The 43,880-nt window shown below is 53.1% G+C and carries 35 protein-coding genes and 1 pseudogene; 29 read left to right on the top strand and 7 right to left on the bottom strand.

Going from position 1 to position 43,880, the window contains the following annotated elements:
• Positions 1-55 precede the first annotated feature (55 nt).
• From IV04_RS20445 to IV04_RS20470, 6 genes are all read left to right on the top strand, one after another.
• Positions 56-607 carry a toxin-activating lysine-acyltransferase gene (locus IV04_RS20445; protein ID WP_037404485.1) on the top strand — a complete coding sequence of 184 codons (552 nt, stop codon included), beginning with the start codon at positions 56-58 and terminating at the stop codon, positions 605-607.
• 53 nt (positions 608-660) lie between these two features.
• Positions 661-1,233, top strand: coding sequence for an Ail/Lom family outer membrane beta-barrel protein (locus IV04_RS20450; RefSeq protein ID WP_037404483.1), 573 nt, complete (start codon positions 661-663; stop codon positions 1,231-1,233).
• A 139-nt stretch (positions 1,234-1,372) separates the two neighbouring features.
• Positions 1,373-10,402, top strand: coding sequence for a hemagglutinin repeat-containing protein (locus IV04_RS20455; RefSeq protein ID WP_051916903.1), 9,030 nt, complete (start codon positions 1,373-1,375; stop codon positions 10,400-10,402).
• 8 nt (positions 10,403-10,410) lie between these two features.
• Positions 10,411-10,830 (top strand): SMI1/KNR4 family protein, encoded by a 420-nt coding sequence (locus IV04_RS20460; RefSeq protein WP_037404482.1) that lies wholly within the window; start codon positions 10,411-10,413, stop codon positions 10,828-10,830.
• A 557-nt stretch (positions 10,831-11,387) separates the two neighbouring features.
• Complete coding sequence (locus tag IV04_RS20465; RefSeq protein ID WP_072010936.1) at positions 11,388-12,458, top strand: DUF262 domain-containing protein; 1,071 nt, start codon at positions 11,388-11,390, stop codon at positions 12,456-12,458.
• 1 nt (position 12,459) lies between these two features.
• Positions 12,460-13,104, top strand: coding sequence for an MAE_28990/MAE_18760 family HEPN-like nuclease (locus IV04_RS20470; RefSeq protein WP_037404480.1), 645 nt, complete (start codon positions 12,460-12,462; stop codon positions 13,102-13,104).
• Between the two features lie 872 nt (positions 13,105-13,976).
• Here the strand turns inward: IV04_RS20470 and queG are convergent.
• Complete coding sequence (gene queG / locus IV04_RS20475; RefSeq protein ID WP_037404479.1) at positions 13,977-15,116, bottom strand: tRNA epoxyqueuosine(34) reductase QueG; 1,140 nt, start codon at positions 15,114-15,116, stop codon at positions 13,977-13,979.
• On the opposite strand from queG, the gene nnr reads away from it, so the two are divergent.
• From nnr to rlmB, 14 genes are all read left to right on the top strand, one after another.
• Complete coding sequence (gene nnr / locus IV04_RS20480; RefSeq protein ID WP_037404478.1) at positions 15,115-16,629, top strand: bifunctional ADP-dependent NAD(P)H-hydrate dehydratase/NAD(P)H-hydrate epimerase; 1,515 nt, start codon at positions 15,115-15,117, stop codon at positions 16,627-16,629. The genes queG and nnr overlap by 2 nt on opposite strands.
• A 10-nt stretch (positions 16,630-16,639) precedes the next feature.
• On the top strand, positions 16,640-17,110 hold the full coding sequence (gene tsaE, locus IV04_RS20485; RefSeq protein WP_037404476.1) for a tRNA (adenosine(37)-N6)-threonylcarbamoyltransferase complex ATPase subunit type 1 TsaE: 471 nt from the start codon (positions 16,640-16,642) through the stop codon (positions 17,108-17,110).
• A 7-nt stretch (positions 17,111-17,117) separates the two neighbouring features.
• The gene (gene amiB / locus IV04_RS20490) at positions 17,118-18,818 is read left to right on the top strand and encodes an N-acetylmuramoyl-L-alanine amidase AmiB (RefSeq protein WP_037404474.1); all 1,701 of its coding nucleotides are present in this window, start codon (positions 17,118-17,120) and stop codon (positions 18,816-18,818) included.
• 29 nt (positions 18,819-18,847) lie between these two features.
• A complete protein-coding gene (gene mutL / locus IV04_RS20495) occupies positions 18,848-20,722 on the top strand; it encodes a DNA mismatch repair endonuclease MutL (RefSeq protein WP_037404473.1) in 1,875 nt (624 codons plus the stop codon).
• On the top strand, positions 20,715-21,656 hold the full coding sequence (gene miaA, locus IV04_RS20500) for a tRNA (adenosine(37)-N6)-dimethylallyltransferase MiaA (RefSeq protein WP_037404471.1): 942 nt from the start codon (positions 20,715-20,717) through the stop codon (positions 21,654-21,656). The genes mutL and miaA overlap by 8 nt, the downstream gene beginning before the upstream one ends.
• A gap of 114 nt (positions 21,657-21,770) precedes the next feature.
• Positions 21,771-22,079 (top strand): RNA chaperone Hfq, encoded by a 309-nt coding sequence (hfq, locus tag IV04_RS20505; RefSeq protein WP_004955988.1) that lies wholly within the window; start codon positions 21,771-21,773, stop codon positions 22,077-22,079.
• Between the two features lie 98 nt (positions 22,080-22,177).
• On the top strand, positions 22,178-23,458 hold the full coding sequence (gene hflX, locus IV04_RS20510; RefSeq protein WP_037404470.1) for a ribosome rescue GTPase HflX: 1,281 nt from the start codon (positions 22,178-22,180) through the stop codon (positions 23,456-23,458).
• Positions 23,459-23,550: 92 nt separating this feature from the next.
• Positions 23,551-24,807 (top strand): FtsH protease activity modulator HflK, encoded by a 1,257-nt coding sequence (hflK, locus tag IV04_RS20515; protein ID WP_037404468.1) that lies wholly within the window; start codon positions 23,551-23,553, stop codon positions 24,805-24,807.
• Positions 24,808-24,810: 3 nt separating this feature from the next.
• Positions 24,811-25,821, top strand: a complete 1,011-nt coding sequence (hflC, locus tag IV04_RS20520; protein ID WP_037404467.1) for a protease modulator HflC — start codon at positions 24,811-24,813, stop codon at positions 25,819-25,821.
• A gap of 60 nt (positions 25,822-25,881) precedes the next feature.
• Positions 25,882-26,082 (top strand): DUF2065 domain-containing protein, encoded by a 201-nt coding sequence (locus IV04_RS20525; protein ID WP_037404465.1) that lies wholly within the window; start codon positions 25,882-25,884, stop codon positions 26,080-26,082.
• 97 nt (positions 26,083-26,179) lie between these two features.
• Positions 26,180-27,478 (top strand): adenylosuccinate synthase, encoded by a 1,299-nt coding sequence (locus tag IV04_RS20530; RefSeq protein WP_037404489.1) that lies wholly within the window; start codon positions 26,180-26,182, stop codon positions 27,476-27,478.
• Between the two features lie 329 nt (positions 27,479-27,807).
• A complete protein-coding gene (gene nsrR / locus IV04_RS20535; RefSeq protein WP_037404464.1) occupies positions 27,808-28,233 on the top strand; it encodes a nitric oxide-sensing transcriptional repressor NsrR in 426 nt (141 codons plus the stop codon).
• 59 nt (positions 28,234-28,292) lie between these two features.
• Positions 28,293-30,779, top strand: coding sequence for a ribonuclease R (gene rnr, locus IV04_RS20540; RefSeq protein WP_037404462.1), 2,487 nt, complete (start codon positions 28,293-28,295; stop codon positions 30,777-30,779).
• Positions 30,780-30,839: 60 nt separating this feature from the next.
• Positions 30,840-31,571, top strand: a complete 732-nt coding sequence (gene rlmB / locus IV04_RS20545) for a 23S rRNA (guanosine(2251)-2'-O)-methyltransferase RlmB (protein ID WP_037404461.1) — start codon at positions 30,840-30,842, stop codon at positions 31,569-31,571.
• A 48-nt stretch (positions 31,572-31,619) separates the two neighbouring features.
• Here the strand turns inward: rlmB and bsmA are convergent, their stop codons facing one another.
• Positions 31,620-31,922: a biofilm peroxide resistance protein BsmA gene (gene bsmA / locus IV04_RS20550; protein ID WP_037404460.1), complete on the bottom strand. Its 303-nt coding sequence runs from the start codon at positions 31,920-31,922 to the stop codon at positions 31,620-31,622.
• Between the two features lie 106 nt (positions 31,923-32,028).
• Between bsmA and yjfP the strand changes: the two genes are divergently transcribed.
• The 6 genes from yjfP to IV04_RS20575 all read left to right on the top strand — a co-directional run bounded on the left by yjfP (position 32,029) and on the right by IV04_RS20575 (position 35,511).
• Entirely contained in the window at positions 32,029-32,781 is a 753-nt protein-coding gene (gene yjfP / locus IV04_RS20555) for an esterase (RefSeq protein ID WP_037404459.1), read from the top strand.
• Between the two features lie 813 nt (positions 32,782-33,594).
• Positions 33,595-33,990 carry a 30S ribosomal protein S6 gene (rpsF, locus tag IV04_RS20560; protein WP_037404458.1) on the top strand — a complete coding sequence of 132 codons (396 nt, stop codon included), beginning with the start codon at positions 33,595-33,597 and terminating at the stop codon, positions 33,988-33,990.
• A gap of 8 nt (positions 33,991-33,998) precedes the next feature.
• Complete coding sequence (gene priB, locus IV04_RS25475; protein ID WP_072010938.1) at positions 33,999-34,316, top strand: primosomal replication protein N; 318 nt, start codon at positions 33,999-34,001, stop codon at positions 34,314-34,316.
• A 4-nt stretch (positions 34,317-34,320) separates the two neighbouring features.
• Complete coding sequence (gene rpsR, locus IV04_RS20565; RefSeq protein ID WP_000135199.1) at positions 34,321-34,548, top strand: 30S ribosomal protein S18; 228 nt, start codon at positions 34,321-34,323, stop codon at positions 34,546-34,548.
• A gap of 39 nt (positions 34,549-34,587) precedes the next feature.
• Positions 34,588-35,040: a 50S ribosomal protein L9 gene (gene rplI, locus IV04_RS20570; protein ID WP_037404457.1), complete on the top strand. Its 453-nt coding sequence runs from the start codon at positions 34,588-34,590 to the stop codon at positions 35,038-35,040.
• 111 nt (positions 35,041-35,151) lie between these two features.
• A complete protein-coding gene (locus IV04_RS20575; RefSeq protein WP_037404456.1) occupies positions 35,152-35,511 on the top strand; it encodes a DUF488 domain-containing protein in 360 nt (119 codons plus the stop codon).
• On the opposite strand, the gene IV04_RS20580 is transcribed toward IV04_RS20575, so the two are convergent.
• Entirely contained in the window at positions 35,508-36,188 is a 681-nt protein-coding gene (locus tag IV04_RS20580; protein ID WP_037404455.1) for an OapA family protein, read from the bottom strand. The genes IV04_RS20575 and IV04_RS20580 overlap by 4 nt on opposite strands.
• A gap of 269 nt (positions 36,189-36,457) precedes the next feature.
• Here IV04_RS20580 and fklB point away from each other — a divergent pair, with 269 nt between their 5' ends.
• Positions 36,458-37,078 (top strand): FKBP-type peptidyl-prolyl cis-trans isomerase, encoded by a 621-nt coding sequence (gene fklB / locus IV04_RS20585; protein ID WP_037404453.1) that lies wholly within the window; start codon positions 36,458-36,460, stop codon positions 37,076-37,078.
• 57 nt (positions 37,079-37,135) lie between these two features.
• Here the strand turns inward: fklB and IV04_RS20590 are convergent, their stop codons facing one another.
• Together IV04_RS20590 and IV04_RS20595 are read right to left on the bottom strand one after the other, a co-directional pair.
• Positions 37,136-39,247 (bottom strand): TonB-dependent receptor, encoded by a 2,112-nt coding sequence (locus tag IV04_RS20590; protein WP_051916904.1) that lies wholly within the window; start codon positions 39,245-39,247, stop codon positions 37,136-37,138.
• Between the two features lie 229 nt (positions 39,248-39,476).
• Positions 39,477-41,429, bottom strand: coding sequence for a bifunctional 2',3'-cyclic-nucleotide 2'-phosphodiesterase/3'-nucleotidase (locus tag IV04_RS20595; protein WP_037404452.1), 1,953 nt, complete (start codon positions 41,427-41,429; stop codon positions 39,477-39,479).
• Between the two features lie 254 nt (positions 41,430-41,683).
• On the opposite strand from IV04_RS20595, the gene cysQ reads away from it, so the two are divergent.
• Positions 41,684-42,424 carry a 3'(2'),5'-bisphosphate nucleotidase CysQ gene (cysQ, locus tag IV04_RS20600; RefSeq protein ID WP_037404486.1) on the top strand — a complete coding sequence of 247 codons (741 nt, stop codon included), beginning with the start codon at positions 41,684-41,686 and terminating at the stop codon, positions 42,422-42,424.
• 39 nt (positions 42,425-42,463) lie between these two features.
• On the opposite strand, the gene IV04_RS20605 is transcribed toward cysQ, so the two are convergent.
• On the bottom strand, positions 42,464-43,024 hold the full coding sequence (locus IV04_RS20605) for a YtfJ family protein (RefSeq protein WP_037404451.1): 561 nt from the start codon (positions 43,022-43,024) through the stop codon (positions 42,464-42,466).
• Between the two features lie 328 nt (positions 43,025-43,352).
• On the opposite strand from IV04_RS20605, the gene IV04_RS20610 reads away from it, so the two are divergent.
• Positions 43,353-43,559, top strand: coding sequence for a DUF1107 domain-containing protein (locus IV04_RS20610; protein ID WP_037404450.1), 207 nt, complete (start codon positions 43,353-43,355; stop codon positions 43,557-43,559).
• A gap of 257 nt (positions 43,560-43,816) precedes the next feature.
• Here IV04_RS20610 and IV04_RS26230 read toward each other — a convergent pair.
• A pseudogene (locus tag IV04_RS26230) lies at positions 43,817-43,880 on the bottom strand (IS200/IS605 family transposase); the annotation flags it as partial.

The raw sequence follows: 43,880 nt of genomic DNA on the forward strand, positions 1-43,880 counted from the left end.
GTATTACTGATCCACTACAGTTTTACCCTGAACTGGGATTTTTGAGGACAGCACGATGCTGATAGGTGCATATGACGTGCATGCCCCGTTGATATTGGGGGGCGATCGCAGTGAGGCCGAAGTCCTGGGGGCTTCTGTCTGGCTGTGGATGCATTCGGCCCAGCATCGGGATCTGCCGCTGCATGCGCTGCCCACGGTATTACTGCCGATTATCAAGCATCAGCACTACATGCTGGTCAGCCGCGGAGCGCAGCCGCTCTTTTTCATGAGCTGGATGTGGCTGGACGCTGAGGCAGAAGCACGTTATCTCACCCAACCGGCCATTCTGGTGCAGGAAGCCGACTGGGCCTGTGGTTACCGGTTGTGGATACGCGACTGGATCGCGCCCTTCGGGGAAACCCGCGCCATGCGCCGTTTGGTGACGCAGACGCTGTTTCCTGACCGCTGTTTCCGTTCTCTCTACCACCGTGGTGCGGAGAAAGGCCAGCGTGTGATGAATTTCAAGGGTGAGCAGATCGGTCACGCACAGGCTCGCGCCTGGCGTGCCGCTCACCCTTTATCTGTCTCTCTTCCTGAAACCCCGCATGCCGATGAGCGGCAGGGTTAGGGCGATATAAAACCGATGCGAAGACAGGCATCTCACATTAAAAGGATGACGCAATGAAAGCATTATGGATGACCGCTGCACTGGTCGCGGCTCTGGGATTCAGTACATTGGCACAGGCTGAACAGCACACGGTCTCTCTAGGATATGCGCAGAGCAAGGTACAGAACCTGCACAACATCAACGGGGTGAACCTCAAGTACCGCTATGAGTGGGATTCGCCGATCAGCGTGATCGGCTCATTTACCTACATGAGTGGCAAGGATGATTACTCTTATCTGCTCGCCAGAGACATCATTAATAACGAAGCCAAGATCAAATATTACTCACTGTCTGTCGGCCCGGCTTACCGCTTTAATGAGTTTGTCAGCGCCTATGGCCTGCTGGGTTTCAACCGCAACAAAGTCGATTATTCCTCCCAGTGGTACAACTACCAGGGTTCATATGTGCTGGCGGGGAGTCAGTCCGGCAATGAAAACAAGACGTCCCTGATGTATGGCGCAGGGGTGCAGATCAACCCGATTGAGAATGTGGCCGTCGATATCGGTTACGAAGGTTCCAGACTGAATATCGCCGGACAGTCTCACGACATTAACGGTTTCAATATTGCTATCGGCTATCGCTTCTGATGCCATACAGATATCCCGGTTTCGACCGGGATAGTCCCTGATGACCTGAAGCGATAGGTCACCGTGCTGTCGCTTGAGGTCATTGGGGTAGATAAAAAAACTGACTTTTCACTTTCAGATTTTCTGCAGGGACGTTGTTGTGAACAAGAATCTCTATCGCATCGTATTCAATACCGCCCGTGGCATGCTGATGGTCGTGCCCGATATCGCAGGCGCTGGCCGTGCGGCGGCCTCATCCCCTTCATCCGGCACCGGTTACACCCTCAGCCAGATCATTGGCTCGGTCAAAGGCGTGTGCTTTGCCCTACTGCTGGCGCTCGGGGCCATCCAGCCGGTGCAGGCCAATATCGTTGCTGATGGCAGTGCGCCGGGCAACCAGCAGCCCACCATCATCAGCAGTGCCAACGGCACCCCGCAGGTCAATATCCAGACGCCAAGCGCAGAGGGTGTTTCGCGCAACGTCTACAGCCAGTTCGATGTCGATAACAAAGGGGTGGTGCTCAACAACAGCCACCTCAACACCCAGACCCAGATCGCCGGGATGGTCACCGCCAACCCGTGGCTCGCAAAAGGCGAAGCCAAAGTCATTCTGAACGAAGTCAATGCCCGAGACCCGAGCCAGTTAAACGGCTTTATTGAAGTCGCCGGACAAAAGGCCCAGGTGGTCATTGCCAACCCGGCAGGCATCACCTGTAGCGGCTGTGGCTTTATCAACGCCAACCGCGCCACACTCACCACCGGTCAGGCGCAGATGCTGAACGGCCAACTGACCGGCTACAACGTCGAGCGCGGCGAGATTGTGGTGCAAGGCAAGGGCCTCGACAGCAGCCAGCAGGATCACACCGACCTGATCGCCCGTTCCATAAAAATCAACGCAGGCGTCTGGGCCAACGACCTCAACGTCACCACCGGACGCAACCAGGTCGATGCATCACATCAATCTGTCACAGCAAAAACCAGTGATGGCAGTCCCCGTCCCTTTGTCGCGGTGGATGTGTCCCAACTGGGCGGCATGTACGCCAATAAAATCCTGCTGCGCGGCACCGAGGCCGGGGTGGGGGTGCATAACGCCGGGGCGCTCAATGCGATTGCCGGTGACGTGGTGGTCAATGCCGATGGTTTGCTCACCAGCAGCGGAGCCATCACCGCCACGCAAAACCTCCAACTCACCACCTCGGGCGGTGTGGAAAACAGCGGCAAACTCTACGCCGGAAACAATACCCAGGTTCAGACGGCAGGGGCACTCACCAACAGCGGCATTCTGGCCGCACAGGGTCACACCACCCTCAGCGCAGCCAGCCTCAACAGCACCACTCAAGGGGTACTGGCCGCAGGCATGGCGAGCGATGGCAAACTGGGCACGAGCGGCAACCTGACGCTCAACAGCCAGGGGCAGCTTTCAGCCAACGGCCAGAACTCGGCGGCGGGGCAACTTATCGCCACCGGCACCGCACTCGATTTCAGCGGCAGCCAGACCTATGGCAACACCATTGACCTTCAGGCCACGGCGGGGGAACTCCGCACCGCCGGGGCCAACCTGGCCGCCACACACACCCTTTCTGCCCGTACCGGCGGGATGCTCAATAACGACGGCGGTAAACTCAGCGCCGACCAGCTTTCCCTCACCGCCAACAGTCTCTCCAACCAGCAGGGCACCGTGCAGCAGCTCGGGCAGCAGGATTTCACCTTGAGCCATGCTGCGAGTATCAATAACCGTGGCGGCACCATTGCCAGCAACAGCAAAAACCTGACGCTCAACACGGCGAACCTCAATAACGAGACTGGCACGATTGTGCATGCTGGTGACGGAGCCTTGTCGATTCAGGCCGCGCAGATGAACGGCGACAAGGGTGCCGTGGTCTCCAACGGCAGCCTCGCACTTTCTGGCACTGCGCTGCAACTGGACAACACCACCACCCAGGCCGGGAATATCACCCTGAACGCGGGAAGCCTGTCGCACCGTGGCGGACAGATGACCCAGACCGGCAGCGGCACGCTGAACCTGAATGTCACCGATTATTTTAATAATCTCGACGGCTCCGTGTTCTCGAACGGCGCGCTGTCGCTGACTGCCGGAACACTGAACAACCAGCAGGGTGAGCTGATAGCGGCTGACAAGCATGATTTAACCCTGACGCTCGGCGGCACATTGAACAACCGCGACGGCCTGATTGCCGCTGACGGGCGTTTGACTTCCCTCACGGGGGCAGTGGACAACACCGGTGGGCTGATCCAGGCCGGTTCCGCGCTGAATCTCAACAGTCGTGGCGCAGAGGTGATCAACCGCAACAGCGGCACCCAGGGCGGCATCATCAGTTCCGGCAGCATGACCCTCTCAACCGGCAACCTCGACAACCGTGCGGGGCAGATTGCGGCCAAGGCGCTAAATGCCCAAACCGGTGATATCAATAACGGCGCAGGCAAAATTCTCGCTGATAACGGCCTGACACTCGAGAGCCGCGCCCTTAACAACCAAGCAGGCAGTATCCAGTCGGGTGCCGCACTGACACTTGACACCCACGGTCAGAACATCAATAACGCGGCGGGGGGCCTGCTTGGGGCGTCAGGCTCTCTGTCGCTTTCCAGTGGGGCGCTTGATAACCGCCAGGGGAAACTCGTCGGCGGTGGTGATACACAGTTACACACCGGCGTAATCGATAACCGGGGCGGCCAACTGGCTTCCCTCAGCACGTTGTCGATCTTTAACACGGGGCTCCTCAACGATGACGGTGGCCTGCTGCAAAGTGCGGCGGATCTGCTGATCGACACTCAAGGTGGAACACTCAGTAATACCGACAGCGGTGACCAGGGCGGCATCACCAGCCAGGGCAATCTGACCCTTCACACCGCAACGCTGGATAACCAGCACGGTGTGCTGATCAGCAACCAGCAACTGACCTTGACCGCCGGGGCGGTCAATAACCAGCAAGGCCAGATCGCGGCACTGGACAGTATCAACGCCCTGACGCAGGCGTTGAATAACGCCTGGGGCAGCTTGCAGTCCGGGCAGAATGTACAGTGGAATACCCAAGGTTATGCGCTCGATAACCAGCATGGCACCTTCAGTGCGCAGGGTGATCTGTCGCTGACCACCGCCGATGTGAACAACCAGTACGGGGTTCTGGCTTCCGGTGGGGCGATGACGCTCAATACGGCTGTCTTCGACAACAGCCTGCAGGGCAATTTGTTTAGCAAAGGCTCATTGGATTTCACCGCCAGCCAAATTAACAACCAGCAGGGCCAGATCCAGGCGCTGGGCAATATGGCGCTTAGCGCCGTTCAATCGGTGATCGACAACGGGGCCGGGCTGATCCAGGGGGCACTGAATGTCACCCTGAACGCTGCCACCATTCTCAACCAGAACACGCTTGATGCACAGCGTGGTATCCAGGGCGGCAGCCTGACGCTGAATGCGGTAGATGTCGATAACAGCCAGGGTGCGCTGCGCGTCGATGATGCGCTGACGCTTAATCTCAGCGGTAATCTGAACAACACCTCGGGGCTATTAAGTGCGCAAAACAGCCTGCACACTCAGGCCCAGCAGATCACCAACAGCGCTGGATCGATGGAAGCGGGTCAGCAACTCACTTTGAACAGTGGTTCCCTGACCGGCGACGGCTCGCTGCTGTCGCTGGGGGATATGACGCTCAATCTGACGCAGGATTTCTTTAATACGGGTACGGTGCAGGCGGGTAACAATCTGGCCTTGAGCACCCAGGGTAATTTGACCAACCAGTCGCTGATCCAGGCCGGGAACCAGCTTGACCTGACCACCACGAACCTGTTCAACAGCGCCACGGCGGAACTCAGTGCTGGCACCACGCAACTCACAGCCACCCAGACCCTGACCAACACCGGTCTGATCGACGGTTTCTATACCCGTCTCAACGGCACCACCGTCAATAATATCGGCAGTGGCCGTATTTACGGTGATGCGCTCGCTATCCAGGCTGGGACACTCAACAACCTGGCAGAAAACGGTCAGGCCGCGACGATTGCGGCTCGTCAGCGCCTCGATCTGGGTGTCGGCACGCTGAACAACTACGACCATGCGCTGATTTACAGCGACGGTTTCATGTCCATCGGCGGGGCGCTGGACGGTAGCTATCAGGCCATCGGCCAGGGCGGGGTACTGAATAACCACAGTTCCACGATTGAATCCGCCGGAGACATGGCGCTCAACATTGCGCAGATCAACAACATCAACGACCATTTTAGCCTGGAGAACGTGCTGGTTTCCCAGGAGCAGATCTCCGAATATGAAGTGGCGCGTCTGAATAACGGTGTGCGTTATAACGACAAAGACTACACCATTTACATCTACCAGGATGAAGTGAATGTCCTGTGTATCGAAGGGGTGATCTGTCACACCACCGACGGTGACCGTTTTACCCACTACGACTACACCCGCACCATTACCGAAGACCGGGTGAAAGAGACCGACCCCGCCAAAATCCTTGCCGGGGGTAACCTCAGTATCAATGCCAACACGGTACTGAACGACAAGAGCCAGATTATTGCCGGTGGCGCACTGTCGCTGCAGGCCGGGTCCGTCGATAACGTCGAGGTCGAGGCCAACCGCCAGATCAATGATGTGGGTAAGGCCACCTACTATTCCCGTCACCAGCAAAAGGGCGGTGATTCCTCCAATGTCGATGAAACCGGCTACACACCGCCAACAGTCATCCAGGCGATCACCCTGAAACCGAGTACGCTCGCGGAATATACCCAGGGCCAGGGCAGTGCTCTGGTGATTGATGCGCAGCAAAAAGCGGACATCAATGGCGATATCCAGGGTGCAGCAGGCATTAATGCCGCGCCGATTGCCGGGCCGGGCGCAGGCAACCTGCTGCCGGTGGTGCCGGGGGCCGTTACCCTGCCAGCCGGTAAAACCTTCGAGGTGAATCTCGGAGCGTCAGGCAAGGTGGTGCGCATCGTTGGTCCAAATACCCAACTGCCGGATAACAGCCTGTTCCAGGTGCACCCGGAAAGCAGTCCGTATCTGGTGGAAACCGATCCGCGCTTCACGGACAAGAAACAGTGGCTGGGTTCGGATTACATGATGAACGCCTTCACCACGGACCCGAACAACGTGCTGAAACGTCTGGGGGATGGCTACTACGAGCAGCGGCTGATCCGCGAGCAGGTGATCGCCCTATCCGGTAACCGTTACCTCGATGGCTTTAGCAATGACGACGATCAGTTCAAGGCGCTGATGAACAACGGCGTCGAGTTTGGTAAAAAATATAACCTCACTCTGGGTGTGGCGCTCACCGCCGAACAGATGGCATTGCTAACGGGCGATATCGTCTGGATGGTGGCGCAGACCGTGACCCTGCCGGATGGACGTACCCAGCAGGTACTGGTGCCACAGGTGTATGCCACCGTGAAAGCGGGTGATCTCGATGGCAGCGGCGCGTTGCTCGCCGGAAAAACCGTGGGTCTGAATCTCACCGGCAATCTCACCAACAGCGGACGCATCAACGGCCAGCAGAGCACGCAGATCCTCGCGGAAAACATCAACAACCTGGGCGGGTTGATCCAGGGGAATGATGTGGCGCTGAAAGCGCGCACCGACATTAATAACGTCGGTGGCGTGATCGCCGGGCAACAAAGTCTCACCGCGACTGCCGGACGGGATATCAACGCCATCACCACTACCCGCAGCGCCGAGAGTGCTGGGGGCAACTTTGCACGCACTACACTGGACCGCGTGGCAGGGCTGTATGTTCAGCAGCCGGATGGTACGCTCGCGCTGCAGGCCGGGCGGGATGTGAATCTGACGGCGGCGCAGGTGGTTAACAGCGGAGAAGGCGGCACCACCGCTATTACAGCGGGGCGTGATCTCAACCTCAATACGGTGAACACCGGCAGCACAGACAACCTCAACTGGGGTGACAACTGGCAGCACCACTCCAGCAGCCAGCAGGTCGGCAGTGAAATCGTTGGTGCCGGTAACGTGCAACTGGGGGCTGGAAATAATGTGAATATCACCGCAGGCAACGTCTCTGCCGGTGACACGCTCAGTGTGGCGGCAGGTAACGATATCAACATTCAGCATGGGGTTGATACCACTACTCTGGACCAGCATTACAAGGCGACCGGCAGCAGCGGCATGCTCTCAAAAACCACCACCGAGTCGCGGGACACCATCAGCCAGCAGACTGTGCGCGGTAGCCAGTTGAGTGGTGACAGCGTGAGCATGCAGGCCGGACGTGATTTGACGGTCACGGGCAGCAGCGTGGCCGCCACGCAGGATGTGGCTCTTTCTGCCGGTAACAACCTGAACCTGCAGGCGGCGACCGAGCAGCGCGATGAAACCCATATGTTGCAGGAGAAGAAAAGCGGTCTGTCTGGCACCGGTGGGATTGGATTCAGCTACGGCACCAATGACACCAAAACCACCGATGACGGCAAATCCCGGACCAGCGTCGGCAGCACCGTGGGCAGCACCCAGGGGAATGTCACGTTGAACGCAGGTAATAGCCTGACGGTGCAGGGTTCTGATGTATTAGCCGGAAAAGACATCAACCTGACCGGCAAGGAAGTGAATGTCCTTGCAGCAGAAAACCAGAGCACCCAGAAGCATGTGGTGGAGCAGAAGCAAAGCGGCCTGACGCTGGCGCTCTCTGGTACGGTGGGCAGTGCCGTGAGTTCGGCAGTATCAAGCGCCAACGACGCCAGCAAGGAAAGCAGCGGTCGTCTTGCCGCCTTGCAGGGCATGAAAGCGGCATTGAGCGGGGTACAGGCAGCTCAGGCTAACGAACTGCACAACGCCGGAGATGAAAACACCAGCCTGGTGGGGCTGAATCTTTCCTACGGCAGCCAGTCGTCGAAATCCGAGCAGACGACCAACCAATCGCAAAGCCAGGGCAGTACCCTGACAGCAGGCAACAATCTGAATATCCGCTCGACCGGAACGGATATCAACGTTCAGGGCAGCCAGTTGCAGGCCGGGAAGGACATCAACCTCAATGCCGCGCGTGACGTCAATCTGCTTTCTGCGCAGAACACCCAGACGGTGGACGGCAAGAACGAAAGTCACGGTGCTTCTGTTGGCGTGGGTGTGAATTTTGGGCAGGGCAAAAATGGCCTGACGTTGAACGCCAGCGCCAACAAAGGTAGCGGCTCGGAAAGCGGCAATATGCTGACCCATACTGAGACCACATTGAACGCCGGTAACAACCTCAACATCACCAGTGGCCGTGACACCACGCTGACTGGCGCACAGGTGAGCGGTGAGAAGGTGACGATGGACGTGGGCCGCAATCTGACCTTAACCAGTGAGCGCGACAGTGACAACTACGACTCGAAGCAGCAGAACGCCAGTGCGGGCGGCAGCGTCGGTGTGGGCACCATCAGTGGCTCGGTCAATCTGAGCCGTGACAAGATGCACTCGACCTACGACAGCGTGCAGGAGCAGACGGGGGTGTTTGCCGGAAAAGGTGGCTTCGACATTACTGTGGGTGAGCACACCCAGTTGAATGGGGCCGTTATTGGATCCACTGCCACGGCAGACAAGAACAAACTCGATACCGGCACCCTGGGGTTCAGCAACATCGAGAACAAGGCCGAGTACGAGGTTGAGCACCAGAGCGCGGGAATCAGCTCGGGCGGCAGCTTCGGTGGTCAGTTTGCGGGGAATATGGCCAATGGCCTCCTGACCGGGGTGAATGGCAGCGACAGTGCCAGTTCCACCACGAAGTCGGCAGTCTCTGAGGGCACCATCACCATCCGTGACAAAGACAAGCAGACCCAAAATGTCGGGGATCTCAGCCGTGACGTGGAGAACGCCAACCCGGGGCTGGACAAAATCTTCGACAAGGAAAGGGAACAAAACCGGCTGAAAGAAGCGCAACTCATCGGTGAAATCGGCAGTCAGGCGGCAGATATTGCCCGGACGCAGGGGGATATCAACGGGCTGAAAGCGGCGAAAGAGAAGTACCCGGATAAGACAGTCGAGCAACTGCGTGAAACCCAAGCCTATAAAGATGCCATGAAGCAGTACGGCACCGGTAGCGCGTTACAGCAGGGTATTCAGGCGGCAACAGCAGCGATTCAGGGACTGGCCGGTGGCGATATGGCGAAAGCGCTGGCGGGTGCCAGTGCGCCGTATCTGGCGGAGGTCATTCACAAGATGACCACCAGTGCGGATGGCAAAACAGTGAATACCGAAGCCAACCTGATGGCCCACGCCGTTCTGGGGGCGGTGACTGCGGCAGTGAATGGCAACAGTGCGTTAGCGGGAGCCTCCGGCGCGGTCATGGGTGAGTTTATTGCCCAGCAGATGTACCCGGGTATCAAGCGTGAGGATCTGACGGAAGAGCAGCGTCAGACCATAAGTGCCCTTGGCACCCTGGCAGCAGGTTTGGCCGGGGGTATTGTGGGGGACAGTACGGCTGACGCGGTTGCGGGAGGACAGGCAGGGAAGAATGCGCTTGAGAACAATAACCTTGCCCATGCATTAGGTGCTGCAGAGGCGCAGAAAGCAGGGACGATAAAGAAATATGAAGAGAGCAAGAAAGCTTACTGCGAATTGATGCCGGATGCGTGTAAGCAGGCTGGAGAGATCATCAAGGGTGGGGCTGATCTGGGTTCAGACTTTATCCCGGTTTATGGTGATATCAAGAGCTTTGCAGAAGCACAGAGCGCACTGGATTATCTGGTTGCTACGATAGGCATCATTCCTGTTGCTGGGGATGTTGCGGGTAAGGCGATTAAGGGTGCAGAAGCTGCGCTGAAAAAAGGCGACCTTGCTGAAGCGTCTAAGCTACTCAGCAAAGCCAGTGATGAAGTTAGTAGTGTTAAATATTTCGGTCAAGACAGAAAATACTGGTCAGCAGAGCCTGTGCAATTTAATGGCAATAAGGTCTATCAGCGGAATGACTTGTTTGATCCGCACTATGTTGATCCAAAATCTGGAAAAACAAATATCCAGTTAATGGATGCTGGTAGGGCACCGATAGGTACTGATGGCAAGCCAGTGAATCTTCATCATATGCTGCAACGACAAGATGGGCCGATTGCTGAGGCTACTCAATCTTTCCATAAAGAAAATCATGGTGTTATACACATAAATGATAATACTATTCCTTCCGGTATCAACCGAGCAGAATTTAACAAATGGCGTTCTGATTACTGGAAAGAAAGAGCCGCAGGGTTTAAGTAGGAGGTGATATGAGCAGTGAACTTGATAGAGTTATCAATGAGTTAAAGATGTTATCAGGCGGCGAAAGTCTTAATGTCGACTTGCCAGATGATGCATTAATAACGCGCTATGAAAAAGACATCGGTTTTACTTTTCCTGAGGACTATAAAAAAGCGCTGAAAGAAGTCAGCAATGTATTTTATGGGACCGTTGAATTGCTATCTGTTACTAAAGATGGCAATTATTATGGTGAGCTTGCTCAGGCTTTACGTGATGCGAGAGATCAAGGACTGCCCGAGGACTGGTTGCCTATCTGTGAAGATAACGGTAGTTATTATTGTCTTGTCCCGAATGGTCAAGTTAGATACTGGACTACAGATGGTTATAGTGACGAGAAATGGCCGGACCTGGCAAGCTGGATTAAACAGGTCTGGATAGAAAGCAATTAATACGTACCTTGGTCATCTGACCAAGGCATTGCTTCTATATACAAAACACTTACCATCATAGATGAAAAGCATAGAGTATGAGCTTGAATGATGTAAAAAATGCCATTGATATTATCAATGGCAAGAGGGATGAGTCTGACTTTGATGGGCCTAAAGATAAAGCGCTCATTAAATCTTCAAAGTAAGCCAGACTGACACGGGGCACTGCATTCTCTGTAACAGTGTGGTTAGGTTGCATAGAGAGTGTGAGTCCATAGTTCGCATTAGTTCAGATTTGATCTGGTACTCTTACGGCACAGAGCTATACCCAGTCGGCAGACAGCTTTGTTTTAAGAGTAGACATACTTACCCAAAATCATCTTAAAAATGCGCTGTAAGAATGTTATGCTGAGAGAGTCATCACTCTTATGATTTTATATACAGAAAGTATTTTTCTGAATTATAGTCTTATCAGAGATAAGCTAAAAAAGGAAGGGGGGGAGTCTTCATTGAACGAGCATCAGTTAGAGTTAGGTTGAGTTATTCTTCATATTTTAGGGTTAAAAAAGGAGTAAATAATGGATGTAGAATCTCAAATTAAGCAACTAAGAAAAGAGGTTGCATATGATACCAGAGATTTCACTATTGAAATCATAGTGAATAAATACAAGGAAGGCTTCGATGATAATATGAATGAGATATATGTCCCTGAGTACCAACGTGATTTTGTATGGGATGAAAACAGACAATCAAAGATGATAGAGTCCATTATGCTCGGATTGCCTATACCATCAATATTTATTGCCGAAGACGATAATGGTAGATTTGAAATCGTTGATGGCTCTCAAAGGATTAGAACGCTTAACGCATTCATCCACGATGAGCTTGAATTAACTGGATTACAAAAAATAACATCATTAAATGGACATGTCTTTTCATCTTTAGATATCTCAAGACAAAGGAAGTTCAGAAATACAGTAGTCAGTATAATCGTTTTAGCTGAGACTGCATCTGATGAAATGAAAAATGATTTATTTGAAAGGATAAATAAAGGGGCGGATTTACTTCGAAATATGGAGACAAGAAAGGGAATTTATCATGGCCCATTCACAGACTTTGTTTATAAAGAATGCTCGATAAACGAAAAATTTAGAGAGATGGTAATTTTATCTAAATCCGTAAAAAACAGGCAGGAGTATGAGGAACTGATTGTTAGATTTTTTGCTATGGTAGACTCATATCCGAAGTACACTACATTTTCGCGCAGTGTCACTAAGGCTCTTGATGAATATATGCAAAGTGAGAATGAAAGATTTTCTAGTGATATCAAAGAGAGCAAGAAAATAGCGTTCAACAGAATGATAGACTTTGTTGCCGACAATTTTATGTTTGGGTTTTCAAAAGCAGAAGGAATGGAGACATCAAGGATATTATTTGAGGCAATATCAGTGGGTGTCCATTTGGCTCTTGAGAAAAAGAGTGACCTTACACTGAGTGAGAAGGTAGATGTGAGATATTGGACGTCGAAGAAAGAGTTCGCCAAAGTAATCTCAAGTGAATACAAAACACACGCAGTACAGACGTTAAGAGGTCGAGTTGAATTTGTTCGTGACTCTTTGATTAAGTTGTCAAATAACAAGAGAAATTGATATGGATATCATTAAGAGTGATTTTGATGATAGATGTGAGACCATAAATCACTTACATAATCACATCGAATTTATGACACTACAGTCTAAATCTGTAACTACAGTTCTTATATTGAAGTCGAGCTTATTTGTTGCTATTTACAATAATATAGAAGCGACTTTCTTTGCTTTGTTTGAGCAGATACATAAAGAAGTTAGCTCTGTCGATTACCATGCTCTTTCCCAACGTCTAAAAGTGTTATTTGTTGAATATCATTTCAATAAAATTAGCAGTATTAATCCAGGTTCGTTAAAAAAATTACAAGAGTGTGAGTTGAAATTTCCACAGTTAATGGAGTATTTGGATAAGAGAAAGCTCTTTTCAGGTAATCTTGATGTAAGAAAAGCTAAGGATATATTCTACACATATGGAATACCATTTTTTGAATTCCACCCGGATGTGTCTGAATCTATTTTGACCGTAAAAAACAAAAGAAATAGTATAGCTCATGGAGAGGTTACCCTATTAGATGCAAGTTCTGGGTTTAATAATGCTAAAATGAAGAGACTTGTTGATGATAATGAAAATTTCCTAACGAAATTGATCAGTATTGTTGGCCTTTATCTTGATGGAAGGAAATATCTGAGTGCTGTAAATGCAGCGTAAGACAAAACAATTTATACCCAAAATAATTCTAAATAGCTTTTCACAATAGTAGATCACTGGATGGATACTCAGTACTACTTTACGAATCACCACTCTCAACAGCAAAGCCTTAGCATGTGGTCATTTGAGGATGAAAACACCCTACGCCTTACCCCACAAGCTTTCCACAAGGTGTAGCGGTATTATGAAAAGCTATTTAGTTGCTTGTAGGCGGCAACTGAGTGAAGCCCCAGGAGCTTACTGAAGTAAGTGATAAGTGACTGGGAGTGAGTGAGGGCAGTCACCCAGGCTTAGGAATGAGTGCGGCGTTAAGTCACCGGAGTACCTCTAGTGGGGCTAGGTCTGGATATTTCAGGTTAAAAGGACGCTTTTTCATCAGTTTTTGGCCGTGAAATAGCCCATGCGGTCATAAGTTAAGCGCTTGGGTTGAGGCCGCAACCTTTCTTGATGTTTGGGGCTTGCTAAGGAAATATTATTGGTACATAATGCGGTCCATATTACGGAGTGCCGTAGTAGAAAATAGTTTTAAATCAATTAATTAAATGCTCAGTGGGAAGTCCGTTTCCCGCTCCAATTTTTCTCTCCAGATAAAATCCAGTTCTACCCCTCTCAGGATGCGGGATTCGCTATCTTATTCATCTTCAGATGCAACGTTGTGAACAGAGTTATCCACAGATTGCGCACCTAAACTCTGTTGTTCAGAAATTCAATGTCACGCAAGTGAAATATTTATTTAATTGATAATTAAGTCATTTTATTTATCTTAAAACGTTATCGCGATCACTTGCTCTTTTTTTGGCGGTTGAAAGACAAGGTGTTTTTATTTTTATGCACAAATCCACAGGGCAAGTCTGATGGCAAAGTGACAGATGCTAGGCATCCCGCGGTAACCCTTTTTCCACCGCCCGAATCAAGCGTTTTTTCTGCAAGTTTTGTACTTCAACCCCCAAAGCATCACGCCGCGCCAACTGTTGTTCCACCGCCCAAATGATATGTTCGTCCAACATGCGGTCTTCGCCCTGACGGGCGCGTAGTGCAATGACGATCTGATCTTGATAAGGGGCATTGCCAAGCGCCACAGCAATATTACGCAGCCAGCGCAAGTGGCCAATACGCCGGATAGCGGAACCTTCGGTGATGCGCAGAAACTTTTCTTCACTCCAGCCGAACAGGCTGAGCAACTGCGGAGCGTGCAGCACCGCGCGCGGGCTGAAATCGTCTTCATCAGTCAATTGCGAGAAACGGTTCCATGGGCAGATAAGTTGGCAGTCATCGCAGCCGTAGATACGATTCCCCATCAGAGGGCGGAATTCTTCTGGAATAGCGCCATCCAGTTCGATAGTCAGGTAGGAAATGCAGCGCCGGGCATCGACGGTATAAGGCGCAACGATTGCGCCGGTTGGGCAGGTGGTGATGCAGGCGACGCAACGGCCACATTGTTCTTCCTGCGGTTGATCGACGGGCAGTGGCAGGTCAATCAGTAATTCCCCCAGAAAGAACCAGGAACCCGCGTCGCGATTAAGAATAAGTGAGTGTTTACCAACCCATCCGATGCCTGATTTGGCTGCCAGGGCGCGTTCCATCACCGGGGCTGAATCGACAAATGGCCGAAAATTCAGCTCCCCGCAATAATCCTGAATCTGTTCACCGAGCTTTTTCAACCGCTGACGCAGCAGTTTATGGTAGTCGCGGCCTAGCGCGTAACGGCTGACATAACCCAATTGCGCATTTTGCAGTGTACTGGCGAAGGCGGCCTTGGCAGGCAAATAGTTCATGCGCACGCTGATAACGCGTAACGTACCGGGCAACAGCTCATGTGGCCGAGCGCGCAACATGCCGTGGCGGGCCATCCAGGCCATCTCACCGTGATACTGTTTGTCCAGCCACGCCTGCAGCTTCGGCTCTCCCGCGCTGAGATCGGTATCACAGATGCCAACCTGCTGGAATCCTAGCGATTGCCCCCATTGCTTGATATGTTGGGCGAGTTGATTGAGATCGAGAGGGTATGTCATGACGAGCCATAGTGAGAAACCATACGCTGACAGTTTACCACACTCGGTCTGGTCTGCGGATTGGATCCGACAGGCGGAACCTTTGGCTGCTGCTGCAATGGGGCTCTCTCTTGATCAATTGATGCAGCGTGCCGGTTCTGCGGCCTATGCGCTGGCGCGTGATTACTACCCGGCTAGCCGCCACTGGTTGGTGTTGTGTGGTCATGGCAACAATGGTGGGGACGGTTATGTGGTGGCGCGTCTTGCCGTGGCTGATGGCGTTAAAGTGACGCTCGTCGCCTGTGAAGGTTCCCGCCCGTTGCCGCCAGAGGCGGCGCATGCCCGGCAAGCATGGCTGGAAAGTGGCGGTGAGATTCTGTCTGCCAGCAGTCGTTGGCCGGAGGATATCGATCTGATTATCGATGGCCTGCTTGGCACTGGGTTAGCCTCTGCTCCCCGTGCGCCTTATGCTGCGCTGATTGAAGCCGCTAATCGTGCCAATGCGCCGATTATTGCGCTGGATCTCCCTTCTGGTCTGCTGGCTGAAAGTGGAGCAGTGCCTGGAGCCGTTATCCGCGCAGCGCATACTCTGACGTTTATTGCTCTTAAACCAGGTTTGTTGACCGGGCAGGCGCGTGATTGGGTTGGGCAACTTCATCACAGCACGCTAGGATTGAACGACTGGCTGGCCAGGCAACCGCCAGCGATTCAGCGAATTACCGCCAGCGATCTCGGGCATTGGTTGAAGCCGCGCCGACCCTGCTCCCACAAAGGCGAGCATGGCCGTTTGCTGCTGATTGGTGGCGATCACGGTTTCGGTGGTGCTATACGGATGGCGGCAGAAGCGGCGCTACGCAGCGGTGCCGGTTTGGTGCGAGTGCTTACTCACATTGAACATGTCGGGCCGCTGCTGACTGCCTGCCCAGAACTGATGGTACAACGTCTGACGGATGACCAGTTGCAGCAGGCTCTCACCTGGGCTGATGTGGTGGTGATTGGCCCAGGGCTTGGCCAGAGTGATTGGGGTAAGAACGCCTTGAAACAGCTGCAGACCAGTGACAAACCGGCACTGTGGGATGCGGATGCACTTAACTTACTGGCATTACATCCTGATAAGCGTCAGAATCGAGTAATGACCCCTCATCCTGGCGAAGCGGCGCGGTTGTTGAACTGCCGTACGGCTGATATTGAGAGTGATCGCTTACTCGCAGTACGCAAGCTGGTAGCGCAATACGGTGGGGTGGCGGTGCTGAAAGGTGCCGGAACGTTGATTGCCGATCAACAGGGAGAGATCGCGATCGCCGACGTCGGTAACGCCGGGATGGCATCAGGCGGCATGGGTGATGTGCTGTCAGGCATCATTGGTGGTTTGCTGGCACAAAAACTCTCGCTGTATGATGCAGCCTGTGCTGGTTGTGTGGTGCACGGTGCCGCTGCGGATCTTGTGGCAAAGAAGCAAGGAACAAGAGGGCTGTTGGCAACCGACCTGCTGCCGAACATCCCCCATTACGTTAATCCTGAGTTGGCAAAATAGATATTATCGAATGAAAGAACTCGTTTTACCTCTGCCGGATGAGGCAGCGACTGTCACATTGGGTACTGCCTTGGCTAAGGCGTGCGATCGTTCCAGCGTTATTTATCTTTACGGTGATTTGGGGGCCGGTAAAACCACCTTTAGCCGGGGTTTTTTGCAGGCGCTGGGCCATCAAGGCAACGTGAAAAGCCCGACTTATACGTTGGTCGAGCCTTATGCATTGCAACCGCTCGCGGTATATCACTTTGATCTCTATCGGTTAGCCGATCCTGAAGAACTCGAATTTATGGGCATTCGCGACTATTTTGCGCAGGATGCCATTTGCCTGGTGGAATGGCCACAGCAAGGAACCGGTGTGTTGCCCGCTCCCGATCTGGAGTTGCATCTCAGCTATCATGACGATGGCCGACAGGCGCAGCTTAAGGCGGTTTCTGCCTACGGTGCCGAGCTTTTAGACCGTATTGATGGGCAACAGGGATGACGCTTTCATGATCCATATGCTGAAAAAAGTGGCTGTTATCGCCTTGTTTGCCTTGCTGGTGCCGTTTGCTGCCCAGGCTGCCTCGTCGTTATCCAATATCAACGTGACTAACGCCCAGCGTGAAGCCACGGTCTCGGTGAGTTTCACTGGCCCACCAGACTATGCTTTCTCTACGGTACGCGGGCCGGATCGCGTCGTTCTGGATGTGAATCAAAATGGCAAAGTGGGTGGCCTGCCGCTGAACTTCAGCGGCCACAATCTAGTGAAAAGTATTCGTTCCAGTACGCCAAAAGACGACCAAAGCGTGCGGCTGGTTTTTGACTTGACCCAGCGGGCAAAAACCCGTGCGGTGACGCGCCAGAATGGCAATACCTACACCGTGGTATTCACCATTACTGCGGAAAGCAGCCCGAATATCAGTAGTGTGCGCAAAGCACCGGTCACCAGTGAACCGGTGCGTAAAACGCCAGTGACGCCGAGCGGCTCTAATCCGTTTACCAACCAGCCTGCTGCCGTATCCGGTATTGCGACAGAAACGACACCGCGCAGTAGCCGGGTTTCTGCCGGATCCGGTGACCGTGTGGTCGTGGCAATTGATGCCGGGCACGGTGGGCAGGATCCGGGGGCTATTGGGCCAAGTGGCTTGAAAGAGAAAAATGTGACCATCGCCATTGCGCATCGTCTGCGAGCGTTGCTGGACGCCGATCCGATGTTTAAACCAGTGCTGACGCGTAGCGGAGATTACTTTATTTCGGTAATGGGGCGTTCCGATGTGGCGCGTAAGCAGGGCGCTAATGTGCTGGTTTCGATTCACGCCGATGCGGCACCTAATCGCAGCGCCAATGGGGCTTCGGTGTGGGTGTTGTCTAATCGACGGGCGAACAGTGAGATGGCCGGGTGGCTGGAACAACACGAGAAACAGTCTGAATTGCTGGGTGGGGCGGGCGATCTGTTGGCCAACAGCCAGGCCGATCCTTACCTGAGCCAGGCGGTGCTGGATTTGCAGTTTGGTCATTCGCAACGCGTGGGTTACGACGTGGCGGTGAAAGTCTTGCAGCAGCTACAGCGCGTGGGTTCATTGCACAAACGCCGCCCAGAACACGCCAGTCTGGGAGTACTGCGCTCACCGGATATTCCCTCTTTGCTAGTAGAAACCGGGTTTATCAGTAATAGCACGGAGGAGCGACTGCTCGGCAGTAGCGCATATCAGGATAAAATTGCGCAGGCGATCCACAATGGTCTACGCAGTTATTTCCTGGCGCATCCGCTACAAGCTGACCCAAAGGTCGAAAACCGTCCGCAGCGGGTCGCAGCGGCGGTTAACTCCACGGTAAATGACTTGCGGCAGCCGGAACCGGAAGTGAGCCGCCCGCGCAGTGCGAATACGGGGAAAACACAAATCCACGTAGTACAGCGGGCAGAAACGCTTTCCGGCATTGCCGACAGCTACGGCACCAGCATGGCCACGCTGCGTACGCTGAATAACTTGAAAAAAGATGGGGTTTGGGTAGGGCAACGTCTGAAAGTGCCTGCAGGTAGTGGTGCTGCGGCACCGGCCAAAGCCAAACCGAGCAAGCATAAAGTGGCGCGTGGCGACACGTTATCCTCTATTGCCGCGCGTTATGGGGTTAGCGTCAGTGAACTGAAAAGCGCCAATAAATTAAAGTCGGATGTTGCACCGCTAGATCGGACACTGATCATTCCGTAGCGTTGGGTGTCATAAACAGAGGGATTCGCATGCCTATCCAGGTGTTACCGCCACAGCTTGCCAACCAGATTGCCGCCGGAGAAGTGGTCGAGCGGCCTGCGTCGGTGGTGAAGGAATTGGTAGAAAACAGTTTGGATGCAGGCGCGACGCGTATTGATATTGATATTGAGCGCGGTGGGGCCAAGCTGATCCGTATTCGTGACAACGGCTGTGGAATCGGCAAAGCCGATCTGGCTTTGGCACTGGCCCGCCATGCGACCAGCAAAATCAGCACGCTTGACGATCTGGAAGCGATTGTCAGCCTGGGCTTTCGCGGTGAAGCGTTGGCCAGTATCAGTTCGGTTTCACGTCTGACGCTCACCTCTCGCATAGAACAACAAAATGAGGCTTGGCAGGCCTATGCCGAAGGGCGGGAACAGGCCGTGACGGTTAAACCCGCAGCCCATCCGGTTGGCTGCACGCTGGAAGTGCTCGACTTGTTTTACAACACCCCGGCGCGGCGCAAATTTATGCGCACGGAAAAAACCGAATTCGGCCATATTGATGAAGTGGTGCGACGCATCGCGCTGGCGCGTTTCGATGTGGCAATCAACCTGAATCACAACGGCAAGCTGATGCGCCAGTATCGCGCAGCCAAAGAGGAAAGCCAGCATGAGCGTCGCTTGGCCAGCATCTGCGGCCCGGCCTTTTTGCAGCACGCGTTGACCATCTCCTGGCAGCATGGCGATCTCACCATTCGCGGTTGGGTGGCCGACCCTGAAGGCGCACGGCAATTGGGCGAAATGCAATACTGCTATGTTAATGGCCGGATGATGCGCGATCGTCTGATCAATCACGCTATTCGTCAGGCGTATCAGGATCAGCTGAAAGACGATCAGCAACCGGCTTATGTGCTGTATCTGGAAGTGGATCCTCATCAGGTGGATGTGAACGTCCATCCGGCAAAACATGAAGTGCGTTTCCATCAGGCGCGGCTGGTGCATGATTTTATTTATCAGGCAGTGACTACCGTGTTGCAGCAGGCGGGTAACGTGCCGTTGCCGCTGACTGAAGCGCCAAATGAGCAGGAAGCGCCTGCTTGGCAGCCGGAAAATCGCGTGGCGGCAGGGGGGAACCACTTTTCGCAACCTGCCCCGCAGCGTGAGCACTCGCCAGCCTCCCATTCCGTCGCCCGCGAACGTGCACCGCAGCAGCCTTATCAGGCTGGAGCCAGTTACCAAAAACGGGAAGGGGAACTGTACGGCAAGCTGCTGCAGGCGGCTCCAGCAATCGAAGCCGCATCGGGCCTGGATAAGCCGCCTTTATTTCCGCCTGTAAAAGCTGAGCAGGAAGCGCCATTGGCCAGCAGCCAGCACAGTTTTGGCCGTGTACTGATGATTTATCCTCCAAGCTATGCGTTGGTTGAACAGCGCCAGCAATTGGCGTTACTCAACCTGACCGTTGCTGAGCGCTGGTTGCGTCAGGCACAGCTCTGCCCACCGGAAGAGGGGTTACGGCCCCAGCCGCTGTTGATCCCAATCAAGTTGACACTGAATAAAAATGAAGCAGCAGCCTGTGTGCAGCATCAGGCTTTATTAGCGAAAATGGGGTTGGAACTGCAATCCGATCATGGGCGTGTGACGTTGCGCGCAGTTCCTTTACCGTTACGGCAACAAAATTTACAAAAACTGATCCCTGAGCTGTTAGGCTATTTGGCGGAACATCAGGAGATGTCGCCAACCGTGCTGGCCACCTGGATTGCCCGCCATTTAGGCAGTGAGCATGAACAGTGGAACAGTTCGCAAGCGATACAGTTATTGACCGACGTTGAACGACTTTGCCCGCAACTGGTGAAATCACCACCAGGCGGCCTTTTGCAACCCGTTGATTTACAGACTGCGCTGGCAGCCCTTAAGCATGAATGAAACTGAAAGAACACATCGCCCCCCGGCCATTTTTATTATGGGGCCGACGGCCTCAGGCAAGACCGCATTGGCTATGGCGCTGCGTGAGCATCTGCCCGTAGAGCTTATCAGCGTGGATTCTGCGCTGATTTATCGTGGTATGGATATTGGTACCGCCAAACCGACGGCGGCAGAGCTGATACAGGCACCGCATCGGCTGATTGATATCCGCGATCCTGCTGAAGCTTACTCTGCTGCGGATTTTCGCGCCGATGCCCTGAGAGAAATGGCTGAGATCACCGCTGCCGGGCGTATTCCGCTGTTGGTGGGGGGGACCATGCTCTATTTCAAGGCGTTGCTGGAAGGATTATCACCGCTGCCCTCTGCCGATCCGGTGGTGCGTGAACGTATTGAGCAGCAAGCGGCAGAGCAGGGTTGGGATGCATTGCACCGCCAGTTACAGCAGATTGATCCGGTTGCGGCCATGCGAATTCATCCCAATGATCCGCAGAGACTCTCCAGAGCACTGGAAGTTTTTTTCATTTCGGGTAAAACTTTAACCGAACTGACTAAAATTTCGGGTGAATCGTTACCTTATCATGTTCATCAATTTGCAATAGCGCCAGCCAGCCGTGAGTTGTTACATCAACGCATTGCGCTGCGTTTTGAGCAAATGTTGGCGGCAGGTTTCGAGACGGAAGCACGTGCACTTTTTGCACGGGGTGATTTGCATACGGATTTGCCTTCCATTCGCTGTGTCGGTTATCGCCAGATGTGGTCATATTTTTCTGGTGAAATCAGTTACGATGAAATGGTTTATCGAGGTGTTTGCGCAACGCGTCAGTTGGCCAAGCGTCAAATGACCTGGTTACGGGGTTGGGAGTCGGTTCATTGGTTAGACAGTGAAAAGCCGGGAGAGGCTTTGGACTCGGTAATTCAGGTTGTTAGTGCATAGGTTGAGTGATTGTGTACAATTGATGAGTTTTTAGCGCGCAAATTTTTTACGTCGTTTATTTTAGAGCCGATAGGTTCTTAGTTACAAACAACAAGCAAATAAGGAAAAGATAGAATGGCTAAGGGGCAATCTTTGCAAGATCCGTTCCTGAACGCATTGCGTCGTGAACGTGTTCCGGTTTCTATTTATTTGGTGAATGGTATTAAGCTGCAAGGCCAGATTGAGTCTTTTGACCAGTTTGTCATCCTGTTGAAAAACACGGTAAGCCAGATGGTTTATAAGCACGCTATCTCTACCGTTGTCCCGTCACGCCCGGTATCTCACCATAGCAACAATCCGAGCGGCGGCACCAGTAACTATCACCATGGTAACAACCCGTCTGCGCCGCAACAGCCGCAGCAGGAAAGCGATGACGCTGAATAAGGCGCGTTGCGAGTCAACCATGACGGGGTGCATAAGCAGCGATGTGTTGTTTATGCTCCCCAAACTCACGGTTTCTATCCGTTTGAGAGGTTGCACGCTTGTTTGACCGTTATGAAGCCGGTGAGCAGGCCGTACTGGTTCATATCTATTTCTCACAAGACAAAGACACAGAAGATCTCAGCGAATTTGAGTCGCTGGTATCCTCTGCGGGTGCCGAAGCTTTGCAAGTGGTGACTGGTAGCCGCAAAGCGCCGCATCCCAAATACTTTGTCGGTGAAGGAAAGGCCGAAGAAATTGCAGATGCGGTGAAAGCCAGCGGCGCGTCTGTTGTCCTGTTTGATCATTCCCTTTCCCCAGCGCAGGAGAGAAATCTCGAACGCCTGTGTGAATGCCGGGTGATCGATCGCACCGGGTTGATTCTAGACATCTTTGCCCAGCGTGCCCGTACCCATGAAGGTAAGCTGCAGGTTGAATTGGCGCAGTTGCGTCATATCGCCACCCGTCTGGTTCGTGGCTGGACGCACCTTGAACGCCAGAAAGGCGGGATTGGCCTGCGTGGGCCGGGGGAAACCCAGCTAGAAACCGATCGTCGCTTGCTGCGCGATCGCATCAGCCTGATTCTCAAGCGCCTTGAGCGAGTCGAGAAACAGCGCGATCAGGGGCGGCGAGCGCGTACCCGTGCCGATGTGCCGACCGTATCGCTGGTGGGGTACACCAACGCCGGTAAATCTACCCTGTTTAACCGAATGACATCTGCCGAAGTGTATGTGGCAGATCAGCTATTTGCCACCTTGGATCCTACCCTGCGGCGTATTGACGTAGCGGACGTGGGCGATACCGTGTTGGCGGATACCGTAGGTTTTATCCGGCACTTGCCGCACGATCTTGTTGCCGCGTTTAAAGCGACGCTGCAGGAGACGCGCCAGGCATCTTTGCTGTTACATGTGATCGACGCTGCGGATATTCGGGTGGACGAAAACATTGAGGCGGTAAATACCGTGCTGGCGGAGATTGAGTCGGATGAGATCCCTACACTGTTAGTGATGAACAAAATAGATATGCTGGATGATTTTGTTCCGCGTATCGATCGCAACGAAGAGAATTTACCGGTTCGCGTGTGGCTGTCCGCCGCCAGTGGAGACGGTATTCCGTTGCTATTTCAGGCGTTGACGGAGCGTCTGGCGGGGGAGATCGCGCATTACGAATTGCGTTTACCTCCACAGGCAGGCCGTCTTCGTAGCCGTTTTTATCAACTTCAGGCGATCGAGAAAGAATGGAACGAAGAGGACGGCAGTATCGGCTTAGTGGTACGCATGCCGATCGTGGAGTGGCGTCGCCTCTGCAAGCAGGAACAGGACCTGATTAACTTTATCGTATGATCATATGCTGTTACATTTGAGTGCTCACTCAATAACAGAGTGAGTTAAGCGTTAGCCTGAAGTACCCAATCACAGAATAATGGAGCTAAAACATGGCGTGGAATCAGCCCGGTAATAACGGACAGGACCGCGACCCGTGGGGGAGCAGCAATAATAATGGCGGCAACTCTGGCGGTAACAACAAAGGCGGTCGCGATCAAGGGCCACCTGATTTGGATGATATCTTCCGCAAGCTGAGCAAGAAATTGAGCGGCCTGGGCGGGGGTAAAGGCTCCAACAGCGGTGGCACCGGTTCGAGCGGGCCTAACTTCAGTGGCCGTATCATCGGTATCGCTGCGGTAGCGGTGGTGGTGATCTGGGCCGCAAGCGGTTTTTATACCATCAAAGAAGCTGAACGAGGTGTGGTGACGCGCTTCGGTAAATTCAGCCATCTGGTGCAGCCCGGTCTTAACTGGAAGCCAACGTTCATTGACGAAGTGCGTCCGGTTAACGTGGAGTCGGTGCGTGAACTGGCTGCATCCGGCGTGATGCTGACTTCCGATGAAAACGTGGTGCGCGTAGAGATGAACGTGCAGTACCGCGTAACCGATCCGGCAGCCTATCTGTTCAGCGTGACCGATGCCAATGACAGCCTGAGACAGGCGACCGACAGCGCATTACGTGGTGTTATCGGCAAATACACTATGGACAAAATCCTGACCGAAGGCCGTACCATCGTGCGTAGCGATACTCAGCGTGTACTGGAAGAAACCATTCGTCCATACAAAATGGGTATCACATTGCTGGACGTTAACTTCCAGGCGGCACGTCCACCGGAAGAGGTGAAAGCCGCGTTTGATGATGCGATTGCCGCACGTGAGAACGAACAGCAATACATTCGTGAAGCAGAAGCTTATGCCAACGAAGTTCAGCCGCGTGCCAACGGTCAGGCACAGCGTCTGTTAGAAGATGCCAGGGCTTATGAAGCCCGTACGGTGCTGGAAGCTCAGGGTGAAGTGGCGCGCTTTGCCAAACTGTTGCCGGAGTACAAATCGGCACCTGAACTGACCCGCGAGCGTCTGTACATCGAAACGATGGAAAAGGTTCTGAGTCATACCCGCAAAGTGCTGGTGAATGACAAAGGCAACAATAATCTGATGGTGTTACCACTGGATCAGATGTTGCGTGGCCAGACCGGCAAAGCGGCGACCGAAGGCAGTAAAGATACCAGCCTGATTCGTCTCAACCCGGCTCCTTCTACCAGTACAACGACAGAAGCGGGCACCAGTAGCACCAGCGGTAGTTCGATGATGGACCAGCGCCGGGCAAATACGCAGCGTAGCGACAACACTCGCGTAGGGAGAGAATAATCAATGCGTAAGTCTTTCATAGTGATCGTCGCGGTGGTGTTGGTAGCACTCTACACCTCACTGTTTGTGGTACAGGAAGGTGAGCGCGGCATTGTGCTGCGTTTCGGTAAAGTACTGCGCGACAGCGAAAACAAGCCACGTGTTTATGCGCCGGGTCTGCACTTCAAGATCCCGTTTGTTGAAACCGTGAAAAGGCTGGATGCGCGTATCCAGACCATGGATAACCAGGCCGATCGCTTTGTGACCAGCGAGAAGAAAGACCTGATTGTCGATTCCTACCTGAAATGGCGTATCAGTGATTTCAGCCGTTACTACCTGGCAACCGGTGGTGGTGATGTTTCGCAGGCCGAAGTGTTGTTGAAACGTAAGTTCAGTGACCGTTTGCGTTCTGAGATTGGCCGTTTGGACGTGCGCGATATCGTTACTGACTCACGTGGCCGCCTGATGGCCGACGTGCGTGATGCGCTGAACACCGGTACTGTTGGTGACGGTGAAGAAGCTGCGACCACGGAAGCGGATGATGCTATCGCTTCTGCTGCAGCCCGCGTTGAGCGTGAAACCACTGGCAAACAGCCCGCGGTTAACCCGAATAGCATGGCGGCACTGGGGATCGAAGTGGTTGATGTGCGAATCAAGCAGATCAACCTGCCAGCTGAAGTATCTGATGCCATCTTCCAACGTATGCGTGCGGAACGTGAAGCGGTAGCCCGTCGTCACCGTTCACAAGGCCAGGAAGAAGCGGAAAAGCTGCGTGCAACTGCCGACTACGAAGTGACCCGTACGATCGCGGAAGCTGAGCGTCAGGCGCGCATCACCCGTGGTGCGGGTGATGCTGAAGCGGCCAGACTGTTTGCTAACGCATTCAGCCAGGATCCGGATTTCTACGCGTTCATCCGTAGCCTGCGTGCTTATGAAACCAGCTTTGGTTCAGGCAATCAGGATGTCTTGGTGTTGAGCCCAGACAGCAATTTCTTCCGTTACATGAAGTCGCCGGAAGCGACGCGTAACAGATGATGCCAGCATAGTGAGACCAGGGCCCGTTAATCGCGGGCCTTTCTTATTTGGGGAGAAGGGATGAATTCGACTATCTGGTTGGCTCTGGGGCTGGTGTTGGTATTGGAAGGGTTAGGGCCAATGCTGTTTCCGCGTGTTTGGCGCAGAATGATCCTGGCAATGGCGCAGCTACCGGACTCCACATTACGGCGTTTTGGTGGTGGAATAGTGGTTGCGGGCTGCGTGATCTACTACATGTTGCGTAGCCGCATGGGGGGGTAAACTTTAGCCGAAAAAGTATGCAATAGTATGCTAAAAGTGCTGAAACTCAAGAATTACGATGGTAGAATCCATTTTTAAGCAATCGGTGATTTTGAAAATGGGTAATAACGTCGTCGTACTGGGCACCCAATGGGGTGACGAAGGTAAGGGTAAGGTCGTAGACCTGCTGACCGAACGAGCTCAATATGTTGTGCGCTACCAAGGTGGCCATAACGCTGGCCATACTCTGGTTATCAACGGTGAAAAAACCGTTCTTCATTTAATCCCCTCAGGTATCTTGCGTGAAAACGTGACCAGCATCATCGGCAACGGTGTGGTTCTGGCACCAGATGCATTGATGAAAGAAATGGGTGAACTTGAAGCGCGCGGCGTCCCGGTACGCGAACGTCTGTTACTGTCCGAAGCATGTCCACTGATCCTGCCTTACCATGTCGCGTTGGATAACGCGCGTGAAAAAGCGCGTGGCGCGAAAGCGATCGGCACCACGGGTCGTGGTATCGGCCCAGCTTACGAAGATAAAGTGGCTCGCCGTGGCCTGCGCGTGGGCGATCTGTTCGACAAAGAAACTTTCGCTGTGAAGCTGAAAGAAATCATCGAATATCACAACTTCCAATTGGTGAACTACTACAAAGCCGACGCCGTCGACTACCAGAAGACGCTGGACGATGTGCTGGCAGTAGCCGACATCCTCACCGCGATGGTGGTTGATGTGTCCGAACTGCTGGACGGTGCGCGCAAGCGCGGCGATCTGATCATGTTCGAAGGCGCACAGGGCACCTTGCTGGATATCGATCACGGTACCTATCCTTACGTGACGTCTTCCAACACCACCGCTGGTGGCGTGGCGACCGGTTCTGGTATTGGCCCGCGTTACGTCGACTATGTGCTGGGCATCGTGAAAGCCTATTCCACCCGCGTAGGTGCAGGCCCATTCCCAACCGAACTGTTTGATGATATCGGCGAGTTCCTGTGCAAGCAGGGCAACGAGTTTGGTGCCACCACGGGGCGTCGTCGTCGTACCGGTTGGCTGGATGCGGTAGCGGTGCGTCGTGCTGTGCAGATCAACTCTTTGTCCGGTTTCTGCCTGACCAAGCTGGACGTGCTGGACGGCCTGAAAGAAGTGAAGATTTGTGTTGGTTATCGTATGCCTGATGGCCGTGAAATGACCACCACGCCGCTGGCGGCAGAAGGTTGGGAAGGTATCGAACCCATCTACGAAACCATGCCAGGCTGGAGTGAAACCACTTTTGGTGTGAAAGAGTACAACCAATTGCCTCAGGCGGCGCTGAACTACATCAAGCGTATCGAAGAGCTGACCGGCGTACCGGTAGATATTATTTCTACTGGCCCGGATCGTAGCGAAACCATGATTTTGCGTGATCCATTCGACGCGTAATCTGTTGCTACCGTCATCTAACAAGCCGGGCAGCGTCCCGGTTTGTTTATACCCGTCATACTTCAAGTTGCTTGGGTGTTGGCTTCCTTCACTCACCCCAGTCACTTACTTGAGTAAGCTCCTAGGGCTTCGTTCAGTTGCCGCCTACAAGCAACTCGAATTATTTTGGGTATATCTCCTTTATTGTGGTTTCACATCAAAAAATCCCTTCATTCTTCTAGTTGATAGCCTTCTCTGCACTAAATAATTAGCGGCGAACTCTCCGGCTGGTTTATTATCCAATTGAGTCATCTAAAATCAGACAAATAACCTGATACCCAGAGGTAGATGTGCAGTTAACAAGTTTTACTGATTATGGCCTGCGGGCATTGATCTACCTGGCATCCTTGCCAGCGGACAGAATGACCAGCATCTCGGAAGTGACGGAGGTGTACGGCGTTTCGCGCAACCATATGGTAAAAATCATCAACCAGTTGAGCCGCGAAGGTTTCGTTACCGCCGTGCGGGGCAAAAATGGTGGCATCCGTTTGGGTAAACCAGCAGAAACCATCCGTCTTGGCGACGTGGTGCGCGCTTTAGAACCGCTTTCGCTGGTTAACTGCAGCCACGAGTTTTGCCATATCACTTCAGCCTGCCGCTTGAAGCAAGTGCTTCACCAAAGCATACAAAATTTCCTTGAAGAGCTGGACAAGCATACTTTGGCCGATATGGTCGAGGAGAATCCGCCGCTCTACAAGCTTTTGCTTGTTGAATAAAGCGTTGCTGAGCAAACCAGGCTCAGCGACACCCTGCTGATGACAACGGAGGAACCTCAATGTCACAAGATCCATTCCTGGAACGAGAAGCAGAAAAATACGAATCCCCGATCCCCAGCCGTGAATTTATCCTGGCCCATTTAGCGAAGCGTGAAACGCCAGCCAGCCGTGAAGAGTTGGGCAATGAACTGAATTTATCTGGTGAAGAACAGTTGGAAGCGTTGCGTCGTCGCCTGCGGGCGATGGAACGTGACGGGCAGTTAGTGTTTACTCGTCGCCAGTGCTATGCGCTGCCGGAGCGCTTGGACCTGCTGCGTGGTACTGTGATTGGGCACCGCGACGGCTATGGCTTCCTGCGTGTCGATGGCCGTAAAGACGATCTCTATCTCTCCGCTGAACAGATGAAAATGGCGATCCACGGTGATGTGGTGCTGGCGCAACCCTTGGGTGAGGATCGCAAAGGCCGCCGTGAGGCGCGTATCGTGCGGGTACTGGTACCAAAAACCAGCCAGATCGTTGGCCGCTACTTTACCGATGCCGGTACCGGTTTTGTGGTGCCAGATGATAGCCGCCTGAGCTTCGATATCCTGATCCCGGCTGACTCCATCAGCGGTGCGCGCATGGGCTACATGGTGGTGGTTGAACTGACCCAGCGCCCGACGCGCCGTACCAAAGCGGTCGGCAAAATTGTCGAAATTCTGGGTGATAAAATGGGCACCAGCATGGCGGTGGATATCGCTCTGCGTACCCATGAAATCCCGCATACCTGGCCACCGCAGGTGGAAAAACAGGTCGCCGATCTCAGTGAGCAGGTGCCAGAGGCGGCCAAGAAAGGGCGTGTCGATTTGCGCCATCTGCCGCTGGTAACCATCGACGGTGAAGATGCCCGTGACTTTGATGACGCGGTGTATTGTGAGAAAAAACGTGGCGGCGGCTGGCGCCTGTGGGTAGCCATTGCCGACGTCAGCTACTATGTTCGCCCGCGTACCGCATTGGATGACGAAGCCCGCAGCCGTGGTACTTCGGTCTATTTCCCGTCAGAAGTGGTACCAATGTTGCCGGAAGTGCTGTCCAACGGCCTGTGTTCGCTTAACCCGCAGGTTGATCGCTTGTGTATGGTGTGTGAGATGACTATCTCCGCTCAGGGGAAACTGTCTTCGCACAAATTCTATGAAGCGGTGATGAGCTCCCATGCGCGCCTGACCTATACCAAAGTCTGGCACATTTTGCAGGGCGATCAGGATCTGCGTGAGCAGTATCACCCGTTGGTGAAGCACCTGCAGGAGCTGCATGCTCTGTATAAAGTGCTGGATCAGGCGCGTGCTGAACGTGGCGGTATCGCGTTCGAAACCGAAGAAGCCAAGTTTATCTTCAACGCCGAACGGCGTATTGAGCGTGTGGAGCCGACGATTCGTAACGACGCTCACAAGCTGATCGAAGAATGCATGATCATGGCGAACATCTCCGCCGCGCGGTTTGTTGAGAAGAATGGTGAGCCTGCTCTGTTCCGTGTCCACGATCGCCCAAGTGACGATCATATTTCCGCGCTGCGCAGTGTGTTGAGTGAATTGGGCCTGACGTTAGGCGGTGGTTTGAAACCGCAGCCGAAAGATTACGCCACCCTGATGGATGAAGTGGCGGATCGTCCAGATCGTGAAATGCTGCAAACCATGTTGCTGCGTTCAATGAAGCAAGCGATCTACGATCCAGAGAACCGTGGTCACTTTGGCCTGGCGCTGGCGTCTTATGGGCACTTTACATCGCCGATCCGCCGTTATCCGGATCTGTCGCTGCACCGTGCCATCAAGTACCTGCTGGCCAAAGAGCATGGTGAGCAGAAAGAACGCTGGACGCCAACCGGCGGCTGGCACTGTGACTTTGAAGAGATGCTGCAATTGGGCGCGCATTGCTCAATGACCGAGCGCCGAGCGGATGAAGCCACGCGTAACGTGGCGGACTGGCTGAAGTGTGACTTCATGCAGGATCACGTTGGTGAAGTGTTCAGTGGCATTATTGCCAGCGTCACCGGGTTCGGTTTCTTTGTGCGCTTGAACGATCTGTTTATCGATGGTTTGGTGCACGTATCAACGTTGGATAATGATTATTATCGCTACGATAATATCGGCCAGCGCTTGATCGGCGAGTCTTCTGGTATGGTTTATCGCCTGGGAGACGCGGTAGAGATCCGCGTTGATGCGGTGCATATGGACGAGCGCAAGATTGATTTCGCGTTGGTATCCAGCACCCGTAAACCGCGTGGTGAAGGCAAAACCGAACGTGAACGCGCCAAGAATGGTGGGCAGCGTACCTTGCGTGACGGCACTGGTGCGGGCCGTACTCAGGCGAAACCAAAGCGCCGTGGTGGTAAACCACCAGCTAACTTTGAGCCGGACAGCGCCTTCCGCAAAGAAGGGGCCAAACCTGCTGATAAGGTTAAGAAAGACAAAAAGGCGAAAGCTAAAAAACCGTCTGAAAAAACCAAAAAGATAGCGGCAGCGACCAAGGCCAAACGTGCCAGCAAGAGCAAAGGTGCTGCGCAGGGTTAACCGGCAGCACGTTATTATCCCTGGCCGGGTTTCCCCCGGCCACACAGTTAAAAGAGCATCATGAGCGAAATTATTTACGGCATTCACGCCGTCAAAGCCCTGTTAGAACGCGATCCGCAACGTTTCCTGGAAGTGTTTATCCTCAAAGGGCGCGACGATCGCCGCCTGCAACCGTTGATTGCTGAATTGGAAGCGACCGGTATTGTGATCCAGGTGGCTAACCGTCAATGGTTGGATGAAAAGGCGGAAGGTGCGGTCCATCAGGGGATTATCGCCCGGGTGCGTGAAGGGCGGAAGTATCAGGAAAACGACCTGCCTGGCCTGCTGGAAAGCATCGAAACCCCCTTCCTGCTGGTACTGGATGGCGTTACCGATCCGCATAACCTCGGGGCCTGTTTGCGTAGCGCCGATGCTGCCGGGGTGCATGCGGTGATCGTACCGCGCGACCGTTCTGCACAGTTGAATGCTACAGCGAAAAAGGTGGCCTGCGGTGCGGCTGAGAACGTTCCGTTAATCAGTGTCACCAACCTGGCGCGTACTTTGCGTTTGTTGCAAGAGATGAATATCTGGATCGTAGGTACCGCTGGTGAGGCTGACCATACGCTGTATCAGAGCAAAATGACCGGCCCGATGGCGCTGGTGATGGGGGCTGAAGGCGAAGGTATGCGCCGTTTAACCCGCGAACACTGCGATGAACTGATCAGTATCCCAATGGCGGGCACCGTTTCCTCGCTAAACGTGTCGGTGGCTACTGGTATCTGCCTGTTTGAAGCCGTGCGGCAGCGTAGCTGAGCACACTCTCTACTGGGGCGGGTGTTTCCCGCCCTTGGTAACCAGCGTTTAACGATAAAGAATCGCCTGTGAGTACCATTGGCCCGCTACGATGGTATCGCTGTTCATGATAATCAGATAATAACGAGCGCCGCTGGCGTTGGCTTTGCGCTGGATTTCGGCTTCGACATCCATTGGGCTGCCGCGAACCTGCGCACTGATGGTCGTCATTTTTTCCAGCCCAGCGGTTTGCATCCGGGTGATTTCTTGTGCTTGCCCGATGAACGGTGGCTTGGGTGTGGTTTTAGACGAACCACAACCGCTGAGTAGATTGATCAACAGCACGAGTATCAGGGATCGGGAAAGAGTCATGGTTGGCCTCGGAAAACCTTCTTTAGCTATTCGGTGTAATGCAATCACTTGTTATACCTTCTACTCTTCAAACGCTCTTGTTAGCAACTATCAAGGAGGGGAATAAATGGTAGAAATGCATGATGAGCGAGCAGGGAACATCGCGGTGATCCATGCAGTACCGGCAGGGCAGTATGAGAAACCGTTACCGACAGTGTTCTTCTATCATGGCTATACCTCCTCGAAAGAAGTGTATGCCTATTTTGCCTATGCGTTGGCAAAAGCCGGGTTTCGGGTGGTGATGCCAGATTGCGAGAGGCACGGCGAACGTTTTGATGGCAACGAAACGCTGCGGTTGGCGCATTTTTGGGAGATCCTGAAGAGCAACGTTGACGAACTGCCAGCGCTCAAGGCGCATTTTGAGCAGCGCGGGTTGATCGCTGGGCAACGTGTCGGTGTCGGTGGTGCTTCGATGGGCGGTATGACCACGCTAGCAGCGTTTGCACGTTACTCTTGGGTGAAGGCCGCAGCCAGCCTGATGGGCTCCGGTTATTTCACCTCGCTGGCCCACACGCTTTACCCCCCTCTGGATGAACAAGGCCAGGCACTGGATGATGCCACCTTGGCTGCCCGCCTCGCGCCATTGGCAGATTACGGCGTTGAACATCATTGGGATTGCCTTGCTGGGCGGCCACTGTTGCTCTGGCATGGTGAGGCTGATGATGTGGTGCCCGCTGCGGAAAGTGAGCGTTTAGCCAGCGAACTGCGCCTGCGCGGGCTGAGCCAGACGTTAACTTATCTCACTGAAGCGGGCGTTCGGCATCGCATTACCCCCGGAGCGCTGGCCGCTACGGTGGCCTTTTTCCAGCGGGCGTTGTGAACCCGCCCCCTGAAGGCGCAGTCTCTTGTTCACATCTTGAGGTTTGTTGTGGGATGTGTGTTTATTTCGGTCGCCATACCTTTTGTGTTTATTCAGTAACGCGGGTGAATACGACCGAGTTGGGGGCTCAAGAGCCAGCCCCCAACACCCCGGCCCTTGCCCTATCAGGCGGTGGGCTTCGCCCACTACCCTCACTCCGCCACCGCGCATTGAGGCCGGCTACGACAGTCGTCCCTGACTGTCTCGCCTGAACGCGCCGTCCGTGGCGCGTTCGCCTATGCGTGGTGTCTCCGTTCGGCGCCTTCAATGGCCTTAACACCCGTGCTCATCTCACCGACAACAATGTCTGAACTGCTGTTATCAATACCCTTGTAAAGGTTGCCCGGTGGTTACAGATTCGGGTGTTGACGTTGTGCGCATCATGGCCTGCTGAGCAAGACCCCGTTGCCGGGCAGGCCATGTTAAGCGTGGGCGGGGTGCAGGGCCCCGCCTCGGGCCCTGCAATTGCCGTTCACTGTGGGATCATAGGATTGCATGCTGTTTACGGCAATTCCCATTACACCTGACTGACAGAGACAAGCACGTTGTGTATTGAGAGACAGCTGAATGCGGGGGGCAAAAGAATGAAAATCGGGCCATTTAGCCGAGAGGGGCGGATAAACAGCAATAAATCCCACTCTGTCCTTGAGTTTCCCCCCCAGCGCCAGTATGATTACGCGTCATTTTTCAGCCGCACACACATACACGTTCCTTGCTTCCATGGGCCGCGGTTGACCCTGACAGGAGGCTGAATAATCCGTAAGGAGCAATTCGATGCGTCATTACGAAATCGTTTTTATGGTCCATCCTGACCAAAGCGAACAGGTTCCGGGCATGATCGAGCGTTACAGTGCTACCATCACTAACGCGCAAGGTCAGATTCACCGTCTGGAAGACTGGGGCCGCCGTCAGCTGGCTTATCCGATCAACAAACTGCACAAAGCTCACTACGTTCTGCTGAACGTTGAAGCGCCGCAGGAAGCGATCGATGAGCTGGAAACTAACTTCCGCTTCAACGACGCCGTTATCCGTAGCATGGTTATGCGCGTTAAGCACGCGGTAACTGAAGCATCACCAATGGTTAAAGCTAAAGACGAACGCCGTGGCGACCGTCGCGATGATTTCGCTAGCGAAACCGCTGATGATGATGCTGGGGATTCTGAAGAGTAATTGCTGCCGTGACGGCTAATCGTCTGGTGTTGTCTGGCACAGTGTGCAAGACGCCGGTGCGAAAAGTGAGTCCTTCCGGAATACCCCACTGCCAGTTTGTGCTTGAGCACCGCTCATCACAGGTAGAGGCCGGATTCAGCAGGCAAGCATGGTGCAGAATGCCCGTGGTTGTCAGCGGACAACAGTCACAAGCTTTAACTCAAAGATTAACGGTCGGTAGTCGGGTTACTGTTCAAGGCTTCGTTAGCTGCCATCAAGGGCGCAACGGGCTGAACAAATTGGTCCTGCATGCCGAGCAGATTGAATTGATAGATTCTGGAGACTAGCCAAATGGCACGTTATTTCCGTCGTCGCAAGTTCTGCCGTTTCACCGCGGAAGGCGTTCAAGAGATTGACTATAAAGACATCGCTACGCTGAAAAACTACATCACTGAAAGTGGTAAAATTGTCCCGAGCCGTATCACCGGTACTCGTGCAAAATATCAGCGCCAGCTGGCCCGTGCTATCAAGCGCGCGCGCTACCTGTCTTTGTTGCCGTACACTGATCGTCATCAGTAATCGGCCACTGTCCATTAACGACTTTGAGAGGATAAGGTAATGCAAGTTATTCTGCTTGATAAAGTAGCAAACCTGGGCAGCCTGGGTGATCAAGTTAGCGTTAAAGCGGGTTATGCCCGTAACTTCCTGGTACCACAGGGCAAAGCTGTTCCTGCTACCAAGAAAAACGTAGAGTTCTTCGAAGCACGCCGTGCTGAACTGGAAGCCAAACTGGCTGACGTTCTGGCTGCTGCTGAAGCTCGCGCAACCAAGATCAACGAACTGGGTTCAGTGACCATCGCATCTAAATCAGGTGACGAAGGTAAACTGTTCGGCTCTATCGGCACCCGCGACATCGCTGACGCAGTAACTGCGGCAGGCGTTGACGTTGCCAAGAGCGAAGTTCGTCTGCCGAATGGCGTTCTACGTACTACGGGTGAGCACGAAGTGCACTTCCAGGTACACAGCGACGTGTTCGCACAGCTGAATGTAGTGGTAGTAGCAGAAGCCTAATCGGCTTGTGTCTGCCAAGTTAAAACGCCAGCCTTGTGCTGGCGTTTTGCTTTTCTGCGTGGGGGAAAACGCGCTACTCTGTGGCTATCTGTTGGCAGGGAGAAGCGTGAAATGGCAGAAATCAACTTACAGCGAGTTTATGACTTCATTGCTCCGGCACCGCAGCATTGCTACCTGATCGATCGGCTGTGGCCGCGCGGCGTCAGCAAGGAAAGGCTGCAGGGCGTGGAGTGGCTGAAACAGGTGGCACCGGATAATGCGTTGCGCCAGTGGTTTCACCAGCATACCGACCAGTGGGATGAGTTCGAACTGCGTTATCGCCAGCAATTAGCAGAAAACGACGCCTGGCAACCGTTGGTGGTGCTTTTGCGCCAAGGCAAGCCTCTAACATTACTGTATGGCAGCAAAGATACGCAGCGCAATCAAGGCATTGTGCTGCGTGATTTTCTGTTGTGCCAGATTGAGGGTTAGCGGAGACGGCGGTAGCTGCCATCGGCCTGACGGCGGAATAGGGCTTCGCGGTTATCAGCCATAGTGACAGACAGCGCGACGATTGCGCCGTTGGCCGCACGTTCAATACGCACTTCCTGCCCGGCTTTAAGATTGCTGAGCGGCTTGTCGCTGCCTTCAACCTGCGCCATGGCAAACACGTCATTGACAGGCAGGTTGTTGTCGCGGAACAGCTGTGCCAAGGTCTGGCCTGCTTTGATCTGATAGCGTTGCCAGTGGCCGTTGGTGGGTTGTGCTGTCGTTTGCTGTGCACTATTGCCCATCAGCTCTGCCTGCAGCGGTATGTTGTTTTCCTGCTGTGTGGCTGGGGGCTGGCGCGGGGCACGGTCATCAGAATACGGCCAGAGCAGCGAGAGCAACAGGATAGTGCCAAAAACGATCACCCAGCGGCGATGTACATAGGGCAGTGGCGCCATCCAGTGGAAATTGTCTGGCAGGTGCCAAACCTTCAACCACCAGGCTTTCCACTGCTGTCTCTTGCCGTTTGGCGCGGGTTGCTGCACATCTGCCTCGTCTGGCGTTTCTGGCACTTCGCGTGCTGTGCCGGGTTTCAGGCGCTGGCTCAGGTTCGACCAGGTGCGCAGTAGCAACGGGTAGACTGGGGTGGTTTTCCTTCTCCTGGGCGCGATTCTGCCCATGGTGACCTCTCTTCAACTGCGTAAAAATGCCACTGTACAAAATGGTTTACTGTTAACGTGAGTATACCCTTCAAAGCGGCTGATATAATAGCTCGCTAACTGTTTGAAGTGGCAGGCCGCGCAAGATGAAACATCCTTGAACGTTAACAGAAAGTTATTGTTTCTTTTTCTACGACAAAAGTCATCATTCTCTACACAAGATTTTACCCGGCCTGGCGGCGCTGTTATGCTGCACTTTCGAATTTTTAGAGACTAAAGGAAAAATCCCAATGACAACCCCTTCTTTTGATAGCGTTGAAGCGCAAGCAAGTTACGGGATTGGTTTACAGGTCGGCCAGCAGTTGCAGGAGTCCGGTCTTGAAGGTTTGCAACCAGAAGCTTTGTTGGCGGGTTTGTGTGATGCGCTAGAAGGGAATGCCCCGGCAGTACCGGTTGATGTGGTACACCGTGCCCTGCGTGAAATTCACGAGCGTGCGGATGCCGTGCGTCGTGAGCGTCAGCAGGAGCTGGCTGTTGAGGGGCAGAAATTCCTGGAAGACAACGTCAAGCGCGATGACGTGACGTTAACCGAGTCGGGTTTGCAGTTTTCCGTACTGACACAGGGTAACGGCCCAATTCCTTCCCGTCAGGATCGCGTGCGGGTGCATTACACTGGCCGCCTGATTAACGGCAAGGTTTTTGACAGCTCCGTCGAGCGCGGTCAACCGGCAGAATTCCCGGTGAGCGGTGTGATCCCAGGCTGGATTGAAGCGTTGACGCTGATGCCGGTCGGTTCCAAATGGGAGCTGTATATTCCACACGACTTGGCTTACGGTGAGCGTGGTGCTGGGGCTTCCATCCCGCCATTCAGCGCGTTGGTGTTTGAAGTTGAGTTGCTGGAAATTCTGTAACCCGCAGCTACAGCGGTCGTGGTTAGCGACCGCTGTGTTTTTGGAACGAATGCTGGCTCAGAAAGTGACATTCATCGAGAGCCAGTAATTGCGCCCGGCAATTACGTTCCCGGCGGTTGACTGGCTGCTGGTGAAGTAATCTCCGGCGGTCGTGCTGCTGCCGTTGACTTCGTAGGTGTGTGTGGCGGTAAAGTCTTTATCCAACAGGTTATTAACCGAACCATTTAGCGTAATGTCTTTTGACACTTTGTAAGATCCGCCCAGGTTAAGCACGGCATAAGACTTGAAGTTAGGCCCCAGATTGCCATAAACGGCTCTATCCAGAGCGGAAAGATTATCGTAATTGGCGGTGAATCTGGCCATTTCCCCACGATACTCAGCTTTGATCCAAGAAGATAACTTATCGTTGATCGCCCAGTTCAGTTTGGCATTGGCCATATGTTCCGGCGTATTGGTTAATTTCGCTCCCCGATTATCCCCATCTCTCTGTTCACTGTCGGTATAGGTATAATTCATATTCAGTGACCAGTTCTCTGACCACAGCGGGATGGTTGTGGCTAATTCCACCCCTTGAGTAATAGCTTTACCGATATTCTGATAGCTGGACGTCAGGTCATTGATTTCGTAAGAGCTGATCTTGTTTTCATAAATGTTATGGAACAACGTGGCGTTTGCCTTGAAGCCGGTATAGTTATCGTAATAAGCCCCTAGCTCGTAGTTGGTGCTTTCTTCCGGTTTCAGGTTCGAGTTACCGAGAATAACAATGGTGCCCTGGCCACTGACTCCACTAACGCCGTCATGCAACTGAGCCAGGCTTGGCGTTTTATACCCGGTGCTTACCCCACCTTTGAAGGTCCAATCGTCAAGCGCGTTCCACACCAGATAGGCTCTGGGGCTGACATGGCTGCCAAAGGCGTCGTGGTACTCATAGCGTGCGCCGTAGGTCAGTGCCAAAGGGTCGATCAGCCGCCATTCGTCTTCACCGAATAAGGCCCAGGAGTCCTGTTCGAATTTCTCTCCGGTGGTTGCCAGAACGACGCCATCCTTCATCGTGGCATTGATATACTGCGCGCCCGTGGTCAGTAAATGGCTTTCTCCTACGGGAGAAACGAGTTTGCTATCAATGATCAGGTTGGTATTTTCCAACAGACGTTTATCACCAACCAGGTTTGAACCTTTTTCGACAACGGATGAGTTGATTAAACGGCCTTTGGTTTCGGTCTGGTTATAACTGAGGCTGGAACTCCATTTACCGAAGTTCAATTGGTTGTCGCTACCCAGCGTTGCTTTGCGGCGCTCATAGCGAATGGTATCGTCATAGCCACCGCGCGCACCGGAACCTAGGGTGCCTAATTGGCCTTCGCTGTTGTCATATTTCTGATTGGCCAACTCACCATCAAGCCAAAGTGTATTTTTTTCACTGAGTTGCCAGGTGAACTTGCTCCCCAAGCTATAGTTGTCGGCTTTTACCGGGTTGGGGCCACGATTGCTCAATTCAGCTCCCGAGGTTGATGAGGTCACGTGTGAAGCCTCACGCCGGAAGATGCTGCCACGCAGTGCTAGCCCGAGTTGGTTTTCAATCAGCCCTCCGCTGGAATAGAAGGTGAACTTGCTGCTGTCGCCATAATCGGTATCTTCTTGAAAGGTATGCTCAAGGCTAGCTGAGCTGGACCACTCTTTCGCGGTTTTTTTGGTGATAATATTGACTACGCCACCCATAGCATCTGAGCCATACAGCGTGGACATTGGGCCGCGTATTATTTCGATACGTTCAATTGAGGCAAGCGGGGGCATAAAGCTGGTGTTCATCGTGCTGAAGCCATTCGGGGTGACATCGGCAGTGCCGTTCTGGCGGATACCATCGACCAGAATCAGCGTATAGCTACTGGGCATGCCACGAATACTGATGTCGAGCCCTCCTGCTTTACCGGTTCCACTGCGGACATCGACACCTTCCACATCTGACAAGGCTTCTGCTAAATCATTGAATTTACGCTGGCTGAGTGCTTGCTGGCTAATCACGGTGATACTGGCGGCGGCTTCAGTGATTTTTTGTTCATAACCTGATGCAGTAACGACGATATCTTCTGTTTCAGCGGATAACACAGGGTGAGCAGCCGAAGCGACTACAAACACGCCTAAAGAATAAAAAGCCCTTTTTTTAAACATACTTGATTCCATGGTTGCGTTGTCGATTAGCGACTTCTCAGGGGATGATGTTTTTGATTCCTGCATTGTAATGAAATGAAATTGAATGTAAATGATTATCATTAAGATAATCATTATTAAGTTAAGCACGGAAGAGTGCAGTGAACAGCCAGGTTTTTCACCGTGCAAGCAGGGGAGAATGCGGTAATTAGTGGGGAGATAGGGGCGCAGGTGGCGCGCCCCACGAAGGTTATTTAGCGTGTAAATCTAACTGATACAGGGCAAACCCGTTATTGTCTGCACCCACAGATTTCATAGGGTATTGAGCATGCTCTTGGATAAAGGATTTTGCCTTGTCGCTGGGTGAGGTTTCAAAACGGATATCCAGTGGATGTGTGCTGGGCAACGCCGCCAAGCGCCAGTTATTGTCCGCTTGCGGCTGCACTGCCCCGTGTTTCTGGGTTTCTGCACTGATATAGGCCGCCAGTATTGAGCGGTTCTCATCCGGTGAAGCAAAGGCGATGTGGCTATCGCCAGTTCCGGCAAACTTGCCGCCATAGGCGCGATAGTTATTGGTGGCCACCAGGAACGTCGCTTGTGGATCGATCGGCTTCCCTTTGAAGGTCAGCTGTTTGATGCGCTCTGCTTTGTCGTTAATGAGCACACATTCACCGTCGTAGCGTGCTGGTTGGCTGACGTCGATCTGATAGCTCACCCCATCGATGACATCGAAATTATAGGTGCGGAACCCATCCCAATTAATCAGTTCCTGGGGTTTGCTGCTGTTGAGATCGATCTGATTGAACTGCCCGGCGGAGCATTCCAGCCATTCTTTAACTTCTTTCCCGCTGGCTTTGACCACCGCTAAGGTATTCGGGTAGAGATAAAGATCGGCGGCGTTGCGGAACGTCAGCTGACCTTTTTCCACTTCGACAAAGCTGGCGGGATCGTTCTTGCGGCCACCGACCTTAAAGGGCGCGGCGGCAGAGAGCACCGGTAGATCGGCCAGATCCGGATCGCCCTGAATGTAGCGTTCGACGTAGGCTTTTTGTGCATTATTGACGATCTGCACCGTCGGATCGTCCTGCACCAATGCCAGATAGCTGTACATGTTGCCGGCTGATTTGCCGATCGGTTTGCTGACAAATTCGCGTGTGGCCTTATGATCCTGCGCCAGGATTTTCACCAGATCTGCATCTTCGGCTACCAGCGACTTTTTGTTTTCTTTGTCGTAGATTGGCCGGGCTTCTGCCTTGGCGGCGGCGACTTGCCAACTGCCGCTGTCGTTATTCAACTGCAGATCTACCACGCCAAGATGATCGCCCCATTGGCCTGGCATCACCGCTGGCACGCCGTTCAGCAGGCCTTTATCAATGTCTGCGCCCGGAATATTGGCAAAGTCTTTGCTTGGGAATACGGCGTGAGCATGGCCAAACATGATGGCATCAATACCCGGTACCTGGCTGAGGTAGTACACCGAATTTTCTGCCATGGTTTTGTAGGGTTCACTGGAAAGGCCTGAGTGTGGAATAGCGACAACCAGATCGGCCCCTTGTTTGCGCATTTCAGGTACATAGCGTTTGGCGGTTTCGGTAATGTCGTTGACGGTGACCTTGCCGTGTAGATTCACCTTATCCCAGCTTAATATTTGCGGCGGTACAAAGCCGATATAACCGATGCGCAGAGTATGTGTTTTGCCATCACGGTCTTTAACCGGTGTATCGACGATGATGTAAGGGGTGAACAGGGGTTTTTGCGTTGTCGCATCAATGACGTTGGCGTTGACGTAAGGGAATTTAGCCCCGGCGAGGGCATTTTTCAGGTAGTCGAGGCCGTAGTTGAATTCGTGGTTACCGATGTTGCCCACCGCGTAATCCAGCGTATTCATGGCCTTATAAACCGGATGGGTGTCACCGGGTTTTAAGCCCTTGGCTGCCATGTAATCGGCCAGTGGGCTGCCTTGAATCAGGTCACCGTTATCCACCAGTACGCTGTTGGTGGCCTGTTGCCGTGCTTGCTGGATCAGGCTGGCGGTGCGCACCAGGCCGAATTTATCGGTTGGTTTATCTTTGTAATAGTCGAAGTCCATCATATTGCTATGCAGATCGGTGGTTTCCAGCACGCGTAGATCCACCGTTGCGGCCTGGGCTGAGGCGCACACCAGCAGAGCAAGGGCGGATAATCTCAGTGGGCGTTTGATCATTGCCTGTCTCCATTCCATTAATATTCGAGAGGTATCGCAAAGAGATATGTAATTATCATTGGGTATCTCACCAAACTGTGAAGTTTGGCAGAAAATTATCGAATGTAACGTGGCGAAGTGCAAAGTTGTGATGTGTAAGACTTGAGGAAATACCGTCAGTTACGGGGTTGGGATGGCTATTCCATGGAAAAAAAACTAGGCTGCTAGCTATAGCAAAGGGAAATTCCCCGGAAACTGCGTGCCAGAGGTGAATGATGTTAGAGCAGATTTGCCAGCTATCCCGTGAAGCGGGGGCGGCGATTATGGCGGTGTATCATGGTGAACAGCCGCTTGATGTTGCACAAAAAAAAGATGACTCCCCGGTTACCGCTGCCGATCTGGCTGCACATCATATTATCCAACGGGGTTTGGCTGAGTTGACGCCGGGCATACCGCTGCTGTCGGAAGAAGATCCCCCAACTTGGGAAGTGCGCCGCAACTGGACACGTTACTGGCTGGTCGATCCCCTTGACGGGACTAAAGAGTTTTTACATCGTAACGGTGAGTTCACGGTCAATATCGCCTTGATCGAAGAAGGGGAGGCGGTAATGGGCGTGGTTTATGCGCCAGCGCTGGATGTGTTATATCTGGCCGAACGTGGGCAAGCCTGGAAAGAGGAAGGGGGCCAACGCTGTGCGATCCGCGTCAGTAATGCTCAGCCGCCTTTGGTGGTGGTCAGCCGTTCCCATAGTGACGACGAATTGAAGGATTACCTGAAACAGTTAGGTGAACATCAAACGGTTAGCGTGGGGTCTTCGCTGAAGTTCTGCTTGGTGGCGGAAGGTAAAGCGCAGCTTTATCCACGCTTTGGGCCGACCAACATCTGGGATACTGCCGCAGGGCATGCGGTCGCGGTTGCTGCCGGGGCGAAAATCCACGACTGGCAAGGTAAGCCACTGCGGTATATGCCGCGCGAATCTTTCCTCAACCCTGGCTTTCGGGTTTCACTGTTTTAGCCATGTCCCGCCAATCGACATGGCGGGACGGCTGCATTGCTATTTCAATAACTGGTGCAGCATTGCCATGACTTGCTCTACCTCTTGCGGCGTTAATGCGCCATCTTTGGCAAACTGGATCTTACCTTCCTGATCCAGTACCACAATCGCGGAGCTCTTTGGCTGCAGATCCCAGGCTTTTTTGACGTTGCCATTGCTGTCGACAACAAATTGCGACCAAGGGAAGGTTTTCTTGCTGTCTTCAATACTGTTGCGGACGAACATCGCCGTGCCGACGATAGCATCGTCGGTATTGACGATCGTCGTCGTTTGGTAACGATCGTGCGGTAACTTCGCGGCCTTAATGGCTTCGATCAACGGATCGTTCAATTCCTTGGCGGAGGTACGGCCAGCAATATGCTGGACGACACGCACTTTTCCGCTGAGCTGCGCGCTATTCCAATTTTTGTAGCTAAACTTATCATTATCGTAATTCAACTCGCCTTTATCGCTGACGCCGATAGGGGCAACGCGTTGCTGGAGTTGGAAGTTATGTGCCGAGGCCAGCATCGGGGCCAGCAGCAGCGCTATCAGCATCAGCAGCAGGCTACTCTTTTTCATGCATTCTCCTGAAAGGTGACGTTATTATCATTGATACGCAGGTGCTTAAAGCATAGGTGGTCGTCAGAGGTCTGTCCTGTTAGCCGGATCGCAGTTTTCCCTTCTGGCCAATTTCATGCGATTTTTGAATGGTTATACTGAAAAATCAAAAAATAACTCCACACAATTCTGTCATAAAGTGTAAAGGTAGTGCAGAAAACCAAGCAGAGTGGAACAAAATAGTCTTTACTCAGTCTACTAGATAGCAATCAAGTTGCGTTTCAGATTTCGGGGCTACCACTTTGGTGGCTTGCTGAGCGCATTGCTCCAAGGGGAGGAGAGTAAAACAATGAGAATCTTCCAGCGTTATAATCCACTAACGGTAGCAAAGTATGTGAAGACCCTGTTCCGAGGGCGGCTGTACATCAAAGATGTAGGGGCATTCGAATTCGATAAAGGCAAAATTTTGATTCCGAAGGTGCGTGATAAACGCCACTTCAGCGTGATGTCAGAGGTCAACCGCCAGGTGTTGTTATTGCAAGCCGAAATGGGTTGAGACGCTATACCCGTCATCCTTCAAGTTGCTTGGGTGTTGGCTGCCCTCGCTCACCCCAGTCACTTACTTGAGTAAGCTCCTGGGGCTGCACTCAGTTGCCGCCTACAAGCAACTCGAATTATTTTGGGTATAGAAGAGTAAACCTGCAAATAAATATCCTCCGGCATAGCCGGAGGTTTTTCATATGCGCCTATAAGGCTCTCTTACCTGCTGCGCCCTAGCAGGCGCATTGCGATCTGACATTCGCATTTTATCGGTTACTTACGGCCCGTAAACGGGCTACCCGGATACGGGATCGACAACTGCTCACCCATTTTATCC

Source organism: Serratia sp. Ag1, assembly GCF_000743355.1.
Lineage (GTDB): Bacteria > Pseudomonadota > Gammaproteobacteria > Enterobacterales > Enterobacteriaceae > Chania.

Bases quoted from the DNA above. Each gene is read 5' to 3' on its own strand.
- IV04_RS20445 (WP_037404485.1), top strand. From the start codon at position 56: ATGCTGATAGGTGCATATGACGTGCATGCCCCGTTGATATTGGGGGGC.
- IV04_RS20450 (WP_037404483.1), top strand. From the start codon at position 661: ATGAAAGCATTATGGATGACCGCTGCACTGGTCGCGGCTCTGGGATTC.
- IV04_RS20460 (WP_037404482.1), top strand. From the start codon at position 10,411: ATGAGCAGTGAACTTGATAGAGTTATCAATGAGTTAAAGATGTTATCA.
- IV04_RS20465 (WP_072010936.1), top strand. From the start codon at position 11,388: ATGGATGTAGAATCTCAAATTAAGCAACTAAGAAAAGAGGTTGCATAT.
- IV04_RS20470 (WP_037404480.1), top strand. From the start codon at position 12,460: ATGGATATCATTAAGAGTGATTTTGATGATAGATGTGAGACCATAAAT.
- nnr (WP_037404478.1), top strand. From the start codon at position 15,115: ATGACGAGCCATAGTGAGAAACCATACGCTGACAGTTTACCACACTCG.
- queG (WP_037404479.1), bottom strand. From the start codon at position 15,116: ATGACATACCCTCTCGATCTCAATCAACTCGCCCAACATATCAAGCAA.
- tsaE (WP_037404476.1), top strand. From the start codon at position 16,640: ATGAAAGAACTCGTTTTACCTCTGCCGGATGAGGCAGCGACTGTCACA.
- amiB (WP_037404474.1), top strand. From the start codon at position 17,118: ATGATCCATATGCTGAAAAAAGTGGCTGTTATCGCCTTGTTTGCCTTG.
- mutL (WP_037404473.1), top strand. From the start codon at position 18,848: ATGCCTATCCAGGTGTTACCGCCACAGCTTGCCAACCAGATTGCCGCC.
- miaA (WP_037404471.1), top strand. From the start codon at position 20,715: ATGAATGAAACTGAAAGAACACATCGCCCCCCGGCCATTTTTATTATG.
- hfq (WP_004955988.1), top strand. From the start codon at position 21,771: ATGGCTAAGGGGCAATCTTTGCAAGATCCGTTCCTGAACGCATTGCGT.
- hflK (WP_037404468.1), top strand. From the start codon at position 23,551: ATGGCGTGGAATCAGCCCGGTAATAACGGACAGGACCGCGACCCGTGG.
- hflC (WP_037404467.1), top strand. From the start codon at position 24,811: ATGCGTAAGTCTTTCATAGTGATCGTCGCGGTGGTGTTGGTAGCACTC.
- IV04_RS20525 (WP_037404465.1), top strand. From the start codon at position 25,882: ATGAATTCGACTATCTGGTTGGCTCTGGGGCTGGTGTTGGTATTGGAA.
- IV04_RS20530 (WP_037404489.1), top strand. From the start codon at position 26,180: ATGGGTAATAACGTCGTCGTACTGGGCACCCAATGGGGTGACGAAGGT.
- rnr (WP_037404462.1), top strand. From the start codon at position 28,293: ATGTCACAAGATCCATTCCTGGAACGAGAAGCAGAAAAATACGAATCC.
- rlmB (WP_037404461.1), top strand. From the start codon at position 30,840: ATGAGCGAAATTATTTACGGCATTCACGCCGTCAAAGCCCTGTTAGAA.
- bsmA (WP_037404460.1), bottom strand. From the start codon at position 31,922: ATGACTCTTTCCCGATCCCTGATACTCGTGCTGTTGATCAATCTACTC.
- yjfP (WP_037404459.1), top strand. From the start codon at position 32,029: ATGGTAGAAATGCATGATGAGCGAGCAGGGAACATCGCGGTGATCCAT.
- rpsF (WP_037404458.1), top strand. From the start codon at position 33,595: ATGCGTCATTACGAAATCGTTTTTATGGTCCATCCTGACCAAAGCGAA.
- rpsR (WP_000135199.1), top strand. From the start codon at position 34,321: ATGGCACGTTATTTCCGTCGTCGCAAGTTCTGCCGTTTCACCGCGGAA.
- rplI (WP_037404457.1), top strand. From the start codon at position 34,588: ATGCAAGTTATTCTGCTTGATAAAGTAGCAAACCTGGGCAGCCTGGGT.
- IV04_RS20575 (WP_037404456.1), top strand. From the start codon at position 35,152: ATGGCAGAAATCAACTTACAGCGAGTTTATGACTTCATTGCTCCGGCA.
- IV04_RS20580 (WP_037404455.1), bottom strand. From the start codon at position 36,188: ATGGGCAGAATCGCGCCCAGGAGAAGGAAAACCACCCCAGTCTACCCG.
- fklB (WP_037404453.1), top strand. From the start codon at position 36,458: ATGACAACCCCTTCTTTTGATAGCGTTGAAGCGCAAGCAAGTTACGGG.
- IV04_RS20590 (WP_051916904.1), bottom strand. From the start codon at position 39,247: ATGTTTAAAAAAAGGGCTTTTTATTCTTTAGGCGTGTTTGTAGTCGCT.
- IV04_RS20595 (WP_037404452.1), bottom strand. From the start codon at position 41,429: ATGATCAAACGCCCACTGAGATTATCCGCCCTTGCTCTGCTGGTGTGC.
- cysQ (WP_037404486.1), top strand. From the start codon at position 41,684: ATGTTAGAGCAGATTTGCCAGCTATCCCGTGAAGCGGGGGCGGCGATT.
- IV04_RS20605 (WP_037404451.1), bottom strand. From the start codon at position 43,024: ATGAAAAAGAGTAGCCTGCTGCTGATGCTGATAGCGCTGCTGCTGGCC.
- IV04_RS20610 (WP_037404450.1), top strand. From the start codon at position 43,353: ATGAGAATCTTCCAGCGTTATAATCCACTAACGGTAGCAAAGTATGTG.